This is a genomic window from Dorea hominis (genome assembly GCF_014287705.1).
Classification (GTDB): Bacteria; Bacillota; Clostridia; order Lachnospirales; family Lachnospiraceae; genus Dorea_D; species Dorea_D hominis.
Map to the genome: position 1 here is coordinate 1 of NZ_JACOOY010000013.1, position 57,671 is coordinate 57,671.

General features: G+C 41.9%; 53 protein-coding genes and 1 tRNA gene (1 of these 54 running past the window's edge). 9 read left to right on the plus strand and 45 right to left on the minus strand.

Going from position 1 to position 57,671, the window contains the following annotated elements; translation table 11 throughout:
• Positions 1-230: 230 nt before the first annotated feature.
• The 9 genes from H8S07_RS10190 to H8S07_RS10225 all read right to left on the minus strand — a co-directional run bounded on the left by H8S07_RS10190 (position 231) and on the right by H8S07_RS10225 (position 7,980).
• Positions 231-1,931 carry an N-6 DNA methylase gene (locus H8S07_RS10190; protein ID WP_186855955.1) on the minus strand — a complete coding sequence of 567 codons (1,701 nt, stop codon included), beginning with the start codon at positions 1,929-1,931 and terminating at the stop codon, positions 231-233.
• Positions 1,931-2,986: a DNA cytosine methyltransferase gene (locus H8S07_RS10195; protein WP_118251810.1), complete on the minus strand. Its 1,056-nt coding sequence runs from the start codon at positions 2,984-2,986 to the stop codon at positions 1,931-1,933. The genes H8S07_RS10190 and H8S07_RS10195 overlap by 1 nt, the downstream gene beginning before the upstream one ends.
• Positions 2,979-4,295: a DNA cytosine methyltransferase gene (locus H8S07_RS10200; protein WP_158565273.1), complete on the minus strand. Its 1,317-nt coding sequence runs from the start codon at positions 4,293-4,295 to the stop codon at positions 2,979-2,981. The genes H8S07_RS10195 and H8S07_RS10200 overlap by 8 nt, the downstream gene beginning before the upstream one ends.
• Complete coding sequence (locus H8S07_RS10205; protein WP_118251812.1) at positions 4,282-4,521, minus strand: helix-turn-helix domain-containing protein; 240 nt, start codon at positions 4,519-4,521, stop codon at positions 4,282-4,284. The genes H8S07_RS10200 and H8S07_RS10205 overlap by 14 nt, the downstream gene beginning before the upstream one ends.
• A 248-nt stretch (positions 4,522-4,769) precedes the next feature.
• Positions 4,770-5,375: a DUF6040 family protein gene (locus tag H8S07_RS10210; RefSeq protein WP_118251871.1), complete on the minus strand. Its 606-nt coding sequence runs from the start codon at positions 5,373-5,375 to the stop codon at positions 4,770-4,772.
• Between the two features lie 13 nt (positions 5,376-5,388).
• Positions 5,389-6,630 (minus strand): relaxase/mobilization nuclease domain-containing protein, encoded by a 1,242-nt coding sequence (locus H8S07_RS10215; protein WP_186855956.1) that lies wholly within the window; start codon positions 6,628-6,630, stop codon positions 5,389-5,391.
• Positions 6,579-6,959, minus strand: coding sequence for a plasmid mobilization protein (locus tag H8S07_RS10220; protein ID WP_172733519.1), 381 nt, complete (start codon positions 6,957-6,959; stop codon positions 6,579-6,581). The genes H8S07_RS10215 and H8S07_RS10220 overlap by 52 nt, the downstream gene beginning before the upstream one ends.
• A 511-nt stretch (positions 6,960-7,470) precedes the next feature.
• Complete coding sequence (locus tag H8S07_RS14650) at positions 7,471-7,605, minus strand: hypothetical protein (protein WP_279287680.1); 135 nt, start codon at positions 7,603-7,605, stop codon at positions 7,471-7,473.
• A 111-nt stretch (positions 7,606-7,716) separates the two neighbouring features.
• The gene (locus tag H8S07_RS10225) at positions 7,717-7,980 is read right to left on the minus strand and encodes a hypothetical protein (protein WP_005333764.1); all 264 of its coding nucleotides are present in this window, start codon (positions 7,978-7,980) and stop codon (positions 7,717-7,719) included.
• A 106-nt stretch (positions 7,981-8,086) separates the two neighbouring features.
• Here H8S07_RS10225 and H8S07_RS10230 point away from each other — a divergent pair, with 106 nt between their 5' ends.
• Complete coding sequence (locus H8S07_RS10230; RefSeq protein WP_015540886.1) at positions 8,087-8,320, plus strand: helix-turn-helix domain-containing protein; 234 nt, start codon at positions 8,087-8,089, stop codon at positions 8,318-8,320.
• Positions 8,321-8,371: 51 nt separating this feature from the next.
• On the opposite strand, the gene H8S07_RS10235 is transcribed toward H8S07_RS10230, so the two are convergent.
• The 7 genes from H8S07_RS10235 to H8S07_RS10265 all read right to left on the minus strand — a co-directional run bounded on the left by H8S07_RS10235 (position 8,372) and on the right by H8S07_RS10265 (position 16,089).
• Positions 8,372-8,824, minus strand: coding sequence for a hypothetical protein (locus tag H8S07_RS10235; RefSeq protein ID WP_055146809.1), 453 nt, complete (start codon positions 8,822-8,824; stop codon positions 8,372-8,374).
• On the minus strand, positions 8,821-9,765 hold the full coding sequence (locus H8S07_RS10240) for a ParM/StbA family protein (RefSeq protein WP_186855957.1): 945 nt from the start codon (positions 9,763-9,765) through the stop codon (positions 8,821-8,823). The genes H8S07_RS10235 and H8S07_RS10240 overlap by 4 nt, the downstream gene beginning before the upstream one ends.
• 196 nt (positions 9,766-9,961) lie before the next feature.
• On the minus strand, positions 9,962-11,800 hold the full coding sequence (locus H8S07_RS10245; RefSeq protein ID WP_243002310.1) for a DNA primase family protein: 1,839 nt from the start codon (positions 11,798-11,800) through the stop codon (positions 9,962-9,964).
• A 111-nt stretch (positions 11,801-11,911) separates the two neighbouring features.
• A complete protein-coding gene (locus H8S07_RS10250) occupies positions 11,912-12,259 on the minus strand; it encodes a TnpV protein (RefSeq protein ID WP_118251815.1) in 348 nt (115 codons plus the stop codon).
• A 195-nt stretch (positions 12,260-12,454) separates the two neighbouring features.
• The gene (locus H8S07_RS10255) at positions 12,455-14,200 is read right to left on the minus strand and encodes a S8 family peptidase (protein WP_186855958.1); all 1,746 of its coding nucleotides are present in this window, start codon (positions 14,198-14,200) and stop codon (positions 12,455-12,457) included.
• Positions 14,201-14,421: 221 nt separating this feature from the next.
• Positions 14,422-15,003 carry a manganese efflux pump MntP gene (locus H8S07_RS10260; RefSeq protein WP_118519476.1) on the minus strand — a complete coding sequence of 194 codons (582 nt, stop codon included), beginning with the start codon at positions 15,001-15,003 and terminating at the stop codon, positions 14,422-14,424.
• Positions 15,004-15,072: 69 nt separating this feature from the next.
• Complete coding sequence (locus tag H8S07_RS10265; RefSeq protein WP_021860139.1) at positions 15,073-16,089, minus strand: glycosyltransferase family 2 protein; 1,017 nt, start codon at positions 16,087-16,089, stop codon at positions 15,073-15,075.
• A gap of 207 nt (positions 16,090-16,296) precedes the next feature.
• Between H8S07_RS10265 and H8S07_RS10270 the strand changes: the two genes are divergently transcribed.
• Positions 16,297-17,517 (plus strand): 6-phosphofructokinase, encoded by a 1,221-nt coding sequence (locus H8S07_RS10270; RefSeq protein ID WP_117536802.1) that lies wholly within the window; start codon positions 16,297-16,299, stop codon positions 17,515-17,517.
• 342 nt (positions 17,518-17,859) lie between these two features.
• Here the strand turns inward: H8S07_RS10270 and H8S07_RS10275 are convergent.
• The 13 genes from H8S07_RS10275 to H8S07_RS10335 all read right to left on the minus strand — a co-directional run bounded on the left by H8S07_RS10275 (position 17,860) and on the right by H8S07_RS10335 (position 31,555).
• A tRNA-Gly gene (locus H8S07_RS10275) sits at positions 17,860-17,930 on the minus strand.
• An 81-nt stretch (positions 17,931-18,011) separates the two neighbouring features.
• The gene (locus tag H8S07_RS10280) at positions 18,012-19,361 is read right to left on the minus strand and encodes a D-serine ammonia-lyase (protein WP_021860137.1); all 1,350 of its coding nucleotides are present in this window, start codon (positions 19,359-19,361) and stop codon (positions 18,012-18,014) included.
• 107 nt (positions 19,362-19,468) lie between these two features.
• A complete protein-coding gene (locus tag H8S07_RS10285) occupies positions 19,469-20,629 on the minus strand; it encodes a hypothetical protein (RefSeq protein WP_186855959.1) in 1,161 nt (386 codons plus the stop codon).
• A complete protein-coding gene (locus tag H8S07_RS10290; protein WP_186855960.1) occupies positions 20,626-21,747 on the minus strand; it encodes a hypothetical protein in 1,122 nt (373 codons plus the stop codon). The genes H8S07_RS10285 and H8S07_RS10290 overlap by 4 nt, the downstream gene beginning before the upstream one ends.
• Positions 21,744-22,649, minus strand: a complete 906-nt coding sequence (locus H8S07_RS10295; RefSeq protein WP_021860134.1) for an ABC transporter ATP-binding protein — start codon at positions 22,647-22,649, stop codon at positions 21,744-21,746. The genes H8S07_RS10290 and H8S07_RS10295 overlap by 4 nt, the downstream gene beginning before the upstream one ends.
• On the minus strand, positions 22,624-23,421 hold the full coding sequence (locus tag H8S07_RS10300) for a hypothetical protein (protein WP_186855961.1): 798 nt from the start codon (positions 23,419-23,421) through the stop codon (positions 22,624-22,626). Before H8S07_RS10300 ends, H8S07_RS10295 begins: the two co-directional genes overlap by 26 nt.
• Positions 23,414-23,968 carry an RNA polymerase sigma factor gene (locus tag H8S07_RS10305; RefSeq protein ID WP_021860132.1) on the minus strand — a complete coding sequence of 185 codons (555 nt, stop codon included), beginning with the start codon at positions 23,966-23,968 and terminating at the stop codon, positions 23,414-23,416. The genes H8S07_RS10300 and H8S07_RS10305 overlap by 8 nt, the downstream gene beginning before the upstream one ends.
• Positions 23,969-24,142: 174 nt before the next feature.
• Positions 24,143-25,504 (minus strand): selenium-dependent molybdenum cofactor biosynthesis protein YqeB, encoded by a 1,362-nt coding sequence (gene yqeB, locus H8S07_RS10310; protein ID WP_021860131.1) that lies wholly within the window; start codon positions 25,502-25,504, stop codon positions 24,143-24,145.
• A gap of 105 nt (positions 25,505-25,609) precedes the next feature.
• Positions 25,610-26,452 carry a selenium cofactor biosynthesis protein YqeC gene (gene yqeC, locus H8S07_RS10315; RefSeq protein WP_021860130.1) on the minus strand — a complete coding sequence of 281 codons (843 nt, stop codon included), beginning with the start codon at positions 26,450-26,452 and terminating at the stop codon, positions 25,610-25,612.
• A gap of 3 nt (positions 26,453-26,455) precedes the next feature.
• A complete protein-coding gene (locus H8S07_RS10320; RefSeq protein WP_021860129.1) occupies positions 26,456-28,738 on the minus strand; it encodes a xanthine dehydrogenase family protein molybdopterin-binding subunit in 2,283 nt (760 codons plus the stop codon).
• Complete coding sequence (locus H8S07_RS10325; protein WP_021860128.1) at positions 28,726-29,202, minus strand: (2Fe-2S)-binding protein; 477 nt, start codon at positions 29,200-29,202, stop codon at positions 28,726-28,728. Before H8S07_RS10325 ends, H8S07_RS10320 begins: the two co-directional genes overlap by 13 nt.
• A gap of 1 nt (position 29,203) precedes the next feature.
• Positions 29,204-29,977 carry an FAD binding domain-containing protein gene (locus H8S07_RS10330; protein ID WP_186855962.1) on the minus strand — a complete coding sequence of 258 codons (774 nt, stop codon included), beginning with the start codon at positions 29,975-29,977 and terminating at the stop codon, positions 29,204-29,206.
• 162 nt (positions 29,978-30,139) lie between these two features.
• A complete protein-coding gene (locus tag H8S07_RS10335; RefSeq protein ID WP_186855963.1) occupies positions 30,140-31,555 on the minus strand; it encodes a uracil-xanthine permease family protein in 1,416 nt (471 codons plus the stop codon).
• 304 nt (positions 31,556-31,859) lie between these two features.
• On the opposite strand from H8S07_RS10335, the gene H8S07_RS10340 reads away from it, so the two are divergent.
• From H8S07_RS10340 to H8S07_RS10350, 3 genes are read left to right on the plus strand one after another with little or no spacing between them, the layout of a single operon-like run.
• Positions 31,860-32,180, plus strand: coding sequence for a PadR family transcriptional regulator (locus H8S07_RS10340; RefSeq protein WP_021860125.1), 321 nt, complete (start codon positions 31,860-31,862; stop codon positions 32,178-32,180).
• Positions 32,177-32,860 carry a DUF1700 domain-containing protein gene (locus H8S07_RS10345; protein WP_207722417.1) on the plus strand — a complete coding sequence of 228 codons (684 nt, stop codon included), beginning with the start codon at positions 32,177-32,179 and terminating at the stop codon, positions 32,858-32,860. Before H8S07_RS10340 ends, H8S07_RS10345 begins: the two co-directional genes overlap by 4 nt.
• A gap of 3 nt (positions 32,861-32,863) precedes the next feature.
• Positions 32,864-33,760: a DUF4097 family beta strand repeat-containing protein gene (locus H8S07_RS10350; protein ID WP_118519489.1), complete on the plus strand. Its 897-nt coding sequence runs from the start codon at positions 32,864-32,866 to the stop codon at positions 33,758-33,760.
• Positions 33,761-34,204: 444 nt separating this feature from the next.
• Here H8S07_RS10350 and rpsI read toward each other — a convergent pair whose 3' ends face one another.
• Positions 34,205-34,597 (minus strand): 30S ribosomal protein S9, encoded by a 393-nt coding sequence (rpsI, locus tag H8S07_RS10355; RefSeq protein ID WP_021860120.1) that lies wholly within the window; start codon positions 34,595-34,597, stop codon positions 34,205-34,207.
• 26 nt (positions 34,598-34,623) lie between these two features.
• Positions 34,624-35,052, minus strand: coding sequence for a 50S ribosomal protein L13 (rplM, locus tag H8S07_RS10360; protein ID WP_021860119.1), 429 nt, complete (start codon positions 35,050-35,052; stop codon positions 34,624-34,626).
• 378 nt (positions 35,053-35,430) lie between these two features.
• On the opposite strand from rplM, the gene H8S07_RS10365 reads away from it, so the two are divergent.
• From H8S07_RS10365 to H8S07_RS10380, 4 genes are all read left to right on the plus strand, one after another.
• Positions 35,431-36,780, plus strand: a complete 1,350-nt coding sequence (locus H8S07_RS10365) for an MATE family efflux transporter (RefSeq protein WP_186855964.1) — start codon at positions 35,431-35,433, stop codon at positions 36,778-36,780.
• Positions 36,781-36,998: 218 nt separating this feature from the next.
• A complete protein-coding gene (locus tag H8S07_RS10370) occupies positions 36,999-38,303 on the plus strand; it encodes an alpha-amylase family glycosyl hydrolase (RefSeq protein WP_117536818.1) in 1,305 nt (434 codons plus the stop codon).
• A 156-nt stretch (positions 38,304-38,459) separates the two neighbouring features.
• Entirely contained in the window at positions 38,460-39,185 is a 726-nt protein-coding gene (locus tag H8S07_RS10375; RefSeq protein WP_021860116.1) for a rhodanese-like domain-containing protein, read from the plus strand.
• Between the two features lie 98 nt (positions 39,186-39,283).
• Positions 39,284-41,014, plus strand: coding sequence for a transglutaminase domain-containing protein (locus H8S07_RS10380; protein ID WP_186855965.1), 1,731 nt, complete (start codon positions 39,284-39,286; stop codon positions 41,012-41,014).
• Positions 41,015-41,079: 65 nt separating this feature from the next.
• Here the strand turns inward: H8S07_RS10380 and H8S07_RS10385 are convergent, their stop codons facing one another.
• From H8S07_RS10385 to H8S07_RS10450, 14 genes are all read right to left on the minus strand, one after another.
• Positions 41,080-41,589, minus strand: a complete 510-nt coding sequence (locus H8S07_RS10385) for a flavin reductase family protein (protein WP_118519493.1) — start codon at positions 41,587-41,589, stop codon at positions 41,080-41,082.
• A gap of 72 nt (positions 41,590-41,661) precedes the next feature.
• Positions 41,662-42,885, minus strand: a complete 1,224-nt coding sequence (gene tyrS, locus H8S07_RS10390) for a tyrosine--tRNA ligase (protein ID WP_186855966.1) — start codon at positions 42,883-42,885, stop codon at positions 41,662-41,664.
• Positions 42,886-43,362: 477 nt separating this feature from the next.
• A complete protein-coding gene (locus H8S07_RS10395; protein WP_243176013.1) occupies positions 43,363-44,127 on the minus strand; it encodes a DUF5714 domain-containing protein in 765 nt (254 codons plus the stop codon).
• A 156-nt stretch (positions 44,128-44,283) separates the two neighbouring features.
• Entirely contained in the window at positions 44,284-45,228 is a 945-nt protein-coding gene (locus H8S07_RS10400; RefSeq protein ID WP_021860111.1) for a TIGR03943 family putative permease subunit, read from the minus strand.
• Positions 45,229-45,280: 52 nt separating this feature from the next.
• The gene (locus H8S07_RS10405; RefSeq protein WP_186855967.1) at positions 45,281-46,450 is read right to left on the minus strand and encodes a CobW family GTP-binding protein; all 1,170 of its coding nucleotides are present in this window, start codon (positions 46,448-46,450) and stop codon (positions 45,281-45,283) included.
• Positions 46,451-46,765: 315 nt separating this feature from the next.
• On the minus strand, positions 46,766-48,748 hold the full coding sequence (locus H8S07_RS10410; protein ID WP_118288179.1) for a sodium-translocating pyrophosphatase: 1,983 nt from the start codon (positions 48,746-48,748) through the stop codon (positions 46,766-46,768).
• Between the two features lie 108 nt (positions 48,749-48,856).
• A complete protein-coding gene (locus H8S07_RS10415) occupies positions 48,857-49,621 on the minus strand; it encodes an acyl-CoA dehydratase activase (RefSeq protein ID WP_118659673.1) in 765 nt (254 codons plus the stop codon).
• 36 nt (positions 49,622-49,657) lie between these two features.
• Complete coding sequence (truA, locus tag H8S07_RS10420; RefSeq protein ID WP_186855968.1) at positions 49,658-50,440, minus strand: tRNA pseudouridine(38-40) synthase TruA; 783 nt, start codon at positions 50,438-50,440, stop codon at positions 49,658-49,660.
• Positions 50,441-50,515: 75 nt separating this feature from the next.
• Positions 50,516-51,340: an energy-coupling factor transporter transmembrane component T family protein gene (locus H8S07_RS10425; protein ID WP_117536825.1), complete on the minus strand. Its 825-nt coding sequence runs from the start codon at positions 51,338-51,340 to the stop codon at positions 50,516-50,518.
• Positions 51,337-52,191, minus strand: coding sequence for an energy-coupling factor transporter ATPase (locus tag H8S07_RS10430; RefSeq protein WP_021860105.1), 855 nt, complete (start codon positions 52,189-52,191; stop codon positions 51,337-51,339). Before H8S07_RS10430 ends, H8S07_RS10425 begins: the two co-directional genes overlap by 4 nt.
• Entirely contained in the window at positions 52,176-53,027 is an 852-nt protein-coding gene (locus H8S07_RS10435; protein WP_021860104.1) for an energy-coupling factor transporter ATPase, read from the minus strand. The genes H8S07_RS10430 and H8S07_RS10435 overlap by 16 nt, the downstream gene beginning before the upstream one ends.
• An 82-nt stretch (positions 53,028-53,109) precedes the next feature.
• The gene (locus H8S07_RS10440) at positions 53,110-53,631 is read right to left on the minus strand and encodes a peptidylprolyl isomerase (protein WP_117536826.1); all 522 of its coding nucleotides are present in this window, start codon (positions 53,629-53,631) and stop codon (positions 53,110-53,112) included.
• A 162-nt stretch (positions 53,632-53,793) separates the two neighbouring features.
• Positions 53,794-54,423: a cysteine peptidase family C39 domain-containing protein gene (locus H8S07_RS10445; protein ID WP_186855969.1), complete on the minus strand. Its 630-nt coding sequence runs from the start codon at positions 54,421-54,423 to the stop codon at positions 53,794-53,796.
• A gap of 152 nt (positions 54,424-54,575) precedes the next feature.
• Positions 54,576-57,671, minus strand: the 3' portion of a protein-coding gene (locus H8S07_RS10450) for an ABC transporter ATP-binding protein/permease (protein WP_186855970.1). 528 nt of this gene lie beyond the right edge of the window; only the last 3,096 of its 3,624 coding nucleotides appear in the window; its start codon lies beyond the right edge, outside the window; it ends in the stop codon at positions 54,576-54,578.

Consider the following 57,671-nt stretch of genomic DNA (forward strand, 5'->3'; position numbering starts at 1 on the left):
AGAGATGTTCTGGCTGGCTTTATTGCTATAAAAAAAGAATGCGGATGTAGAACTTGAGCAATTGAATAAAAGGGTGGTGCCATTGTCTTTTTTGGAAGCAGAATCATATAAATATGCTAGAAAATATTTGTGTGAAAATTTTTCTGATGTATGGATTGTATCTGTAGATGCAGATGCAAGAACAGGAGCCAGAAGTGATAGTTTATTTCACACACTTCAAGGGCGTGCAGTTATTGTTTTGACGAGAAAAAAGACAATGGCACCACTAATGAAAGTACTGAATGATTCGGTGAATCCAACAGTTTTTTACAACTCCATCTTAAAAATTGCATAAATGGATTATTAATCTGTTTCTGAATATTTTGTCTACCTCTTCTCAATTCTTTTGGTGGTCTAAAGTCCTCCATAAGATGATTTATAATAGAAAAGTCTTTATCTGTATTATCTCTTATCGTATCCGAACATGGGGGATTTCCTATAACTAATTTCAATGGCATATTAGAGATACGACTTGCTTCCAATAATTCTCTGCCTTCAATAGAATCTTTATTTGCATCTCCGTTAAATACACTATTACTCAATGTATTTGCCAGTAAAATATGCACGCTGTTTCTTTTCGTTTCATCTTGCTTTTTCAAAACAGCCATTCTATAATTCGCCAACATATATGGTGCTGGAAGAATTTCTATTCCGCAAAGTGTATATGCACCATTTCCTGGGTCATGGTTAATCACTTCTTCCATAAATGATCCTGTTCCACAACAAGGATCTATAATGGTATTTCCATCATCATAAATACTTTTTCCCGAAAAATTCTTTGACACAACATAATTTGTCAATTTCACCACGAAATCTGCAAGTGCTTTAGGTGTATAATAAGCACCAAAATCGAATCTTGATTTTGCATCGTATTTTGACAAAAACAGCTCAAACAATTGATGATAATCTGGATTAACTAATTGCTGATCTGTCATTTTTATAAAAGACAAAAACTTAATACATTCATCTATCCGTTGATTAATAAAAAAATTCTTGTCTGAATGATCTCTTAAATAAAGCATAAGATTTCTAAATGGTGTTAATGCTTCACCCTCTGATAAATCTTCCTTAATATAGGCTATAATTTTTCTTTCTTTTTCAGTTGGAGTATCTTCTGGTAAACACAAAACTCTATGAGCATATAAAAGACAGAACATAATAACTTGTGCTGTAAAATCAGCAAATACGTCTGCCGTTCTCAACTTCGAGTCATTATGGTTATAAACCAATTTTCGCATTTGTTGAAGCAAGATAATAACTTCTCTTTCATTATCATTCATTGCTTCCTCAACTGGAATATTTGCCAATTCTAAAATATCATCTGCCAACATTCTTGTTCTCACAGCAACTAGTTCTACCAATTTTGATTCATTCATCTGCTGTGCTGATGGGTTTTTGAAGAATTCTCTCATATAAACTTCAAAACGTGGATTAAGCGTTTGAGCAGACCAATCTTTCGTATGCATTTTCTCTTTTTCTATAACAGATATAACAGCCGGTTCACTGTCCTTACTCATACAAAATACAAATTCCAACCCATCAGTAATAATAAGCTTATGCCCCAGTGTAAGGTATTTTTCTATTTGTGTTGCATAAGGTTTTGTATCAAATTCTTCCTCTGAAAGTCCTTTTCCCTCAATGTATCCATATATCCCCATAGTCTGTTTATTATGGATTCGCCAATCTGGACGGCCAACTCTCCCCTGTGTTGTAGGTTCAAGAATAACATCTATCTCCTCATTTGGATTGAATTCTTTAGCTAGTGCTTTTTCCATTGCATCCAGTGGCATTCTATAGGATAATTCTGCAGTGTACTGGCCACTGTTCATAGCATTTTTATATTGATTCTGAAGTGCTTTCAAATACGTCTTCATAATAGCATTGTATGACATTAGATTTTACCACTCCTTTTATAACAATCAATAATACTAGTTCCAATCTGTTTAGCAAGCAATGGCGGCACTGCATTACCTATTTGTCTTGCCATATCAACTTTACTTCCAGTAAAAAGAAAGTCTTTAGGAAAAGTTTGTAGCATTGCACCTTCTCTAAGAGAAATACTTCTGTCCTGTTCTGGATGACCAAACTTTCCTCTTGTAAAGCTATCAAATCTTGCTGTAATGGTTGGCGAAACCTCATCCCACGCCATCCTTCCATAAACATTTCTGTATCCAATCACAGAACTATCTATTTTATGGCAATCAGCTAAAAGCTCTTTAGGAAGATACTCTCGTCCTTGTCCCGGTTTTAAAGCTCTAATCCTTTTAAGGTTAATTTCCGACAACCTATCACGCCTATGCAACGAAATACCGGGATAATCACTTCCATCTTCAGGCGGCTCTGGCAAACTTCCTATAACATCTCTAACCGTGTAATGTTTCTCCATTTCTTTCGGATATTCGTAATTTACTCCCATATCACTTCGTTCACCAATAATAATATATCTTTTTCTTCTTTGTGCAACTCCATAATTCTGGGCATCCAAAAGCTTAATATGAACTGTATATCCAATGTTTTTTAGTTTATCAAGAAGTTCCTCCAGAATTGTTTTCCCTCTTTTTCCCGCAATTCCTGAAACATTTTCCATAACAAAATATCGAGGGTATAATTCATCTACCAATTGTGCATACTTAAAAACAAGCTGGTTTCTCGGATCCTCATCTGCACCTCGTCTCTGCACCGAAAATCCTTGGCAAGGTGGCCCTCCTGCAAGAAGAAACAATTCTCCTCGTTGCATTTTACAAATATTCAAAGCTCTTCCATCCAACATATCATTTATATCTGCAGTAAATGCTGGATGACTAAAATATTTTTTATTTGCTTCTATTGTTTTAATACACCGATTATCAATATCAAAGCTCAAACGAATATCAAATCCCGCTTGCTGTAACCCAAGCCCCAAACCACCAGCTCCGCAAAAGCTATCTATACATGTATATTTAACCATATAGTTCCTCTTTTCGTTTTGTTTTTATTCCCGCAATAACACTTGAGTAAGAACTACTGACAGGTTTCTCTATTGATTGTGGACCTTCTTTCAATTGTTGCTTTGTTGGCTCTACTGACAATATTTCTATTAACATGTCTATCGCTATCCCGGCTGAAAAAAGCGGGGGAACTGCTTCTCCTATCTGGCGATATACATCATCTGATTTCCCTAAAAATTCAAATCCAATTGGAAAACTCTGAAGCAATGCCGCTTCCCTAGCAGTAAGTCCTCTATCCTGTTCTGGATGTGTATATCTTCCACTTGCAGGATTACGAGCATAATGTGTTATAGTAATTGATGGTCGATCCCAATACAATCTCCCATAGGTATCCGAAAATCCCTTTGTGCGATCAAGGCACGCTGGACCAACACCTGCTGGTCTGTTTCCTCCATCATGAGGTACCTGTTTTAAAACAGCAATGGTACTTTTTTTATGTGCTGCACTTTTATGCATAGGATCCGATGGATCTGCAACTCCCGCAGCAACAGGTTTTAATGCTCCTATCGCCTCTCTAACAGTTTTATAATTTTTAGGTTCCAAATATCCTTCTGGTAATATAAATTCTTTTTTCATTCCTATTACAACAGATCGGAATCTTTCTTGTGGAACCCCAAAAGATGCAGCATTGTATATATTTTCTTTAACAATGTATCCTTCCTGTTCATATCTATTTTTTGCTGCATAAAAATATTTCCAATATCTATTTGATAAGAACTCTGGTACATTTTCCATTACAAAAGCTATGGGCTGAATAAAACTCACAATATCAGCAAACACATTCACAAGATTGTTTCTATGATCATCTTCTTCATTCCAATGCTTTTTTCTATGAGACGTAAATCCTTGACATGGTGCACAACCAATTAAAATTGTTGGTTTCATTTTATCATATCCTATAGTATCAAGTACTTTGATTAATTCTTCCTTATCTTCTGCCAATTCAATAATATCTCTATTTATAACAGGTGTATCAAAATTATGTGCATAACTTTCTGCCGAAAACTTATTTATATCACAGCCTCCCAAAAAATCAAATATGGGGATAATGTCATTAACCGCAGCAAATCCAAGTGAAGTTCCTCCTGCCCCACTAAAAAAATCTATAATCTGTATCTTGTTACCCGAATACATTTCTTTTTTCAAAGGTTTAAATTTCTTTTGTTCTTGCTGTGCCATAAGTAAAAGATCTGTCTTATATGATCTAAGATCTTCCGTTTCCCATATTCCAGTCATCGCATACTTTTGGAGAAACTCAATGTTCATCATGATGTCCTCCATTCATATTTTCTTCACCCTCAACGATCTCCATCACATCTCCAACATCACAATTAAGTGCACAGCATATTTTATCAATTACATCTGTTGTTACTCTTTCATTTTTTCCTAATTTAGCTAATGCATTTGTACTAATTCCAGAAGATAAACGAAGATCTTTTTTCTTCATATCTTTATCTATAAGAAGTTTCCAAAGTTTTCTATAGCTAACAGCCATCGATTAATCCTCCATTTCAAAATGCGAAAATCGCCTTAGTATAACCTATAAAAGTATATCTCAATTTTATCGTTCCGTCAATTTTAAATTGTAATCTACAATTTTTTGTCTGTTTTTTCAATTCCAACAGCTATTAGTCACTTAATTCTTTCATCTCAATTTTATTTTATAGCAATATATATTAACTGGTTATATAAAAGACAGGAAATATAAACACATCCTATTCCCTGTCTATACCTGCAAATTTTTTAGGAATATTTATTTTCTAAATACTTCCTAATCCAAACAGTCCCAATATTAATAAAGCAAACAATAACTAATAAATTAATGGGAATAACTTCACGAATCATATTTCCCAAAACTGCAATAAACGAAACACTCAAGATAAGAACTGTTTTATACATACTATCCCATATTTTTTTGTACTGTATAGTTGCTTTCCAGACAAGAAAAACACTTCCCATAATTCCAAAAATAATAAGAATCATTGTAAAACTACGTTCAAATAACACTTCTCCTGCTGAATATCCGAGATACTCCAAGTTCTCAAACCACTCTGCATATTCCAGCCACCATTCAATTGTTTTTTTTCCTAGTTGAAGAATATCCCTTTGAAATGCCCCATTCTGAACAAGTGAACAAACAATAATCATAATATATCCCCAACTCCAAACGTACATATTTTCTTTCATATCATTAATTTCTCTTTTTGCTTTCTTTCTGGCTTTACGGATTTCCAGCTCTGCCCGTTTCTTTTCATTGCGTACTTTGGTTTCTGCCTGCTCTGTCTTTTTCTCCGCTTCTTTTTGTTTCTTCTGTGCATCATCCACTGCTTCAACAGATGATTTGTTCACCTGTATCTGCAATTTAGAGTTCTGGTCCCGAACGTCTTTTATCTCTTCTTCGAGCTGCTCTTGCTCGCTCCTGCTCTGCAAACCGTTTCTGTTCCTCAGATCGTCGTTGCTCTGCTGAAGCGATTGATTCAGTTTCTGCGTTTCGGACAGCTCGGTTGTCAGACGCTGAATTTCTACGGTTGATTTCCGAACTTCTTCTCGCAATCTCTGCCTGTCGGATGAGATCGTCTGTTTCTCTTCTTCCAGCATCTGTATTTGCTGTTTTTGTTTTCGCATGAACTCTTTCGCCTTCTCGAAACTCTGTACGAGAATATCCCTCTCTACTTTGAGCTTGATCAGTGATTCCTCTGGCGTCTGCGATGGCTGCGTCAAGCTCTCTGTAATAGTTTCTGAGTTCTTCGTCTGATCTGCTGTTCCTGTCGGATGCATCTCTGGCTTTTTGCCTATTTCCATTAAATTCATTCTCTAAGCCCTCCTTGCTGATGTCCAGATGGAATGTTTTGGACAGATTACTATCACGTACTTTCTTCCCATCCTGATTCTGAAATGTGATGTGTTTCCGTTTCTCTGTCCAGTTTACGTTCCACCCGAACTGCTTCATTTTTTCTATAAATTTTTCCTTACTGATACAATTTTCCAGTGCTTTTAGCACCGCCATTGCACAGTCCGCTACAAAGCTATCCTTTACCTGCTGACGGAACAAATTATATTTGTCTTTGCTCCATGCAATGACTTCCCCTTTTTCAATCTGGCTTCCATCAAAGTGCTTTCCTTTTTCGGCAACGGTCAGCCCTCGCTCCCGGCACATCTGGTTGGTAAGCTGTTTCATACGTTCCAGATCTTTTCTGGTGTTATGCAGCTTTCTTCCATCTTCATAACTCACCGAATTTGTAACCAGATGGCAATGGATATGGTCTTTATCCTTATGTACCGCTACTAAAGTCTGGAATCCACTGAACCATTTTTCCGCAAACTCTTTTCCAAATTTAAATGCCTGCTCTGGGGTGATCTGCTCGTCCTTATGCCAGGAAATAATGTTGTGGGCGTACATTCTCCCGGTGTCTTTATCCCACAACTTCTTTTCTTCCAGAAAGGTTCTGTACACCAGATCATAGATAATCTCATCATGGCGGTACGGGCCTGTTACATAGGTAAGCGGTTCGCTGGTCTTATCCTGTCGTAACACATATTCGATACAGTTTCTCATTGCTCCATGTGTATTTGTCCGCTTATTAATCGTCTTATTAACTGCCATATCCTCTCACTCTCCTTCCGATACTTGAGAATATTTTTATTGAGGAAATACAGCATACTGTCATTTGGGATTTCTCCATCTGTATGCAGCTTCCTTGCAATCTGATTGATATTTGTAGTTGCTCCCCGGAGCTGGCAAAGAATATCTGCAAACATCTGGTTCAATCTTTTCAGTTCTTCCACTTCCTCTGCCGATGCTATCTTCAAGTCTGCGATTGCTTTTATCACAACTTCCTGCTGTGTTCTTCCAGATTCTTTCACTTTGTTTTGAAGCAGATTGTATTCCGCTTTATTCATTCGTATAGTTACTGTATGATTTCGTTTTCTCATAGGCTTTTATCTCCTTTCTTTGCTTGATTTTTCATTCTTTATTAACAGACACAGCATTCTGGTGGCATATTTGCAGGAGATTTATAAGAGAGTGCAACGCTCTCTTATACAGGTGCAGGACAGCGTCCTAGTCAATTAGTAAGTGTTCCGTAGGAATGTCCGGTGGACATTTCGCAGGAATACTTACTAATTGGCGTGCCGGGGTTCCAAGGGGCAGAGCCCTCTGGCAAGTTTAGGAACAGCCCAAAGGCTGGTTCCGGTGCAGAGTGGCTTGCCACTCTGCGAAACTTGCCTGTCATCTCCCCACCACTGAATCGACACCCGCCAGGCAATATTTTCCACCCTACATTATCAAATCCAAATGGAGATGACGGTGGGTTTGTGGTGCAGGAGCCGACTGCGGAAGAAAAAGAAAAGCTCCACCTTTCATAGATTTTCCCTTTCTGAAACAGGCTAGTCATGCACCACTCCGATGCGAAGTATCGGACAATCATGTGCCGTATCCGGCACCCTATATCTTTTCTTTGCCTGTTTGTACACCCCTCTCATCTGCAAACACATTTCTGCCATATTTCCCTGTTATTTCTGTCTTTCTTTTTCTGAACTGCTTTCTATTTCTGCTGAAAGGCATAAAAATAGCAGTCATGAACATTTCTCCAACTCATAATGTCTGAAATGCTATCACTGCTATTGTCTTTTTCTGCTATTCTGTTTTCGTAAAACTATTCTTTACTGTCAGTCCTTTTTCCTGTTACTGCTATTTTATTTTGTCGCAAATTTCAAGCAGGTCATGTAATAAATTCTCCAGTTTCATAAGTCTGCGATGCTGATACCAGATCAATCCTGGCAATCCCGCTGCAAGAAAGAACGAAGCACACAAAATCTTTATTGCCTGTCCTCTGCTGCTTATCCCTCCATATCCAAATCCACATACCAGATTCACGAATAAAACATAGAAATATCCACAAAATAAGACAAACTCAAAAATCCACACCAGCACCTTTTTCACTTTCTCTTTCACTCTGTACTTCTCCCTCCTACATTTTTAAATTCAGTGTAGCGAATTTCTCGCTATATTTCAATAGTGAATATCTCGCTAAGTTATTATTATGCTAGAGGTGAAACACATGTATCAGAGAATACGGGATCTGCGTGAAGATCGTGACCTTACGCAGAAGAATATGGGTGAAATCCTAAATTGCAGTCAGCGTATTTACAGTAATTATGAATGTGGTGATGTCGATATCCCTACTCACATTCTGATTAAACTGGCTGAATTTCATAATACCAGCGTTGATTATCTGCTAAACCTGACAGATGATAAACGTCCTTACCCAAGAAAAAAGAATAGCTCCACTTAAAGCAGTCTGATTTATTTTATGTAAGCCAGACTGCTTTTCTTTTATAATCAGCTAAAAACTGTCTGCAAAATCCAGTGCTGCATCCATATCAGCTTCTTTCTCCCAGTCCAGATTATCTTCTGCGATCTCTTCATCCGTTTTCTCCATTGTTAGTGTTCTGTCCGGCAAATTAATTTCTCCCACCGATTCTTTTACAAACGGTACAAGCATTTCCATCAGATTCTTCGCTATAGCCATCGGGACAGATTCTTTCACCCCATCCCGGACAGCTGTTTCCACTCTTTCCAGAAATGCATCTTCCTTTTCTCTGGTTTCCAGATACGGATCTGCTTCATTCCTGTACTCTCTGGAAAAATAATCGTTTAAAGCAACTACAACTGCTCTGGTGTACGATTTATATTTTTTCCTGTCCATCGTCTGCAAATATTCCCATGCCTGCCTGTCCTGTTCATCACAAAGGTTCAAACGGATATTTGTATTGATGATTTTCCGTTCTTTTCTCATACAAGCATCCCTCCGTTTCTCTGGATCTTCCTTACGGTCATTGCTTCATAGCCTTTCGCTGTGGCACAGATGTCCCGTACAATCGTTACCCGGCTCTTGTCATATTCTCCAAAATTCTGGATCATACAACCGCCACCGCCGACCACATACAGACGCATCAGTTCTGGATTATATTCCCGTTCTCTCAGCTTATGGAAGATTTCTTTCGTATAATCTCTGGCAGCTTTACGAATGACTGTCAGATATTTCTCACCAATATCTGCTGTCCCGGTACGGATCACCTGCTCAATCACCAGATCGTCTACCACCGTTCCCAGTTCTTTCAGCAAGGATTCTCTTACAGCAAGCACACACTGATGCGTTCCATATTTCTCTGTAAAGCATTTCTTCTCTAATGGACGGGAATTATTGATATACATGATATTCATAGTGCCATTTCCAATATCTGCCAGCATGTTGATTCCTTTGAAATCCTGTAAACGGTAAAAAGCTGCTGCAAATCCCTGTGGGTAAATATCAGCTCCTGCAAACTCCACATGATATTCTTTATTGCGGAATGTAAAATCCACACATTCATTCTGGAGAAGATATTTCTGGAAATCTTCTTTCTGTGTAGCTACCCAGGTAAGTGGAAGTCCGGCTGCAATGTGTACCTTTGCCCGCTTCATACCTTTCCCATCCAGTTCCCTTGCGACAGCCGCCAGTGTCAGCACATAATAGTCCTCGTCCTGCGTTTTCTCTGCACAGAACTCCTTGTGTTCCTCTCCGATCTGGTAATACATGCCATTGTAAACAAGAAGATTATTCTGGAAGATTGGCTCCTTGTCATATCTGGCTACACCGGCTGGAAAGCATCTGGTGGCTGTTTTCATGTTTCCATACCCATGATCAATCCCGATCACCATAACTGTCTCATTATTGTTGTTTTTCATCATTCTCATAATCATACCTCACACTTTCTTAATTTTTATTTTTTTACTTTTTCCCAAATTCGGGAAAAACCTATATTTGTATCAGCTAGAACATTGATACATGAAAAAGGGCAGTCAGTGTAAAAAAAGCAAAATTTTATGTACTCTGGCAGCTATCTTTGTTATTTCTCCTGCTCCGGTAACATTTCTTTTTGCTTATTTTGCCCTAAATGCCCTTAATTCCCTGATTCATATTTAACTGTAACTGTTTATAATCTGTATCTGTTTCTTCAAAAGGTATTCTTTCTTCTGGATCTACAGGACAAAAATCTTCTTCCTTAACTGCAATATCCTGATAATAAAACTCACCATTGTACTGCTTCAGAAGGAAACCTTTATCTGTCATATTCCTGAAAAAGTTGGATTTACCATGCCCCTGTCGGCCATTCTCTTTGCAGTATTCCTCATACATATGGAACACTTCACTTCGTTTCAGACGTTTTCCTTTGGCACGCACCAATGACTCATCAATAAAAGCACAGATACTATCTGACGTCCGTTGCACTTCTCTTACACATTCTTTGCTGTGTTCGCTCTCCGTGAACTTTCCCTGTTCGTACAGATTTTTCAATGCAATCATCGCCATATGAATTGCATAATCGGATTCTGCCTGTACCTTTTCCTTTAAGTGCAGATCTTTTTCACCACTTTTTACTACCCGGTTCATATCAAGAATCAGTAGTCTGCGATAAAAAGCATCCGACTTATCCTCAAGATTCTGCGGCATTTCATTGGTAGAAAAGAGTAACTTTGCATAAGAGTGAAAATGGATTGCATCCTGTCCCTTTTTCTCATAGATCAGTGTATCTTCACCGACTGCTTTCTTTAATACATCTGTGTTCTCCATTGCTTTACATGGAATATCCGCACAGGCATTTAGTAGCTTTCCGTACATTCCTGTGGCATAGAATCGTTTGTTCAAATCCTGTAAAGAAATGCTGGACATATTGGTGATTCCAACCACATACTGGATCAGTGATACTGCCACAGACTTTCCGGTTCCACCATTTCCTTTCAGTGTAAGGAATTTCTGAAACTGCGTATCCTGTGTCATGCAGTATCCAAAATACTCCCAGAATGTCTGCTGTTCTTCTTTATTTGGAAGAGACGATGCAAGATACTTTTTGATATTTTCTCCACCTTGTAACACCTGCTCACAATCCTCTGGATAATAGGGAAATGGAATCTGATTGATTGTCAGATAATCCGGATTGTGTTCCAGCATTTCACCCGTAACCGGATCGTAATATCCATTTTTGAAGTTGATCCACCTCACAGGTTGTTTATTTAGTTCATATGCCTCTCGGTGAACTTTTGGCTGTGCGATCAGCAGATTATAGATTCTTTTGATCACTCCACTCTGTACCTGGTCACGATAGATCAGCTTCTGGATACGGTATTTCATTCTTACCCCATCATGGTCTTCCAGGAAAACACCATGCTCATAATAATACGGTGTGATTCCCACCACAAAAAACTGAACATTCTCCACCAGGTAATCTACAATCTCCATATCCCGGACACCTTTCACATTTCCTTTTGCATCAAATAAGTGAAAACGGCTCAGTTCCGGTTCTTCTTTCGGATCTCGCTCAAACCGAAGAATATACTTTTCCAGTAATTTCTCAACTTCTTTCTGATTATCCAGTTTGCCAAGGTACTCCTTCTCTTTGAACAACTGCCAGCCCGCTTTTCCATCAAGACCAGCGTCTTTGAAAAATGTCTGTAACTTATCATTCATCCACTTCACCGTACAGGCAGTCACATAATGATAGGCACTCTGACAGCTTCCAGTAAACTGAATAGATCTCATTTCCTCTATAAAAGAATCTGCACTGAAATAATATCCATCATCTTCCTGCACCAGACAAAGCGCCTGATAACCTGACATCACAATATTCAATGCGATATCCTGATTGTCCACCAGAAAAATATAGGTCTGTGCTGTCCCTTCCGGATTGGTTTCCATATAATGCTTCAAAAACTTCTTATTCAAACTTATCACTTCCTTTCAGGCAAAGAAAAAGACGCAAGCCATATCTTATGACTCACGCCTTACTTCGCTCACAATATTCTATTTTTATCAGTTACCTGCCAGATTAGTTACTGACAATCCTTATACATAAATCAATTCTTTCAGGATAATCTCTTCTGCAATCGCTCTGTGCTGATTGGCAGCTCTTACCCATGCCATCTGATTTTTCTCCTTATCCGGCAGTGGTTCTTTTTCTTCCAACTGTTTCAGAATCACTTCTTCCCGTTCCCTGGCTGCCTTGTCCACTTCCAGAAGATGCGCTCCAATGGTATCCTGTAAGAGCATCACCTGATACGTTGAATTTCGATGGTTCTTCAGATAATCTCTGCGTAAGAATCCATATTTGCCAAGCTGCTCCATCTGCTCACCGGATTTATAGGTGAGGTTCGGAATCAGGTATCCATTTACATTTGTATAAGTCAGTTTCATATTACTGTGACCTCTCTTTCGTTTAAACTTTTATCTGTAACAGAACCAGATGTTCATGTTACGTCATTGCTACAAATCTTTTTTTCCATATTATTTTGAATCCAACCCGGGCAGATTTTCTTCAAAATCATGGTGAAAGTGCTTCGTTTCTGTGTTGGGAAAATGAACGGAAACACTTGATTTTACTGACTTTCTTCAATGTAACCTTATTATAACGTCCTCCCCATATCCGCTCTCCGCATTCGGTCTCTCCTCATACCCCGGCAGTGGTTTTGCTCCCCTTCTCAGATAAGCCTTCACCTTCTCCCCATACAAATATGGATCATTCCCTTTCACAATCCCCCATTCCATCAGAAGTGCTGCTGCTCCTGTCACAAAAGGGGTTGCAAAAGATGTCCCGGTAAACGCTGCATATCCGCCGCCTGTTGTCACCGTCGTCACATCGACTCCCGGTGCGACCAGATCCGGCTTCTCCACAATGCCTCCCCCTCTCCTCAGTGGACCTCTTCCTGAAAAATCAGCATAGGAAAATGTTGTTCCGTTATATGCACCGACAGATATTACCCGTCCTGCCGTAGAAGGAATCGTAAGCGTCGTCGTTGCTTCTGGCTTTAAAAACCCGGTTCCGCGGTTCAGCATGATATCTCCCGAAAGCCATAATTCATATAAACCATTCACAATCTTTACGGGTTGTATTATAATTTTCCACACACCACTGCCGACAAAACGGTTTACCGGCAGAAAATCAATATAGATTTCCTGTGCAGTACTGTATGGACTCGGTTTTCCATAATAAATAAGCAGTTCTGTCTGTCCCAGTGTAAATCTTTGTGTTCCAAGTATTTCTGCAATCTGCGTACTTCGAAGACCGGATGGCGCAATTACAGAAATCTCCACAACATCCGCATATTCTTTCCAGATCTGCACATTCAGCGCCGGCTGATTTTCCTGCACCGCAAGTTCAATGACTGTTTCCGTATTTTCCTGCAACATACCGGATGTATGCCCGGCACTTGCCGCCTCATTTCCGGTTCCGACACAAATAACACTTTTCCACATATTTGACATATCATCGATATAACGTTCCACCAGTGATGTTCCATCATGTGAACCGTAGGTATTTCCAAAACTTAAATTCACAGCTACCGGCATGCGAAGCTCCAACGCTTTTCGGATAACATAATCCAGTGCCAGCATAAGCTCCGTTGTCCGCGGGAACCCCTCCACATCAGGTGTTCCAAGTTTGACAACCAGCAGTTCACTTTCCGTCGCCACGCCCGCATACCTTCCATTACTGTTTCGTCCATTCCCTGCTGCCACACCAGTCACCGCCGTTCCATGCCCGGAAACATCCCGGCTTCTCACTCTTTTCATCCGCTCTGTCACAGAATTTTCCTGTAAAGCTTCATCGATCTGCTCACTTGTATATTCCACGCCAATTTCATATCCTTTCGGCGCGCTCTCCCCCGGTTCTGGATTTAAAGACTGATCCCACAGAAAACGGATTCTTGTATTTCCATCTGCATCTCTGAAATCCGCATTTGCATAATCAATCCCGGAATCTATGATCCCGATCAGAATTCCCTGTCCAAATAAAGAAAAACGCGTATCCTGTACTTCGTTAATACAAGATACCCGCTTTCCATTCGCTACCTGAAAAAATAATCTTTTCGGCTTTTCCACATATTCAACTTCTGTAATCTCCGTCAGATCTTCTATTTTTGATTCCGCGATTCTGATGACTGCATATTCATTCTGAAGTTCCGTTACACGTACTGCAATATTTCTTACACGTCCCAGGTTCCCGGAATATTTAACGATCAGGTCCCACTCTCTTTCCAGCCGGTCATACCCAACATCCAGATTCCGTGATCTTTTTCTCTCTTCTTCCGTAGAATCCAGTGCCAGATTTAAAAGATTCTCCAATTTCTGACTGGTCATATAAACACCTTAAATACTTTCTTATTTACTGAAAGTATATTCCGCGTACACGCTTCATTTTCCTGAAATAATACATACTCATGATAAATGACAGCACTTCTTCCCGATTTTATTTTTCCGGAACTACATTTACAACAATATCTGTTATGAGTAAAAATACCGTAACATGGAGCAGAATGATACAGCGCTTTTTCTGTGACCATTGTCACTTGATTTTTCTCTTAAAATACACCGGCAATAAAGATCTCCAGACCGATCACGATCAGAATAATTCCCCCAAGGATCGTTGCTTTTCCGGCAAATCTTGTTCCGAACCGTTTACCGATCGCAAGTCCTGAAATACAAAAAAAGAACGTTACGGTAGCAATGACCAGGGAACAGACAAGCGCCATAAAAAAATCATATTCTGCAATTGTAAATCCAACGGACAGCGCATCAATCGATGTTGCCACTCCCTGTACAAATAAAGCCCATGCGCCTACACCCGGCTTCTCTTCTTCCTCATCATTCCTAAATCCGTCCCACAGCATCTTTCCACCGATATAAAGAAGTAATATTAACGCAATCCATGGGATAAACTTTTCAAACGCCCGGAAATACTGCACGATCGTATGTACACATATCCACCCGGTCATTGGCATCAATGCCTGAAAAAATGCATATACACCTGCTACTCCGCACATTTTTTTCTTCCGCATCTTTGGCTCATTAAGCCCATTCGCCAGCGACACGGAAAACGCATCCATTGTAAGGCCAACACCCAGCAACACACTGTTTACAAAAAATAATACATTCCATTCCATCTTTCTTCCTCCGATATTAAATAGCAAAAAAGAACCAGATACAGTTCCAAACTATACCTGGTTTCTATTTTAATTAAATCCAATCAGACGTCTTGCAACGCTGTATGCAAGAGAAGAAATCTTTCTTCCTGATCTTCCCGGAATGTTCATTGTCTGTCCAAGAATTCCATAGCGGATTTTTACAAAGCTACGGAAATCCTTTCTTCGCAGATACTGCCAGAGTTCCTTTTTCTTCGCCAGATTCTCTTTATCTTTGGAACGAATACATAAAATAGAAGAAACTGTCATCATAATTGCAAGATAATTCAACATATAAGATCTTAGTTTCTTACAGCCGATATCCTTTAACTGGTACATATCGATCATTGCCTTTGTAACAAAAATCTGCTGATCCAGACGTTTAATCATTACTTTCTCATTGACTGACTGATCGTCTCTTCCAATAAAGTAACGGTAGAAATCCACATCCAGATAATATATTTTACGCACATGCGGAAGTGGATAATACACATAAATATTATCTACATAGAATGTATGCTTCGGAAGATGTAACTGAATCAGCTTCAGCATATCTGTACGATAGATAACCGAATGCATTAGGATATACTGATCCAGATGGAAATGCCCGATATCCCCCCAGTGGAAGATCTCATCCTGTGGCAGTACATTTCTGTAATGAATCACTTTCTTATGCGTTGCTCCAACCTTCTCGTAAACATAGTTGGAAATAAGCATATCAATCTCTTCACCGTCTTCTTCCAGATTTCTTAAAAGTGCAAGGATCTTATGCAGTGCTTCTTCATCTACCCAGTCATCGCTGTCTACTACTTTAAAATACTTTCCGGTTGCATGACTTAAACCTGCATTCACCGCGTCTCCGTGTCCGCCATTCTCTTTGTCTACCACCTTTACAATGTCCGGATACTTTTCCATATATTCATGTGCGATCTCAGATGTTCTGTCCTTAGATCCGTCATTAACAATAATAATCTCTACTTCTTCTTTTCCCGGCAAAATGCTCTCAATTGCTTTTGCCATATATTCCTGTGAATTATAACTTGGAATTGCAAATGAAATATACTTCATTGTATTCTCCTTTCTTTCGTTTCCCGAATCAGTATACCTTATTTTTCCCAATTTTCCAATAAAGAACAGTTAAATTTATTCTTAAGATTCTCTTTGGGATTGTAAATATTTTTATTTTCCGTTATAGTGAACCTGTAGTATGCATTATTGTCATACAGGGTTTTTTGTTCAAACCGAAATAAAATATTTTAATATGGAGGATTAAATATGAAAAATATAATCGTTGGACAGTCCGGCGGACCAACCGCCGTTATCAACGGAAGTCTCTACGGAGTTGTCACCGAAGGACTTGCACATCCGGACAAGATCAGTCACGTCTATGGCATGATAAATGGAATCGAAGGTTTCTTAAACGACCGCATCATGGATATGAATGCACTTGCCGAAAACAGAGAACTTGAATTTGTAAGGACAACACCCGGAGCTTATCTTGGCTCCTGCCGCTACAAACTGCCGGAGGATTTAACTGATCCTGTTTATCCGGAACTGTTCCGCAGATTCGAAGAAAAAAACATCGGATATTTCTTCTACATTGGCGGAAATGATTCGATGGATACCGTAAGCAAGCTTTCCCGCTATGCTGCCGGAACAAACAGCAAGATCCGTTTTATCGGTGTTCCGAAGACAATTGATAACGATCTCGTAGAAACTGACCACACTCCCGGATATGGAAGTGCCGCTAAATACGTTGCTTCTGTTGTCCGCGAAGTTACAGCAGATGCTTCTGTTTACGACAATAAACAGTCTGTTACCATCGTAGAAATCATGGGACGTCATGCCGGATGGCTGACCGCTGCCAGCGTTCTCGCCCGCAAATTTAAAGGCGATAACCCGGTTCTCATTTATCTGCCGGAAGTTGCTTTTGATCCGGATGCTTTCATTGCAAAAGTAAAAGAAGCTTTAAAAACAACACCGAACCTTGTTGTTTGCATTTCAGAAGGAATTAACGATGGAAAAGGTACTTTTATCTGTGAATATGCAAGCGATGTCGGAGTAGATACCTTTGGACACAAGATGCTCACCGGTTCCGGTAAATACCTAGAAAATCTTGTCAAAGAAAAAGTCGGTGTAAAAGTCCGTTCCATCGAACTGAATGTCTGCCAGCGCTGTTCCAGCTCCATGCTTTCTGCTGCCGATCTTACAGAAGCAATCGGTGCAGGTACTTACGGCGTTCAGGCTGCACTTGCCGGCAAAACCGGTAAGATGATTACTTTCATTCGCCGTCAGGATCATCCTTATGAGTTATCATACGGCACTGCCGATGTAAATCATATCTGTAATAAAGAAAAAGCAGTTCCAACCGAATGGATCACCGGTGACGGATCAGATATCAGTTCTGCATTTATTACTTATGCACGCCCGCTGATCCAGGGAGATGTAACGGTTCCAACCAAAGATGGGCTCCCTGTTTTTGCTTATCGCAAATAGCTCTGGAACGTTCATATTTTGTTCACTTTTCTTTAAAAATTCTTTCACTGATACAACACGTTTTCTTCACAGGTGTTGCATATAATGTAAACATACAAAGAAAAGACAACAACTAAACTTTTGAATAAACTTTTTCATAATACATGCCGGGTATCGCAAAAGCGATCACCCGGCATCCTCCCTTTTTAAAGAACTTTTTTACTCTGCCACCGGCAGCTTTTTTATTTATAAATCAAGATCCTCGTAGCTATAACATAAAAGCCGCATAACCGCGCTTTAACAAGCGCAGCTATACGGCTTTTCTAAAATCCCCTCTTGCATCTTATTACTAACATACAAAAAAGCGGGTGATGGGAATCGAACCCACGTATCCAGCTTGGAAGGCTGGTGTTCTACCATTGAACTACACCCGCATTATCCGCATCACTCTCCGTGACACGAATAACATTATATTATGCGAATTTTAAAATGTCAACACTTTTTTACAAATGTTTCTATAAATATTTTTCTAAATATTCTTTCCGTATCTCATCCGGTACAAGTCTGCCACCGGTTGCCCACACGATCTGTGTCGCATTTTTAAGTATTTTCTCCGTTAAAGCATGCTTCTTACAATATGCCTTTGTCTCCTCTTCTTCAAGCAAACGGACTGGTCCGATAAAAGTTGCGCAGCTGGATGGCTCAATCTGCTCCTCTTCTGTCTTGTAGAGAAGTCTTAGAAAATCATACAGTTTGCTGTCATTGACTGTGAATCCCCCCGATAGCAAGTTCGTCATAATTCTTGTCACAAAGCTGGACGGACTGGCACATGCAAGACCATCCGCCTCTGTTTTGCCTGTCATTCCATAATCCCGCACATTGGCATGCTCAAATTTCTGCGTTGCAATTCCAAGCATTACAGACGGACATTCTACCGGCTCTACAAAGAAACAATGTACCAGATCTCCATAGAGACGTTTCAGCCCGTAAGACACACCACCCGGAGCGCCGCCAACACCTGCCGGTATATATACAATCAACGGATGTTCTTCATCTACAACAACTCCCTGCTCTTCAAACTGTTTCTTAAGCCGCCCTGCTGCCACTGCATATCCCAGAAACAGATTCACCGATTTCTCATCATCTACAAAATAACTCTTTGGATCAGCATCTGAATTTTTCCGGCCTTCCTCAACTGCTCTGGAATAATCCTGCTCATATTCAATAACTTCCACTCCTTTGCTGCGAAGGAGGTCCTTCTTCCATTGTTTTGCGTCAGCCGACATATGCACGATCACATGAAAGCCAAGCGCCGCACTCATAATTCCAATAGACATGCCAAGGTTACCGGTAGAGCCGACCTGAACCGTGTATCCGGACAGAAACTCCTTCATCTTCTCATCTGCAAAGACTTCATAAGAATCCTGTTCTTTCAACATTCCGTTTTTCAGTGCCAGATCTTCTGCATGTTTTAATACTTCATAAATACCGCCTCTTGCTTTCACAGAGCCAGCGATTGCGAGATGGCTGTCTTTTTTCAGGAACAGTCTTCCCGGTATCTCACATGTATATTCCTTCTTTAAGCCTTCCTGCATCTTGTCGATCTCAACTAACGGAGATTCGATCAGTCCTCCCGTTTCCCTTGTTTCCGGGAATTCTTTCATAATAAATGGTGCAAATCTCTCCAGACGTTTTTTTGCATCTTCGATGTCTGCGTCCGATACTACCAGTTCGCAGACACCATTCACAAAATCAAATGGTAAATATGCCGGATTGCTCCACCCGACTTCCTGCTTGTCACGCATCTGTTCGATCATCTGTGCATTGCGCTCTTCCAATATATTCTTATATGTTCCGTTCGCCATTGTCTGTCTCCTTTCCAGTCATTTTCCTGTCACTCTTCTATCCTATGAAAACATTATAGACATTTCCGGGCACGGAGACAATCTTTTTCACAATTTCTTTTTCCGAACTACTTCAGTTCCCATTTCCGAAATCTTTTTTTCCCGATAAAATACGGCAGTAAAATCAGAATACCACATCCGAAAAGGCAGCAAAATTCACTTCCCGCAAACGAAAGCGTAAGATCATTTTCCATGAACCAGGCACCGCAGGTAATCCACAGTATTCCCGGATTACATATGGCAAGTACGATATCCAGAAATGTTGTCGTATGAACCAGAGCAGCCTGCACCGAACCCATCAGTAGTACACTTAAAACCAGAAATACAAGATAACTGTTTTTCAGGCAATACCATCCCGCACCTGCCAGTACACCCGCCAGAAGTGCAATTGCCAGGAACATTACAAGCGTCAGAAGCAGATAAGAACGCAGATTCACATTCCAGAATGTCACAAATGGATTAAGCATTCCAGACCTTGGTTCTGCCATCATGCTTGCAGAGACCGGCACCTTCCACAGCCCCTTAAGCGGCAGTTTTGCTAAAAACCATCCATAGCTTGCAAGCAATAACAAAGCACTGTATATCAGCCCGCTAAGAATACCACCGATCATTTTTAAATGCAATGTATCTTTTCCACATCTTGTTACGAATACCTGATCTTCTGTTTTCTGCACCCGTTCGTAATCCATCAGATACAACACCGAAAGAAAGACAAGTACTACAATTTCAAGTAGCAGTTTCTTTCCAAGTTTTCCAAATAATGTGCCATGTACAAAATAAACAATTCCCGGATAAAAATCCGCCTGGTCTGCGCCGCTTGCTTTAATTTCATCAGTTCTCTTCTGCAGTTTTTTATAATTATTCTCAATGAACTTCTGATATTTTCCAGTCGGTTCGTAACGGCTCATCTTTTCTTTTATTTTCATAATTTTAAGCATATCCAGATTATCATACAGCTTCCCATAAGCTTGCTTATATTCATTATAGACTTCTACGTCACTGTTCTTTTTTCCCTGTTCCTTCGCTTGTAATACACGATGCATTCGCTGCACCGATTTCTGGTCATCCTGCGAACCATATGCATTCTGCACGACAACTATATTTATCAGAAGGAAAGTAAGAAATACAAGCAGGACAAGCGGATTACGGAATATTTTCTGACATTCCAGAAATATGATCCGGTAAGTCAGTCTGATATTTTTTCCCCCTTTCTTATCTCTGTTTATCATAAAATATCCCTCTTTTCATCCCATCTGAGTCTGAAGTATACGACTAACACTGCAAGCACGGCACACCCTGTCAGAGCATATAACTCCCACATTTTCATGGAAAACATGTTGAACGAACTGCACAAACCTTCAAATATAACAGAACCTGCCGCGCCTGTTATTACACAGCCGGGGATAGACAATACCACTCCGGTAATATACCCCTGTGCAAGTCTTGCAAGTCCATAAATTAATGCCATTGCTGCGATGCAGAACAATAATACAAGGATCTCATATATTCCCATATACTGTCCGAATGAGATACCTTTAATCCAGCATTCTATACCTCTTGTCTCCCATGCCGGACACTGCCAGAAGATTCCCATGCCTTTTGCATACCACACAATTGTATATGCCAGAAGCTGCAGCACTCCAATGATCAGGCAACAGATGAATCCGCCAAGATACTGGATCGGATAAATCTCCCTTCCCGTTTTTGTTGTGCTATAGAGCGGCATCACACCGCGAATCCGTTCCCTCACATGATAAGCTACCAGAAGAACAGCATAACAGATCAATATCATTACCGGCATTTTGCTCATATCCGTCTGCAAAATATATAATGCGCCACTTCTTAACAGATTGACCTCCGGGCGGTCAGTTAAGGCAAAATCATCCAGCAGACTATTCGCATACTGGATCTGGAACATGATCTTTTCTCCTTCTGTCTCGAATGACGTGAAATCCATGATTGCTTCCTTTTCTTTCTGTTCTTTTTCTGACATCTGTTCATCCGTATAATCCGTAAGCCGGTCACGCTCTTTCATCATCGTATCAAAATCAGAAATTCCTGCCTTTATCAGGGCAGAATCTTCCCGGATCAGCTTTGTTGACTGTTTTTTCAAATCTTCAACTTCTTTTTCAATCTTTCCTTTCTCTGTGACCGGAAGTGTCGATCCATATTTACGGATCAGTTTAGCGGCATAGGGCATGTCATACGGCGAATCTGTACACTGACCACCTGCCGGATACAGATTCAGTTCAAAAAACATGTTATAAAATAACACGGTAAATAACGCAAGTAATAACAACAAACGGACAGATAACATCTTTTTACATTCCTGTATTAAAATTCTCACAGTATCACCTCCGTCTTCTCATCGCCATAACTTACGAGGAATACATCCTCCAGATTAGCGGCACACAAGACCGGTTTCCATTCTTCCTTAAGCTTTCCTGCCCTGGCAAACGAGCCGTCCGGATCATAATAGCGGACTTTCAGATAGCCATGCTCCTGTCTTGCTCCCAGCACCAGATACTGCTTTTCAAATAATGGAAATTCCTTCTCCGGAACTGCACATTCAAATATCTCGCCGTCCAGCTCGCTGCAAATATTTGCTACGGTGTCTTTCCGGTACAGCTTTTTATCCTTGATCATGATCACCTGATTGGCAATCGATTCAATATCCGACACAATATGTGTAGACAGAATCACAATCCGATCCCTTGACAGAGACGAAATCAGATTACGGAATCTTGCCCGTTCTTTCGGATCAAGCCCGGCAGTCGGCTCATCCAGAATAAGAATCTTCGGATCATTTAACAATGCCTGTGCGATTCCGACACGTTGGATCATTCCACCGGAGAATTTTTTCATTTTCTTATCTGCGTTTTCACTAAGCCCGACCAGCTCCAGAAGCGCCTTTATTTTCTCTTTTAATCCTTCTTTCGGTACAGCTTTTAATGCTGCCAGATAATTTAAATACTGCACAGGTGATTGATTTTTGTAATAACCGAACTGCTGTGGCAGATAACCGATTAGATCCCGGTAATTTTCTCCCATTTTCTGGATTTCTATTCCATCATATGTGATTGTACCTTCCGTTGGGTATAAGAGTGTAACGATCATCTTGATAAGTGTTGTCTTTCCGGCTCCGTTCGGTGCAAGCATTCCGTAGAGACCATCCTCCAGTTCGAGAGAAATATCGCGGACTGCACAGAATTTTCCATAATTTTTACTGATGTGCGACAACTGTAACATTTTCTTTCTCCACCTTTCCTGTTAAAACCACAAAACATATAAAGAAGCCTGCTGCCACTGCAAAATGAATTGCCAGCGGAAGCTCTGTCAACAGAATTTTGATCCATGCATATCTGCTCCACGCACTGAATACAGCTAAGATTCCCCACAGCACAAGCAAGACTCCAATTCCATAGCTCGATGAAAAGCGATGGTACAGATACAATGCAAAGACTGCAAAGAGGCACATGCTACTGACTCCGAGTGCGCTTAATTTCCAAAATATAGCATCTGCCTGTCCATCAAGCACCAAAAGTGTTCCTAAATTTATCAAAGCACTGACAAGACTTGCATAAAACATCCTGAGTCCAACAATGTAATGCATGGAATAATGCATGGAATTTATAAGTTCTGTCACTGCTTCCTGCTCATCTACCCAGCAGGACAGAAACGAAAAGCCCAGATACATTGCCGGAAATGCAAATAGCACAACCGCCATCTGTGTCTGCCTTGCATCTCTTGTTCCAATACTTAGAACCAGGACACCTATATAAAGTAAAATCATCACTACCCAGATCAGAGTGCATCGATAAAAAATAATCCCCAGTCCAGGTCCATAATATATTTTCTTTAACCGCTCAAACAGACTGTCCTTCTCCGGAAGCGCGCTTTGCAAAATTCTGTTTTTCTGCTGTTCCATTTCTGCCATATCCGGATATTCAACCTGTATCCGGCAGTTTTCTTCCAGCCATTCATTCCATTTCTGATCTTCCGATCTTTGTTTATCATTCATTATCCGCTACCTCCTTCCGAATCTGTGCAAGCATTTTATAATATCGCGTTTTCACTGTTCCTTCTGACAACTTCAGTACTTCTGCGATCTCTGCAAACGTCTGCTCTTCAAAGCAGTGCTTCTGAAAGATCTGTATCCACGGTTCATCGTAACGGACAATAACTGCCATCACTTCTCTTATCGTTTCCTGCCGGAGCACCTGTGAACTGATATCCGGACTTACTCCGGTATGTTCATATTCCTGCCCATAGGGTCCTTCCAGCTGACTCTTCCTGTATGCAAGACTTCTGTAATAATCGGTAATCTTATTTGATGCGATCCGGTAAATCCATGTACGGAAAGAGCCTTTCTTTTCATCAAAAGCCCGTATTCCTTTCAGTACAAGAATAAAGATTTCCTGGGTCAGATCCATGGCAAGTTCTTTGCAAGCAACCTGACGATAGGTATAGGCATAGATTTCTCGGTAATATCTTTCAATCAGAAGTCCTGCTGCTTCTTTGTTCTGTTTTTTCTTTATTTTACGGATCAAATGGTTGTCCGACTGCATGCAATATCACTTCCTTCTTATCCGTTCACTTATAGATACGAAATCTCCGCTAAAATAGTTTGAAATTTTTATAATTATTTTTTGAAAATCATCTGGCAGTTTCCTGTTTATATAATAAAAAGCGTCAGAACCGGCATAACCTTTTACCGAAACTGACGTTTTATCTGCGACAGATTACTGTCCGCTTAAATCTATATCTGTTTTCTGATCGATATCATGAAGTTCTTTCTTCGTTGTTTCGCAGATTATAACTTCATCCGGATATTTTTTCATAATCTGCCTGCCACCTGTGTCCCCTTCTAATTTCAGAAGCTCCTGAAAATATTTCTGATCCCACAGCACCGGATTTCCCGGTCTTCCATGCGTGCCGGCGCAGATGATCTTTCCCGGATACTGTACAGATACACCCATCAGTCTTCGCAGTGTTTTCGCTGTCAGATACGGTTGATCTCCTACCACGAATAGAATTTTCTTCACATCCGGCTTTTGCTCCATACACTTCTTCAATCCACACTGCAGAGAGTAAGCGATTCCCCACTCCGGATGATTATTTTCCGCAACGGCAATTCCTTGCTCTTTGGCCTCTTTCATGATCTGTGGAAATCTTGTGGAAACAACCTTTTCACACATCGGAAATTCTTTCAACACCTCAAAAATGTGCCGGAACATCGGACTTCCTCCAACCTCTGCCAGGAGCTTGTTCTCTCCATATCTGCTGGATCTTCCTGCTGCCAGCACAACGATTCCTGTCTGACTGCAAAAATATTGTTCGGCTACTTTATATGCCTGCATTCCAAGCAGATTGGATTTGTCCGAGATCTTATATACAAGCGATATGTCTTTTCTTGGATCTACATCCCCAATCTTAAGTCCCGTCTTTACATTTATACCTGCCTGCAGCATACCGCGGACAACGCCTGCCACTCTGGCGTACACCGGTTTTCCACCTGTGTATGCAACAATCTGCCCTTTTTCCACAATGTCACCGATCTTAGCCTTCGGTTCTATCTTTCCATCCCCGGATGCTTTTAAGAGGCGCTCGATACTGTATCCGCCGACAACTCCGGGTACACCGGTATTCGGAATCGGTGTGCTGTCATACAGAATCTTTCCCAATGTATCTCCACGCATAGTTTCAAGCGCCGCATAGCAGTCTTTTCCTCCGCAGAATCCCGGGCCAAGCCCGATCACGCAAGGGGCATCGCCCTTCTTCGTTCCTGTATTCCGTTTTGCAAGAATCGCATCCACTAACACATCCGGCTTATATACTTCCCGAATCTTCGCTTCCGGATCAACGATCACTGCGACTTTGCCGCTGCTGACTGCCTGCTGCATCTGACTTGCATCTTTTACAAGAACTGCTTCCATCTCTTCTACAACTGCACGTTTTTCATAGACAGTTCTGGAAAATGCCACCTGCCGCCGCACGGTAAGCGGGCATTCGATCTCTGTCATAACAACCTGATGCCCTTTTCTAAAAAAGGCGGCAGCTATACCTGTCGCCAGATCTCCCGCTCCTTTGATTAAAATTTTCATAGCTGCCTCCTCTCTTTATTTCTATTTTCAATCTTTATTTTCTGATCTATCTTTTATTTCCAGCATACCTTCTTTTGATTAGAAACTATTTTGTTGCTATAGATTTTATTTACTATATAACCAGTCGGTAATATGAACTGATTTTACTACAGAATGTGCTTGATTCTCAGAACATTCTCTTTCCCGCTCAGACATTTGCGCCTGCTCTATGATTGCTTCTGCAATCTTCCTTGCCAGTTTTTTCTGTTCCTTAGTATCTGCTTTATTCAAAATAATATGATATTCCATCTCATTGGTCACAGATTTTCTTCCGCCACACGGACTTAATGCAAGTTTTACCAGATCCTTCCATTCAAGTATCTCATCTGTATTTTTATTAAGAATCTGCGCCACATGCTCCGGACGACAGCAACATTCTTGAATCTGTTGCCCAATGCCATCCAGCCCATATACACTAATTACATGAGTTGTTCCCTTTAAAATGACCGGTTCGGTATCTCTCGGCGCTTTGACCGGCAGACATTTTGCTCCGTCTGCCTCCAGAAACATCCAAACATTTAAGTTTTCTACATTTATAAGAAAATCCAACGGAAAACTCCCCATTTTCTCTTTACTTATGGGGATTCCCATCCACACCGTACTTTTTTTTTCAAGTACACTTTTTATCTGCTCCAGATCCGCTTCTTTCACAAAACATTCTTCCGGTCCGGTCTGCATATGTGTTGTCGTAGACACAATATGCGGTATTTTTTCTGCAAGACACTCTTCCCGGAGTCTCCGGATAACAGTTGTCTTACCTCCGGCTCCTACAACACTGACTATGCCTGTCCTTTTTTTTTCCCACATCCTGGCCATCGGATTCGATACAGCTCCAGTCTCCAACGCTTTCCAGAGACTGTCTGTCCATTTCCATCCATTTTCATCTAAACTGTATATTTCGCCAGTCATTTTCTATTCTCCGTCCAAAAGTGCCATAGCAATTTTCTCACTGGTAATTGGAAGGTCTCTGTGCCAGCATCCGGTTGCGTTGTAAATCGCATGCGCAATTGCCGGTGCCGGAGTATTGATTACAATCTCTCCAATTGATTTTACACCAAATGGTCCAGTCGGTTCATAGCTTGGTCTGAATTCCACACGTAACGGTCCGTAATCTCTTCTTGTCGGGATCTTATACTGCATGAAGGAATTATTTATCATCTGACCTTTTTCTGTATATTGGATATTCTCATAAAGAGTCATTCCGATTCCCTGTCCAAGACCGCCTTCTGCCTGAACAGTTGCAAGATTCGGATTCACAACCGTTCCACAGTCGATGACAGACGCATAGTCCAAAACTTCCACATGACCGGTTGCTTTATCCAGCTCGATCTCGACTGCTCCTGCCATATATGGCGGTGGAGATACCGGCGAGGTGTGGCTTTCTGTAACCTGTAAAGCAAAGTCATTGAAACTCTGTGCTTTAAACCCGACTTCTTCTGTCGTCACAGATCTTCCAGTCTTTATATTGCGCACCTGATGACCTTCCAGTTCGACATCTTCTTCATCACATTCCATCATGAGCGCAGCCAGCTTACAGATTCTCCTCTCAAGCTCAGTACATGCCTTAACAACTGCCTGACCGGTAATATAAGTCGTACTGGATGCATAAGATCCGGAATCATATGGAGAATTGTCCGTATCCGCACCGGACACAAAAATCTCATCCGTCGATACATGCAGTACATCTGCTGCCATCTGTGAAAGAATGGTGTCACATCCGGTTCCCATATCTGCCGCTGCAATGGAAAGTTTGTAGCTGCCATCTTCATTTAACATTACAGTTGCCGATCCAACATCGACAAAGGAAATACAAGATCCCTGCATTGCCATCGCAATTCCTACAGAACGGACTTTTCCATTTCCCATGTCCCGGCATGGATATTTATCTTTCCATCCGATCATATCTGCCGCTCTCACAAGACATTCATCCAGACGGCAGGACTCCGCAGTCTCATCAAAATAAGCCGGCATTTTCATGCCCTGTTTTAATATATTCTGCATACGCAGTTCTACCGGATCACGTTTCAGAATTCCTGCCAGTTCATTGACCATGGATTCGAGTGCAAAAATTCCCTGTGTTGCTCCGTATCCGCGGTATGCACCCGCGGCAAGCTGATTCGTATAAACTACATCAAACGTATGGCGGAATGCCTCCAGATTTCCGGTATACATTGGAATGGACTTATGTCCGGTAAGCCCCGCTGTCGTTGGCCCGTGGTCACCGTAAGCTCCTGTATTCGACAGATTGTAAATATCGATCACACGAATCTTCCCGTCATTGTCTGCTCCAAGTCTCACAGTGACATCCATCTCATGCCTCGGTGAGCCTGCGATTTGACTTTCCACTCTTGTGTAGATCATCTTGGATGGTTTCTTTGTCATCCACGTTACAAATGCCGGATAGACTTCCGATACTGATGTCTGTTTCGCACCAAATCCGCCGCCAATTCTTGGTTTTATAACACGTATCTTACTCTTCGGGATGCCCAGAGCATTTCCGAGAATACGACGCAGATGGAAAACAATCTGGGTTGAGCTCAGTACAACCAGTCTGCCATATGTGTCCAGATAGCAGGCTGTCCGGAATGTCTCCATCATCGTCTGGTTCACTGCCGGAACATGATAAGTGTGTTCCAGTACGATATCACAGTCTTTAAACGTACCTTCCACATCTCCCTTTTCTTCCTCCATGTGGGCACATAAATTTCGCTTATTGTCTGCGCCAACCGGATACAGGGATTTCCAGCTGTCCTCCGGATGCACCAGTGTCTCGTTGTCCTTCGCAGTATGATAATCCAGCACTGCCGGAAGGACTTTGTATTTCACTTTTAACATCTTAAGTGCACGGTCTACGCATGCCTCGTCCTCACCAGCCACGATTGCAACCGGATCTCCGACAAAACGTACATGCCGATCCAAAATGAGCCGATCATACGGACTCCACTCCGGATACGTCTGCCCCGCCTGCGCAAAACGTTCTTTCGGGACATCCTCCCATGTATAAATAGCTTCAACACCCGGAACTTTTAGTGCGACCGTTTTATTGACTTCTTCTACGATTGCATTAGCGTGCGGACTTCTCAGAACTTTGACAATGAGACATTCCTTTGGCGCAAGATCATCGGTATATACCGGCTGACCGGTCACCAGCGCCATTGCATCTTTTTTGCGTACTCTTTTTCCTACTTCCCGCATGTCGCACCTCCATTTTTCCGATATTCCATAAATGCATGGATTCCCCGGAGCTGTCCTTCATATCCGGAACAGCGGCAGAGGTTTCCTGCCAGATACTGTTTGATTTCTTCGTCTGTCGGTTCTTCTTTCTCCCGGAACAGGGCGATTGCATTCATGATCATGCCCGGATTACAGAAACCACATTGTTCTGCTCCCTGATCGGCAATAAATCTTCCAAACTCTTCTGCCTCTTTCTGAAGTCCTTCCATTGTCTCCACTTTATGTCCATCCGCTCTTGCAGCCAGAACAGCACAGGACAGTACCGGTTTCTCGTCTAAAAATACAGTACACAAGCCACAGTTCGTTGTCTCACAGCCACATTTGACACTGTAGCATCCATGCGCACGCAGAAATTTGAAAAGCGTCATATCCGGGCTGATATCATCAACCACTTTTTTTCCATTTAACATGATACTGATGAGCATCCTACTTTTCCTCCTTTTCTACGTCTTTTATCTTGTCAAAGCATCGTGTGATCAACACCTCTGCCAGATGCGAACGGAATTTCGCCGATGCACGCATATTGCTGTCTGTCTTCACCTGCGCTGCCAGTTTCTTTGCTGACTCTTCACTTAAATCTCCGGCTCCAAAAAGCTCGGCTTTCATCGGTCTTGCTCCGACTGCCACACGGATCTCTTCCCCGGTCTTTGAAGCGGAAACCGCAAGAACCGGAAAATCAGTCTTCGTATTCCGATGTGTCAGATAAGCAAAATGTCCCGGCGTCTTTGCAATACGGACATTAACAAGAATATCATTATCACGTTTCATCTGTGCAAATTCTTCCAACGGAACAATCCCGCCTTTATAAAGCTCTACAGATGTATGCAGAGACAACAATACGGTCAGTACATCGGAAAAACCAAATCTTCCAAATACGCTTCCTCCGACGGTTGCTAGATTCCGGAACTGTACTCCTACGATATCCTGCACTGCATCCCGGATCGCATTTTCAAAATAATCATTCACCGCACTGTGAAGTTCCAGTTCACGGAGCGTCACCATCGCTCCAATAATAAATTCTGTATCTGTCTCTTCTATCGTATCCAGTCCGAGTCCGGACAGATCGATCGCTTTTTGCACCTGCACATCACTCATCCGCATCCAGAGCATTCCGCCAAGCACCCGGTTGCTGCGCTTCTGATTCAGTTCATACGCTTCTTCCAGACTGGCTGCTTTTACATATTCTTTTATTCGCAACATCTGTAAAACCTCCTGTTTAGTGGACATACTTTCTTTTTTCACTTAATTATACACTATCTTTTTCTGTTTTTACATAGAAAATCCCCTCGTTTCTTCTGTTATCCAGTGAACAAGGGGATTGCCCATTTCATTTTTTATTTGTCTGTCTGTTTTTATGTATAGTTATTCTTCTGCATCCGGCTTTGCTTCTTCATCTTTCGGCAATGCAATATTTAAAATAATTGCAACAAGTGCTGCCGGCACAATACCGGAGCCTCCGAAAATAAGCTGGATTCCTTCCGGTAATCCGGATAAAACAGCGCTGTTCGCGCCAATACCATATCCAAGTCCAAGCGCTACGGATACGATTGTAATACTTCTCATCGTCATCTTTTCTTTTGTGATCAACTGTATACCACTGATTACAATAGAAGAGAACATCATAACCGCTGCTCCACCAAGAACGCTCTGTGGCATAATAGAAATCAGTGCAGCCAGTTTCGGGAACAATCCGCACAGGATCAGGAAAATCGCTCCTGTAGCGAGCGCGAAACGGTTCACGATCTTCGTCATCGTTACAAGTCCTACATTCTGGCTGAACGATGTATTCGGCAGTACACCGAATAATGCAGCAAGTGTAGATCCGATTCCGTCACAGACAACGCCACCGGAAAGTTCAGAATCTGTTGCCTCTCTGCTCATACCACCTTCGATTACACCGGAGATATCTCCTACTGTCTCTACAGCAGTTACAATAAACATGATCATAACAGGGACAATCGCTCTTGCGTCAAATACAATTTTTATCGGCATAATTTTCGGAACTGCAAACCAGCTTGCCTGTGCAACTTTATCCCAGTTTAATACCCATGCTTTTGTATACTCCACACCATCCGCATCGATACCTGTCGTCGGAAGTACCACGCCCATAATTGCTGCAATGATATAACCCACAATAATACCTATTAAAATAGAAGATGCACTGGTCATTCCTTTTGTACCATGTTTTAAAACAATAATCACAATCAGTACAACCAGACCAAGGAGCAGATTTTCTACAGAGCCAAAATCTTTTGCTGAATTTCCACCGCCAAACGAATTCACACCAACACCTATAAGCGAAAGTCCAATAGACAATACAACTGTACCGGTTACAACTGCCGGGAAAAACTTACGAAGCGGCTTTAATAAAAATCCAAGCACACTCTCAAAAAGTCCGCCGATCACAGAAGCCCCCATAATGGCACCATATCCTAAGACACCTCCGCCCATCACACTGGCAACACTGCTGCAGACTCCGATAAATCCGGAACTGGTTCCCATGATGATCGGAACTTTTCCACCAATCGGTCCAATCGCATAAAGCTGAATCAACGTTACAACACCCGCGATCAACATCGCATTCTGTAAAAGCGCAATCTGAACGTCTGCAAATTCTGTTCCGGAGGCAATTCCACAGGCTCCTGTAATAATAAGAACCGGTGTCAAGTTACCTACAAACATTGCAAATACATGCTGCAGACCAAGGAGAATCGCTTTTCCCAGCGGAAGCTTCCCATAGAAGTCATACTCCGCTCCTTTGTTTTCTACTTCTTTCATTTCTTTAGTCTCCTTTTTGCTATATAATAGGCAGCCGACCACGACTGCCTTATTTTGACAACTTATTATAGCGCAATTTTTTTATCCTGTACAGATTTACATATTATTTTTCATCTGGAACAATATATATTTTTTTTATATATGCTATTGACATCCCATTTCTGTCGCTTTATGATATATATATAATTTATATATATAATTTTTATATATGATATCAGGTTACAAAAGTCTTACATTCATATGTGCCTGCACATAAGTAACTGGAAGACTTTTGTACCCCCCAATATTACAAGGAGGTATTGCAATGTATTACTTTCCAGTATCCGCTCTGCTGATCGAATATCTGATCCTTACAATCGTAGATTCCAGGGACTCTTACGGATACGAAATCAGCCAGACGATCAAACTGGTCGCTGATATTAAGGAATCAACCTTATATCCAATCCTGAAACGCATGGAAAAAGCCGGCTACGTCACAACTTATTCACAGGAATTTCAGGGAAGAAAGAGAAAATATTACTCCATCACTCCTTCCGGCAAAGAACAGATGAATTATCTGCATACAGAATGGAACGCTTACCGGGATACTATTGATGGAATTATAGAAGGGAGAATCAGACATTGAGTATCACAACAAAGAAAGAATACCTGGATCAACTGCATAAATATCTGAAGAAACTTCCACGCGAAGATTATGAAGATGCCATGGAATATTTCACTGAATACTTTGAAGAAACAGACGATGAAGGTGCACAGAAATTAATGGAAGAACTCGGCACGCCAAAGCAGGCAGCAAGAGATCTGATCGGCAATCTCTTAGACAAGAAAACAAATGCTTATCACACTTCTGCGCCCTCACCAAATGCATATAACACAACATCAGAGTTACCAAAGAAACGAAAAAATTCACATATTATCTGGATTGCATGTCTTGCACTCCTTGCAGCACCAATCGGGGGACCATTGCTTGTAGCTGCCGCAGTTGTTATCTTCTGCATCTTCCTCTGCCTTGCACTTTTGCTTTTCTGTGGATTTCTGCTTGTATTCTGCGGAATTATTGCAGGTGTTGTCATTGCCATCCGGGGAATTCTGGCGATTCCATTTTCTTCTGCCGGATTTGCCGTCGTTGCCGGAAGTGGGCTGCTTATACTGGGTGTCAGCATCCTGTCTGCTTTATTTATCTACTGGCTGTGTCGCCTGGCAGCCAGACTTTTTGTAAAACTTGCCAGACATCTGACTAACAGAACCAGTCATCGTCAGAATCTTTCCAATACTATTGGAACTACAGGAAAGGAGAGTCGATAAATTATGAAAAACTGGAAAAAAATTACACTCATCACTGGCACAGTCTGCACTATACTTGGATTTTTTCTTCTAATCTTCGGTCTATTTGCAGGTGGTATCCAATATCTGACATCCACTGATCTTGGCAGTTTTAATAATTCCGATAAAAGTGCAGCAAAAGTTCAGAAATTAGTTACAGAAGAACTTTCTCCATATAAAAACTTGGATGTATCTCTGGATTCCTTGAATCTGCAAGTGCGCTATTCAAAAGATAATACCTATGCTCTTTCATATAAAAATACTAAGACATCTAAAACGAAAAGCACCACTCCAATTACCTGGTCACAGTCCGGAAACACTTTAAAAATCCGTGAGCGTAATTTGAAAAAGCATACCTGGTTTCATATTGACCTTAACTTTCTGATCTGCCTTTTCGGAAACGATGATGAAAAAGAAGCGGTATCCGATGAAGATATGGTAACTTTATATATTCCGAAAAATGCTGCTTTTGACCAGATTACACTGGAAAACAATGATGGTAATCTGCTCCTTAACAATCTTAGAACCAGCCAAGGTATTATCCATGTCGATGATGGCGATATTATTTTCAAGAACTGTGCACTACGCAATACACTACTAACTTCTAATGACGGAGATGTTCTTAGTACCGCTACTACCTATTCCGGAAATACGGCAATCACATGCAAAGATGGAGATGTACTTTTCTATCGTGCAGCAGATGTATTGAAGCCACTTTCCCTGAAACTTGAAACGAACGACGGTGAAATCATTGTTCCTTCTTCATTTTCCGGAAAAGTAAAGGAAAAAGATGATAAAAGCATCTACCAGCAGAATGGCAGGGATGGATACGGAACTTTATCCATTCAATCAGAAGACGGAGATATTGTCTTACATGCTTAAAATCATATATGAAATACATGCTGACAATTCTTATCCGTTATATCCATGCTGAGCTATAAGCAGGAAGTCAAAATGTACGAAGTACTTTTACACTGTCATCTTCTCGTTTCCTATACATACATGCTTCGGGTAAATATTTTTGTTTTTATAGACACTTAAAACAATCCCAAGCATTGCATAGCATACGACAATATAGTTACCTCCCGCCGACAGAAATGGCAGGAATGTCATAACTGTCGGAAATGCACCTACGTTGAAAAACTCTGTTCTTCCTCCGGCAAGATAAGACAGGGGATTTCTGATAAAGTATTACCATTTTTTGAGCACTGGTACACCGCTCAATATATCTCACTTTTTGCAAAACTTTAAAAATTTCAAGTATAAAGAAACCCCCAAAGCACAAGGCTTTGAGGGTTTTTTGTAAATTCTTTGTTCTGTTTTGAATTATCTCTTAGAGAACTGTGGTGCTCTACGAGCTGCTTTGAGACCGTATTTCTTACGTTCTTTCATACGTGGATCACGTGTTAAATATCCGGCTTTCTTAAGTACCGGTCTGTAATCAGCATCAGCCTCAAGAAGTGCTCTTGCGATACCATGACGGATTGCTCCAGCCTGTCCTGTGTATCCGCCACCTTTAACATTAACGATAACGTCGAATTTTCCTTCAGTCTCTGTAGCAACCAACGGCTGACGTACAACAACCTTTAATGTTTCAAGTCCAAGATACTCGTCAATATCTCTTTTATTAATTGTAATGTTACCTGTTCCAGGTACTAAATATACTCTTGCGATAGATTTTTTTCTTCTTCCTGTTCCGTAGAATTTTGCCTTAGCCACTGTAATATCCTCCTTTCAACCTTTCCTTAGAATTTCAGTTCAACTGGTTTCTGAGCTTCCTGTTTGTGCTCCGGTCCAGCGTATACATGAAGTTTCTTGATCATTGCTCTTCCTAAAGGTCCTTTCGGAAGCATTCCTTTTACAGCCAGTTCGATAACTTTCTCAGGTTTCTTAGCCATCATCTCTTTTAATGTAGTCTCTTTCATTCCTCCTACATAATCAGAGTGATTATAATATACTTTCTGATCCAGTTTCTTTCCTGTTACTTTTACCTTCTCAGCATTTACAACTACTACGTAATCACCTGTGTCTACGTGTGGTGTAAATTCTGGTTTATTCTTACCTCTTAAAACTTTAGCTACTTCTGATGACAGACGTCCTAATGTACATCCAGCAGCGTCAACTACGTACCATTTTCTTTCAATCTTATCTGGATTAGCCATATAAGTTTTCATTGGTTTCCCTCCTGTGAATCATTAACTTTTTCATTAACACTTTCATGATAAATATATTGAAATCAATAAAGCTCCGGGGCTTTGGTGCTTTACTGTTTCTCCTTTTGTCATACTGCATTATTATATTACACAACCCCGTGTGTGTCAACCTTTTTTATAAACAATATGCTGTTTTCTTCATCTTTCGATCTCAATACTATCTTATGGTGTCAAGGTTAAAAAAACTCCACTCGTGTGCAAGCACATCGTGATTTTCAGTCTTTTGACCCTGGAAGCATCTTATAGTATAATATTCTCAGTATAATATTTTCTGTTGAGCTCTTATTTTAACATAAGATCAATAATTTATACAATTAATAATATTTGGGGGAAAACTAAATGAAAAAGAACATTGATATGCTCCATGGGCCTGTGCTGCCGGCACTTACGAAGCTGGCACTTCCGATCATGGCAACTTCACTTATCCAAATGGCGTACAACCTGACTGACATGATCTGGATAGGAAGGCTGGGGAGCAACGCTGTAGCCGCAGTCGGCGCAGCAGGTATGTATATGTGGCTTTCCAACGGGCTGGCTTCACTGTCTAAAATGGGTGGTCAGGTAAATACAGGCTACTCACTGGGGAGCGGTAGCCGCAAAGAAGCTGCCGGATATATCGCAAACACTTTACGTTTTGCAGCCATTTCGGGCATTATTTTTGGTATTGTCTGCATGTTGTCCGCAACACCATTAATCGGTTTTTTCAATCTGAACAGTCCACAGGTTATCGCCGATGCGAAAATCTATCTCCAGATCACTTGTGGTCTGGTTGTATTTTCCTTTATGAATCAGAGCTTTACCGGAATCTTTACGGCACTTGGAAACAGCAAGGCTGCTTTTCTCGCTACCACATCCGGTCTGATCGTCAATATCATTCTGGATCCGGTTCTTATTTTCGGTCTCGGACCATTTCCGGCTATGCGGATCATGGGTGCTGCTGTTGCAACCGTAATCGCACAGGCGATCGTAACCCTGACATTTCTTATATTTACAAGGAAAGATACTCTGATTTTCCCGGAAGTACATTTCTTCGGAAAACCGAACATGCACTATCTTACTTCTATTATAAAGATTGGCCTTCCGACTTCCATCCAGAGTATGCTGTTTACCGGCATTTCCATGATTATCGCAAGACTGGTTGCAGGCTATGGAGATGCGGCTGTTGCTGTGCAGAAAGTTGGTTCACAGATTGAATCCATTTCCTGGATGACTGCTGATGGTTTTGCCGCTGCCGTCAATTCTTTTATTGCGCAGAATCACGGTGCCGGAAACCGCGACCGTATCCGCAAAGGCTATTCGCATGCCATGGGAATCGTGCTGGTCTGGGGAATCTTCTGCACACTGCTTCTGATTCTCTGCCCGGAACCAATCTTCCGGATCTTTATCACAGAACCGGATGTCATACCAATGGGCGTGGACTATTTGATGATCCTCGGCGTGTCACAACTCTTTATGAGCGTAGAGATCACTACAGCCGGTGCATTTTCCGGCTACGGCCGTACAGTACCGCCGTCTGTCATCAGTATTATATTTACCTCCGCGCGGATTCCTCTGGCGATGCTGCTGATCACAACGTCACTCGCCTTAAACGGTATCTGGTGGAGTATAACCATTTCCAGCATTTTCAAAGGGATTTTATTGCTGACCTGGTTTTTGTTCTTTTTAAGGAAAGAAATGAAAAAATCCTGATTTATTTTAATGATGCAGGGTCAAAAGCCTGAACCCACGATGTGCTTGCACATAAGTGGGTTTATGGCTTAGTGACCCGCCCGATATGAGCATAAAAGTGGAGCGTAAGCTTCATGATACGCGGATATTGGGGTGAATTGCAGGAACACGAAGTACGGAACAATTCATATGGCATCTTTCTAAATACAATTATCATCAACAAGGAGGACTTAATTACTATGTGGGCTTATGAAGGCGTTTTTTATCAAATCTATCCGATTGGATTCTGCGGTGCACCTGTGCACAATGACGGCGTGACCGTTTCCAGAATTCTGAAATTAAAAGACTGGGCAGGTTATCTCGGTGACCTCGGGATTACTTCTATATTATTAAACCCGATTTTTGAATCCGACAATCACGGATATGACACGAGAGATTTTAAGAAGATTGACTGCCGTCTCGGCACAAATGAAGATTTCGCTGAAGTATGTAAATCGCTCCATGAAAATGGTGTGAAAATCGTTCTCGACGGTGTTTTCAACCATGTCGGTCGTGGTTTCTGGGCGTTCAAAGATGTACAAGAGAAGAAATGGGATTCTCCTTACAAGGACTGGTTCCATATCAGCTTTGACGGAAACAGCTGCTATGATGACGGTTTCTGGTACGAGGGCTGGGAAGGTCATTTTGAATTGGTAAAATTAAATCTGCAAAACCCGGCAGTCGTCGATTATCTTCTGGAATGTGTAAAATTCTGGATCAATACTTTTGACATCGACGGGCTCCGGCTGGATGTCGCTTACAGTCTGGATCACAATTTCATGCGCAGACTCCGTAGTTATACCCAGGAATTAAAGCCTGATTTCGCACTGATTGGTGAAGTTCTTTTTGGTGATTATAATATTATCGTCAATGATGAAATGCTTCACAGCTGCACAAATTATGAATGTTACAAGGGCTTGTACTCCAGCTTCAATTCCATGAATCTGTTCGAGATTGCCCATTCTCTGCACCGCCAGTTCGGGGCTGATCCATGGTGCATTTACCGTGGGAAACATTTGATGACATTTGCAGATAACCACGACGTCACAAGACTTGCCAGCATCCTGACAAACAAAGCTCATATTCCACTTGCTTATGGACTACTTCTCGGCATGCCAGGTGTACCGTGTCTTTATTATGGAAGCGAATGGGCTGAACCGGGAGAGAAAGCTCCGGATAATGATTACGCACTGCGTCCTTGCTTCGATGCGCCAAAACCGAATGACCTGACCTCATTTATCAAAAAATTAATTCAGATTCGTGAGCACAGCGATGCACTCTGCAACGGCTCTTACAGAAATGTTGTGATTCAGAATCATCAGCTAATCTTTGAACGCTGCACGGAGAACACACGTGTTCTCGTTGCCATTAACGCTGCTGACTATCCCTACACCGCTTATCACGGTGACCTGAGCGGTCAAATGACGGATCTGATCACCGGCGAAACCGTTACCATGCAGGGACAACTTGAGCTGCCCCCATACAGCGTGCAGTATTTAAGATAATGCCATAATAATCAAATTGCACAATTCAAAGCATCAAGATATGCCAAAACGTAAAATTTTTAACAAAAAAATTTACATTTTCCTTGTAATTGCAATTTATTGTTGCTACAATGCAATTAGATAATTTTTTCATAAACAAAGAGGAGGCATGTAAAAATGAAAAAAAGAAACATTATCACATCTATTGCATTAGCTGGTGCCCTGTGCTTCAGCTCATTACTTCCGGTATCTGCTGCCACATTTGACAACAGTGGAATCAAGGAAACCCAGGTTGAAAAAGTTACATACCAGTTCATGAACGAAACACAGGCTGGTAAGTACAAACTTGTTGACACAGATACTCTGCACAGTTGGGTTTCAAAGAAAGACAAGATGATCATTGTAGACACAATGCCGGCTGCTGCATCTTACGACAAGCAGCATGTTCCTGGTGCTATCAACTCAGTTGCTCCAATGAAAGAAGCTGAGTACACACCGGAACAGAAAGCTGATCTGACCAGCCAGGTTGAGAAGCTTCTTCCAAACAAGACAGTCTCAAAGACAACTTCAAAAACTACATGGTCTAAAGTTTCTAAGAAAACTTACAGCAAACTGAAAAAAGCTGACAGAAAAGCAAAAAAAGTAAAAAAAGGCAAAAAGACAGTTACATATTATTACAAAAAAGTTGTAAAGAAATCTACAAAGAAAACTACTGTCAAAGATAAAAGCTACAAGATCGTAGTATACTGTGGTCATATCGGATGTGCTCGTTCTCACGTTGCTGCAGCTTACCTTGTAAAACAGGGATACACAAATGTATATCGTTACGGCGGTGGAATCAGTGCATGGGTTGATGCAGGATATTCTATCGAGAAAGTTGAAACTGCACAGCCGGCACAATAATAAGGAGCTCATGGATTTGAATGGTTCCAGGTAATCACAACGGGGAGTTGATAGACAGCTCCCCGTTTTTTCAACAATGAAGAGAGAGAGGTTATGAAATGCAACATTCTATTTCTTTAAAGAAACGGCTTCTGACGCTTCTGATAGCAGCTGGATTTTTATTAGGCTCGGTATTTGCGGCCGGATCAGAAACATCCGCAGCCACAAGCCGCCTCAAGGTGTCACCGACTAAGAAAACGATTTATGTCGGAAAGGCAACCACCCTTAAGGCCAACAAGAAAGTTCGCTGGTCTGTATACAAAGGAAAGAAATATGTAAAAATTGTTTCCAAATCAAAATATGCGAAAAAAATCACTATTAAAGGATTAAGGAACGGAACATCTTATATCAAAGCAAAATACGGAAAAAAAATAAAAAAAGTTAAAATTACCGTTAAGAAAAAAACAGTTTCAAGCAACGTTCCAACGAAGATCACACTTGCAGCTACCCAGAATTCTATTGGTGTAGGTGACCACTGTTCTGTATATGTAAAATCCGTATCACCTTCTACCGCAAGTAAGGCTGTGACCTATTCATCCAGCAATGAAAAGGTAGCTACTGTATCCCGAAGCGGACTGATCTCAGGAGTCAAAGATGGTACAGTTACAATCACAGCGACTTCGACAAAAAACAATGCACGAAAAGCAACTATCAAGATTACTGTTTTAAAAACACTTCGTGGCACTGTCAAACTGACCGCAAGCCTTTCCACTGAAGAGAAATTCCCAAAGGGAAAAGTGGCATGCCTTTGGATTCCAGTGCCTGAAACAGACGCAAATGGTTCACAGACTGTTTCTCCTTCCAGTATCAAATACACAGCAAAACACGCCACAGAATTAAAGATTACGACAGACTCTGCCGGTAACAAAGCCTTATACGTTAAATGGGATGAGAATACAGACCCGAAAGATCGTACAGTTGATTTCTCCTTCAATGTAGTCCGAAGAGAAATCATCCGCCCTGCCAACATGCAGGCATTAGAAAAAGGTACTGTTGATAAAGAAAAAATGGCGCCATATCTGAAAGAAACCAAGCGAAGCGGATCTCTGACCAGCGGAATTGTAAAAGAAACAGCTGACAAAATCGTCAAAGACGCACATGCTACTACTGTTTATAAGAAAGCATATGCCATTTATGACTGGGTCTGCGAAAATCTAAGACGTGACAATAGCACTCCGGCAATCGGTTCAGGAGATGTACAGTATATTCTTAAAAATACCGATAATGGTATCGGAAAATGTACTGACGTAAATGCTGTATTCGTCGCACTCTGCAGAGCGGAAGGCATCCCTGCAAGAAGTGTTTACGGATTAAAGCTGAATGCCATGATCGATAATCCTAATACTCCTTATGTTCAGAAATGCAAGCCACAATATTATCTGCCAGGATATGGATGGGCAGAAGCTGATGTAAGTGCATTGCTGAAACTCCCGGATATCATGGGACACGAAGATGATTATCGTGGAAAAAATGTATCAGCAGAGAAAGCCCAAATCTGGAAATCCTTAAAAGACGAATACTGGGGTTCAGCCGATGATTACTGGATGATGCTAAGTGCCGGCGGAGATATCACACTTTCTCCAAAACAGGACGAAAAAACTGCAGCCGATGCAGTACTTAACCCAGATGGCTCTGTAAAAAATTACGGAATCCTTAACGACAATGGAACCCTACACTATTTTATATATCCATATGCAGAATATGACGGACATTATCTAAAAAACTATGGCACTACCGAATTTGATTACAAATACTCTTTTGAAGAAGGTAATGACGACTGCGGATGCTAAGAAAAAAGCGGTTGGAATGCTGACATATCATCAGCGTTCCAGCCACTTTTTATCTTGATATCACGTTATTGTTTCTCTAATACCTTCACGATCTCTGCCATATACATGGTGTGATAATCTTTCTGCGGATACCATCTTGTATCACATTCTTCATCTGTGAAACATTCTGGCAACATATCCTGCGCATAAAGCTTTCTGCACACAAATACCAGATCTGCTTCCTCAACTGCTGTTGTTCCATCCACATAATATGGATGAAGTCCGGCTTCTGCCCACTTATCTTCCACATCTCGTCCGGAGACTCTTCCACACACATTCAGCGCTTCCCTTTTCTCTTCCGGCAGGAAAGAAAGTGTAAAATACTCTGAATTATCTACAAATTCTTTCGTATATCTCTGCGGACGGATGTAAGCAGTTGCCACATTCTTGCCCCACATGATTCCGACTCCGCCCCAGCTGGCTGTCATCGTATTGCTCTTCTTCTCATCACCTGCCGTGATCAGCATCCATTCTTTGGAAATCTTGTGAAATGGATTGATTTTTAATGTATCAATAGAAATCTCTTTAAATGCCATTTTCTACGCCTGCTTTCTGATTTTTTATTTTTTCATATACTGTTCTTTATACTTTGCATTTATAATTCCGGATTATTTCATAATCACTTTACGGAAATTCTTCTTTCCTTTTTTCAGTACAAGACCTTCTCCGCTCATATCTTCTGCCTTAAACACTGCATGGATATCTGTAACTTTTTCACCATCAACAGCAACTCCGCCCTGCTGTACTGCACGGCGTGCTTCTGATTTGGATGGAACCAGTCCGGCTTTTACAAGCATTGTCATAATGTCAATCTCACCATCTGTCATGTCATCAGCCGTAAGTTCTGCTGTCGGCATATCAGCGGCAGCACCTTTGCTGAACAGTGCTCTTGCAGCTTCCTGTGCTTTCACAGCCTCTTCTTCACCATGGACAAGTTTTGTCAGTTCATAAGCAAGAATCTCTTTTGCTGTATTTAACTGTGCGCCTTCCCAGCTGTCCATCTTGTCAATCTCTTCCAGCGGAAGGAATGTCAGCATACGGATACATTTCAGAACGTCTGCATCCGCAACATTTCTCCAGTACTGATAGAAATCAAATGGAGAAGTCTTCTCCGGATCAAGCCATACGGCACCACTCTGTGTTTTACCCATCTTCTTGCCTTCTGAGTTCAGAAGCAGTGTAATCGTCATCGCACTTGCGTCTTTCCCAAGTTTACGGCGAATCAGTTCTGTACCTGCAAGCATGTTGCTCCACTGATCATCTCCACCAAATTCCAGATTACATCCATATTTCTGGAATAACTCATAGAAATCATATGCCTGCATGATCATGTAGTTAAACTCAAGGAAACTTAATCCTTTCTCCATTCTCTGTTTGTAACATTCAGCAGTCAGCATACGGTTTACGCTGAAATGAGCACCTACTTCACGAAGTACTTCAATGTAGTTCAGATCCATCAGCCAGTCTGCATTATTTACCATCAATGCTTTTCCATCTGAGAAATCAATAAAACGGCTCATCTGCTTTTTAAAGCAGTCACAGTTATGCTGGATTGTCTCCGGTGTCATCATCTGACGCATATCTGTACGACCGGATGGGTCTCCGATCATCGCTGTTCCTCCACCGATCAGAGCGATCGGTTTATTTCCTGCTTCCTGAAGACGTTTCATCAGGCACAATGCCATGAAATGTCCGACATGAAGGCTGTCTGCTGTCGGATCAAATCCAATATAAAATGTTGCTTTTCCATTATTTACCAAATCTCTGATCCGTTCTTCGTCTGTTACCTGCGCGATCAGTCCGCGGGCTTTTAACTCTTCATAAATTCCCATTTTCCTGTCCTCTCCTTTTTCTTATCTTAAGTTTTACGTTGTCACCATAACAAAAAGTCCTTACCTGATCAAACAATCAGATAAGGACGAGATTATCGTGTTACCACCTTATATTCACCGATATGCTTACGCTTATCAGCCTCAGAAGGTCTGCGTGTTCACAAACCTGTGCACATAACGTATGCCACACGTCGCAGCCTACAAAACGCTTCTATGCAGGTATCTTATGAAACCATACATGCGCTTCTTCGGTGCGCGGCTCCGGGATGTATTCACAACCATGTCCTTTGTGCGCCTCTCACCAGCCGGCAACTCTCTGTACAGGTGTCAAGACTGTTACTTCTTCTCTTCTTCGCCTTTGTAAATATTCTCATATCGTTTAAAGACTAACTTATTTGCAGATATTTGTCAAGGCTTTTATTGTCTGAAATGTCCCGGCAATATTCCCAAAATAATATGACCGTTCCCAGTCACGCCTTATTGTAATAATGCAGGATCAGAAGAGACCTTACGAATTGCTCCGTATTTCGTACTCTCATAATTCTTATAATACGGGCACCGTGCTTTCAGGCATTGTGCATTTTCATCTGAAAATGTACAACATATCTTCTCTGGCAGTTCCATCTTCACACCCAACTCCTTCTCCACAAAATTCACTGCTTCTGTCACAGCCTTGAAGGAATCCCGTTTACAGCATCTTGGACCTCCCGCCTCACCGATTGCCTCTAATGCTCTGGCAGTCATGCGGTTTGCTCTTCCCCAGGATTTTCCGGTAAGCGGTGTAGCCTTTAAAATAATGCTCATGAAAATGCCCGTACTCACTGCAGCTCCACAGCAGCCCCACATTCCACAGGCACCACCCGGATATTCACTGCCACGATGCCGCATTTCTTCCAGTGCATCTTCAAAAGAATCCACTTTTCCGCCTGCATTCTTATATGCCGCCAGAAGTGCTGCTCCGACAAGAATATGATGTTCCGGTCCATGCATGTAAATGTATGGATTCTCCATAATCTCCTGCATAATCTCAATCGGATTCACCGAAGTCGTTTTGCCCGTTTCTTCCATGATCACTTCTACGCCTTTTTTCTCATGACAGATATCACATACATAATGTCCATCTTCACAGCACGCATAACTTTCAAATATCTGATGGCACATCTGACATTCTAACTTTTCTGCCTTCTCTGTGTATACTAACGATTTCCCGCACACCAGACAGGCGCCTTCTCCTCTCGCCATACCTTTTCTCTCCTTTTTTTAATGTGCCTTGCATATTCTCGTGCCAGGAGCGCGGTTATATGCAACACTCTACCTCTCATGCGAGTGTGCAACTCGCCAGAGGCTTATTATATAATAACAGATCTGCCTGAAAAGACAGATCTGTCTGTAATTACATTATCCCAAAAATACTACATCATCTTTCGGTTTCTCCGCCTCTGTCAGTTCTTCCAGATAAAGTACCGGCTGCTTACGGTCCGGATACATGACTGCTTCATACTCAAATCTTGCCCGCACATGTACCCACTGATTCTTCTTAACCTTTGTTCCATCTGTGATCTTGCACGGATATCCGTAATAACGGACATCATTTGCACAACAGGTCATAATCTTACGCACCGGCACAAACATGTCATCTCCCATTCCTCTCGGGATAAGTACCTGCGCTGTAAATTCAACTTCCTTGTGCAGATACAATTCCGGATGATCATATGCATCTACATACCATACACCGAAATCCATATCCTCAATCACAATCTTGTCTCCCTTTACATCATATGGAAGATCGTCCTCTGACGGTTCAATGATCTTGCCTTCCAGATCTTCAAAAATCAGCTGTGCCATCGGATTCTGTACCTTCAAGGCACGGCGGAATCCGGCACGGCTCATGTTGCGGTCACAGCGGTTAACAATGATCAGTGAAGATTCTGTCAGCTGCTCCATCAGCATATTACGCATATTTGTCAGATACATATCCAGTGTTGTTCCGTCCACAGTAGAGTAGATTCCCTGAATCTCCCATCCACGTGGGTAACGCATCTTAATCAGTTTTTCCAACTTCCACATACCATTGAACTCAATCACAACCTGTGTCGGCTGGTAATTCTTCAAACAATTTTTGAAAAATGTAGGATTCAGCTGCTCTTCCTCTTCTACCTGCAGCATTACCATATTCTTCATCTTCAAATATTCCGGTGAAAACTCTTTCTCACCTTCCTCACATACGATCAGAAGTGTAAGTCCCGGTTCAATCCAGTCCTGTGTCATCAAAGTATCTTTGATCAGTGTTGTCTTACCACTGTCCAGAAATCCGGTACAAATAAAAATCGGTGTTGTTCCCATTTGTTTCTCCTTCTATATCCTGATTTAAAACTCCATCATTAAAAATGATATTTTATAAATGGAATAACTTCATCAGGTCTTCTTCTTTCAAATCTGTACCAATGACACAGATACGTCCTGTATAATCTGCCTGGCACTCACGAGTCTCGTACTCTTCCGGCACAAGGTCAAACTGTCTCCATGTTCCGTCTTCCATAGCGATAATTCCTTTGGAACGAAGGATTGTTCCATAACCATCTGTCTCGGATAATGCTTTCAGGATCAAATCCAGCTCTTCTTCTGTATACTTGTGAGCAGTCTCCTTGCCCCAGCTTGTAAACACATCATCTGCATGATGGTGATGATGGTGATCGTGGTCATGTCCGCAGCCACATCCACACTCATGGTCGTGATCGTGGTGATGCTCATGATGTCCACAGCAGCCGTGCTCCTCATGGTCATGATCGTGATCATGGTGATGCTCATGATGTCCACAGCAGCCGTGCTCCTCATGGTCGTGATCTTCGTGATCATGATGATGTTCATGATGTCCGCAGCAGCCGTGCTCCTCATGGTCGTGATCGTGATCATGGTGATGCTCATGATGTCCGTGACCTTCTTTATCCTCGAACAGCCCTTCGATCTCTGCTCCTGCATGAAGTGCATGCTGGATTGCTTCTTTTCCAAGCTGATCCCACGGTGTGGAAATAATTGCTGCCTTCTCATTCTCTTCACGCAGCATCTTTACACAATCTTCTACTTTCTCATCTGTCATCATCTGTGTACGGCTGACAACGATTGTAGAAGCATGCTCTACCTGATCCTTAAAGAACTCACCAAAATTCTTCAGATACATCTTAGCTTTCTTACCATCAACGATCGTAATTCTTCCTTCGATCTCGATATCTGCATCTTTCTTCACGTCTTCGATTGCTCTTGCTACATCGGATAATTTTCCAACTCCTGAAGGCTCGATGATTACACGGTCCGGTTTGTACTCGTCCAGAACTTTCACGAGCGCCTTGCTAAAATCTCCAACCAGTGTACAGCAGATGCATCCAGAGTTCATCTCTGTAATCTCAATTCCTGCATCTTTTAAGAAACCACCGTCAATTCCAATCTCACCAAATTCATTCTCAATCAGAACCAGTTTCTCTCCTGCGAATACATCCTGTACCAGTTGTTTAATAAATGTTGTCTTTCCGGCTCCGAGGAATCCGGAAATAATATCTACTTTTGTCATTATATAGTTACCTCTTTTCTTTATACATTTGCATATTAGTTGCGTTTAATCTCCGTTTCTTATCTTACCACAAACTTGCCCTGTCTTCTAGACCTTTCCCGGCTTCATGAGAAAAAAAGAATATGAATTTTCTATAAAATTGTCAGTACGTGAAAAAGAAGCAGTATTTTTATCCCCCTGAAAATACTGCTTCTTTTGTTATACCATATGAAATTTTTAATTTTAACGAACAAAGCCTTATTTCACTGCCCAGTGTGACAGACTCTGCCCGATCACTTATCTTATTAGTTTTGTTTGATTATCTTGTGGATCACCTTACAGGATTCCGCCTACAGACAGGAATAATGGTGCAAATACAAGTGATACGATCGTCATTAACTTAATCAGAATGTTAATAGACGGTCCGGAAGTATCTTTAAACGGATCACCAACGGTATCTCCGACAACGGCTGCTTTGTGAGCCTCACTTCCTTTTCCACCATGATTGCCATCTTCGATGTACTTCTTCGCATTGTCCCATGCACCACCTGCATTAGACATGAAAATTGCCATCATAACACCTGTTACAAGTGCTCCTGCCAGAAGTCCGCCAAGTGCGGATGGTCCAAGTAACAGACCAACTGCAAGCGGTGACAGTACTGCCATCACACCAGGAACCAGCATCTCGTGAAGTGCTGCTGTTGTGGAAATCGCTACACAGGACTTGTAATCCGGCTTCTCTTTTCCTTCCATAATGCCAGGCATCTCTTTGAACTGACGTCTTACTTCCTCGATCATCTGATATGCAGCCTTCGATACAGAAGACATTGTCATAGCAGAGAACAGGAACGGAAGCATACCACCGATAAATAATCCAATGATTACACGGCTGTCCAGAATGTCAATGTTCTTTAACTGAACTGCTTCTGCATAAGATACAAATAAAGCAAGTGCTGTAAGCGCTGCAGAACCGATGGCAAATCCTTTACCCATAGCTGCAGTTGTGTTACCAACAGCATCCAGCTTGTCCGTGATCTTACGAACACTTGGATCAAGACCTGACATTTCAGCGATACCACCGGCATTGTCTGCGATCGGTCCATATGCGTCTACAGCAACTGTAATTGCAGTTGTAGACAGCATACCGACTGCCGCCAGAGCGATTCCGTAAAGTCCACTGACTGTATAAGCCACAAAAATACCTACGCAGATCAGTAGGATCGGAATAGCTGTAGACTTCATACCAACAGCAATACCACTGATGATCGTTGTTGCAGATCCTGTCTCAGACTGTTCTGCGATCTCTTTTACAGATTTGTAGTCACCTGAAGTATAAACTTCTGTGATGATACCGATCAGAAGACCAACGATCAGTCCTGCTGTTACAGAGATTGCTGCGTTAAAATTGCCAAAGCAGTATTTGCTTGCAAAAAACGCAACGATCAATACCAGAATACTGGATACATAAGATCCCATCTTCAGTGCTTTGTGTGGATTGGAGTTCTCATCACCCTTAACAAAGAATGTTCCAAGTATAGATGAAATCAGTCCCAAACCTGAGATCAGAAGCGGGAACAGTGCTCCGGATACCTGGAAATACACAACTCCGAGTGTCAGCGCAGAAATCAGCGCACCAACATAAGACTCGAAAAGGTCCGCTCCCATACCGGCAACATCACCTACGTTATCTCCTACGTTATCAGCGATTACGGCCGGGTTACGCGGATCATCTTCCGGGATTCCTGCTTCTACCTTACCAACAAGATCCGCTCCAACGTCAGCAGCTTTTGTATAAATACCACCACCAACACGGGCAAATAATGCAATAGAAGAAGCACCTAAACTGAATCCGGAAAGGACTTCTACGTTCTTCGTGATCACATAGATTGCGCTTACTCCGAGAACACCAAGTCCTGCTACACACATCCCCATTACAGCACCACCTGAAAATGCGATGGAGAGTGCACGGTTCATACCGGACTCTTTTGCAGCATTCGCTGTTCTGACATTTGCCTTCGTTGCTACAGTCATACCACAGTAACCAGCCAGTGTGGAGAATAATGCTCCCACAACAAAACATACAGCAGTTACCCAACTCTTGATCCCGACTCCGATCAAGATGAATAAAATCAGCACGAATACGACAAGGATCTTGTATTCTGCTGTGAGGAAGGCCTGGGCTCCTTCACTGATCGCTCCTGCGATCTCTCTCATCCTTTCGTTACCGGCACTCTGTCTGCTTACTTTTGCTGCAAGATATGCGGCAAAAAGCAATGCGACAACTCCGAATACCGGAACAATCACAAAAAGATTTTCCATATACTTAACCTCCCAATAGATTAGTGTTATCTATAATACCATATTTACAGAAAAAATAAAAAGACTTTTTTTAGATTTTTTGTGAATTTTCTTGTTATTCCTCCTGTTTTAACGTTTTTTCTTCTCTTTCGCAAGCAGTGCTGCCCCCAAAGCACCTGCGTATCTTCCATTTTTCGTTGTCTCAACCACACATCCTAACTTCTTTGACAAAATATCTGTAAAATAGACACTGTCACTTAAACCGCCTGTCAGGATCACCTTATCGGAAAGTGTTTTTCTCTGGCTGAGTTGGGCAACTTTGGCTGCCACTGAATCTACAACGCCCGCTGCAATGTCTTCTCTTTTCTTTCCTTCTCCAATATAATTAATGACTTCTGACTCTGCAAATACCGTACACAGAGAACTGATTGGAAGCACTTCCCCTTCCGCTGCCAGTTCAAACAGTTCCTGAAGCGTCACGCCGAGACGGTTTGCCATAACTTCCAGAAATTTTCCCGTTCCCGCTGAACATTTATCGTTCATCAGAAAATCCCGTACCATTCCATGTTCCACAAGAATTACTTTTGTATCCTGACCGCCTACGTCAATGATCGTGCAGTTGTCACCCGCCATTTCGCGTCCCCCTCTTGCATGACAGGTAATCTCTGTGATAACAAAATCTGCGAACTCAACCGCAACACGTCCATATCCGGTTGCCACTACTTTTGTCTCGTCCGACAGAACATCTATATTTTCTGTCTCTAATTTTTCTTTAATAATCTGACAGGTCTCCTTGCTGCTCCATCCTGTTGGCAAAACGAAATGTAATTCTTTTTCTCCGCGCACAACTACTTTAGAAGCGGTTGAACCAATATCAATTCCTACGTAATACATCTTAATCTCCTGCTCTTTTTGCTGACTTTTCCACATTTATCTTCGTTCTTCTTCGGAATATCCACCATTTTCCGAATCATCATAGCCGATTTCCACAAGTACAAGTCCGTTCGGCGGTGCTGTAACGCCTGCTGCTGTACGGACTTTCTCATCCAGAATCTCTTTTACCCGTTCCGGTTCGTAAAATCCCCTACCGACACGTATCAGCGTCCCGGCAATGATACGGACCATATTATAGAGAAATCCATTTCCCGTGATTCGAAGGGTAATGTCTTCCCCTTCCTGCATGATATCCAGCGCATAAACCGTACGCACTGTGTCTTCCACGTTTGTCTTAATATTGCAGAAACTCACAAAATCATGCTCCCCGATCAGATACGCTGCACCTTTTTTCATCGCTTCTACATCCATCGGGAACGAAACATGTGTACTGTATCTTCGTTTCAGCGGATTTGGCACCGGCGCATTACAAATGTGATATTCATATGTTTTAACTACATGATCCTGATAACGCGGGTGCCAGTCATCCGGTACCTGATAAGACTGCCGGATGACAATATCATCCGGCAGTTTCTGATTCAATGCATAAGCCATGCGCTCCGGCGGAATGGAAGACTCCGTATCAAAAACGGCAACATTTCCCAGTGCATGCACACCGGAATCTGTACGGCTTGCTCCGATGATCCGGATATCCTCTCCCGTCAGCTTACTGATTTTTTTATTTAATACTTCTTCTACGGTGATTCCATTCGGCTGAATCTGCCATCCGCAGTAATCCGTACCGTCATAGGCAACCGTTAATTTCACTCTTCTGCTCATTTATGTTCTCCTGGAACTTAAAAAATACTGCCATCATTTCACATTGATTCTTCTGTTGATGCCATCACCGCTTATTTAAAATACCCAGATATGCAACTGCACACCACGACCGATTGCGACCACTGCGACCACATATGCAATCACAATGATATAAGCCGCATAATCTCTGCTCTTATAGCGAAGTGGCTTCATCTTCGTGCGCCCATCGCCGCCCCTGTAGCACCTGGCTTCCATCGCCATCGCAAGGTCATTTGCACGGCGGAATGCCGATACAAACAACGGTACCAGGATCGGTACCATGCTTTTCGCTCTCTGCAGTATATTACCACTCTCGAAATCCGCACCTCTTGCAAGCTGTGCTTTCATGATCTTATCTGTCTCTTCCAGCAAAATCGGAATAAACCGGAGTGCGATTGACATCATCATTGCAATCTCATGTACCGGCACATGAATCTTATTCAGTGGATGAAGCACCGCTTCGATCCCATCTGTCAGCTCATTCGGTGTTGTCGTAAATGTCATCAGCGAAGAACCAATAATCAGATAAACAAGCCGGATTGCCATATATACCGCAGTACGAAGACCACCTTCTGTGATTGTAAAGATCCATGCATGAAACAGCACGTCTCCCTGTCTTGTCAGAAACAGGTTAAATAATACTGTGATCATAAGCAGCATGATCACCGGCTTCAGTCCTTTTACAATATAAGAAAAAGGAACTTTGGAAATGTGGATCACACAGATCAGAAATACCGTTGCCACAAGATATCCCGGAATACTGCTGAATAAGAAAAGCGAGATCAGATACAGCAGTGTACATATCAGTTTTACTCTCGGATCCAGTCTGTGGACCACACTTTTTGCCGGATAATATTGTCCTATTGTAATATCTCGAATCATTTTCTCTTCTCCAGTGCCTTCTTAATCTGCGCAGCCGCTTCTTCCACGGTTGTTACATTTGGTTCCACTGCAAATCCCTGTTCTTTCAGATCATGCATAATATAAGTTACCTGCGGTGCTGCAAGCCCTACCTGCTCCAACTCCCGATAATGTTCAAATACCTTGCGCGGGCAGTCATTGTACATCACTTCGCCTTTATTCATAACGATAATGCGATCAGCATATCTGGCAATATCCTCCATACTGTGGGACACCAGAATAACTGTCATATCTCTCTGCGTATGCAGATAAGCGATCTGATCCAGAATGTCATCACGTCCTTTCGGATCCAGTCCCGCTGTCGGTTCATCCAGTACAAGTACCTTCGGATGCATGGCAAGCACACCTGCAATCGCTACACGTCTTTTCTGCCCACCCGAGAGTTCGAAAGGCGAAGAATTGTAATATTTTTCTTTTAATCCAACAAGTTTCAATGCCTCCAGCGCACATTCCATACACTGATCCGGATTCAGTCCCTGATTCTTCGGCCCAAAGCAGACATCACTCATAACATCCACTTCAAAAAGCTGATGCTCCGGATACTGAAATACAAGTCCGACCTGATTTCTCAGTTCACGCATATTATATCCCGGTTCGTAAATATTCTTGCCATCATAATAAAGTGCACCGGATGTCGCCTTTACCAGTCCATTCAGATGCTGAATCAGCGTGGATTTGCCCGATCCTGTATGGCCGATGATCCCTACAAATTCTCCGTGCGGAATTTCCAGACATACATCCTTCAATGCCTGTTTTTCGTAGGCGGTTCCTGCACTGTATACATAATTCAAATGTTCTAATTTAATCGACATAATGCTTCCACCAACTCTTCCTTTCGCAGAATTCCTTCCGGAATATCCACTCCCTGTTTACGAAGTGTATCTGCAAGGAGTGTCACCTGCGGTACATCCAGGCGGTACTCTTTTAATTTATCTACCTGCGAAAATATCTTCTTCGGTGTTCCTTGCATAACTACATGACCATGATCCATAACATAGATCTGATCCGCATCGATGACTTCTTCCATATAGTGCGTGATCAGGATCACCGTCACATGTTTCTCTTTTCTTAACTTCTGAACTGTTTTCAGAACTTCTTTTCTTCCGACCGGATCCAGCATCGCGGTAGGCTCATCAAGCACGATACACTTCGGCTCCATCGCCACTACGCCCGCAATTGCCACACGCTGCTTCTGTCCGCCGGACAGCTTGTTTGGCGAATGGTGTCTGTATTCCAGCATGCCGACTGCTTTCAGACTTTCTTCCACACGTGTCCAGATCTCATCTGTTGGAACTCCAAGGTTCTCCGGACCGAATCCTACATCTTCTTCCACAACTGTTCCGATGATCTGATTGTCCGGATTCTGAAATACCATTCCCGCCGACTGTCTGACATCCCACAGATGCTCCGGTTCTTTTGTATTCCAGCCGCTCACCCACATCGTGCCGCCGGTTGGAACTAATATTGCATTCATATGCTTTGCCAGCGTTGATTTTCCGGAACCGTTATGTCCCAGAATGGCAATAAACTGCCCTTCTCTGGCGTTTATATTCACCCCGTCAATTGCGCGGTACGTTCCGGTCACGTTACCTTCTTCATCCCGCTTCTCATATTCAAATATCAGATTATCTGTCTGAACCATATCCATCTGTTATATGCCTCCAGCCATAAAATATCAGGCTGCACCCGGTAAGGTGCAGCACACGGTCTTCTTTGTTTCTTTCATCTTATTATGAAACTTTTTCCGGCTCAGGATAAGTCTCTCCGAATGTCTCAACCGTTACACTCTTCATCTTCTGTTCTTCTAACGGTCTGTCACTGTAATCTGTATCGGTTGCAGCAATCTTATTTACCACATCCATACCTTCGATGATCTTACCAAATGCAGCATAAGCGCCGTCCAGATGTGGGGAGTTCTTGTGCATGATGAAAAACTGGGATCCTGCTGAATCCGGGTGCATGGCTCTTGCCATAGACAGTACACCTTCTGTGTGCGCAAGGCTGTTCGCATAACCATTCTGCATGAATTCGCCACGGATCGTATATCCCGGACCACCCATTCCTGTTCCATCCGGACATCCGCCCTGGATCATGAATCCACTGATCACACGATGAAAAATCAGTCCGTTGTAGAATCCTTTATTAACGAGAGAAACGAAATTATTTACTGTATTCGGTGCAATCTCAGGATACAGCTCCGCTTTCATAATATCTCCATTTTCCATTTCAATTGTAACTACTGGATTTGCCATTTTTTATATCCTCACTTTTTCCTGTAATTTTACATACTCGGTTATTATTGTAACTGAAAAACAGTTTTTCGTAAAGAGGGGACAGGGATTTTCTAAAAAGGGACAGGGGAATTTTAATTTGGGACGGGGATTTTCTAGAAAATCCCCGTCCCAAATTAAAAATTAAATCGTATACAACACTATCCCGCCTTTTTCCTCATAGCCGGTGGCCCACATTTTCCGGAGCGACAGCCAAATTTCCTCGCCATATGTCGCAATACGGATGAGCATATCTTCATCCTTCTCTTCATAACCGACAACCAGGAACCAGTGCCATGTGAACTCCTTAAATTCTTCGGTATTCTTATGTTTCAACATCAGATACGGAACCGGAAGTCCTGCATCGATCTGGCTCTTGATCCGCCGGTATGCCTCTGCATATTCTACATCACCGGATATTTCCTGCATACGTATATTTAAAAATCCGGCTTCTTCTATATCCAGCTTCGCCTGCACAGCCGCTATATATTTGCTGAACCCATCCATATACCAGGATAATTTGCGGACACCGCCCACTCTTGGACGGATGTAAGGCTTCATCACCTGGCTGAACCGCTTGTAATCTTCTTTTGTCAGATTGTTGATATCGTAGGGATACAATGCACGCATTCCCATATATTTTGCAAAATAGATACAGCTGTCGCACGCCGTTGCCGCAGCGCAGCCACCCATATTCATAACTACATTACTGAACCAGTCCTGATTTCCGCCAAATGCCCCCTCAATAGCGAAATATTCCAGCTCTTTCTTCATTGTCTGTTCACCTTCTTGTTTTTATTTTCCTGCACTCTCATTCTACTTATACTCTTACTCTGTCTAAAGCGTTGCCACAAAATCGCTCTTAACCATTTTTCTGTCCAAAGCGTTGCCACAAAATCGCTTTTAACCACTTTTCTCAAATACTTTTATTCCGTCCGGAGTGCTGTCACCGGATCACTCTTTGCTGCTTTTCTGGACGGGATCAGTCCGCCAAGAAGTGTCAGAATGACACTCAGCACGATCAGCACAAGCGCCGGCACAGCCGGAAGGACTGCATTTATATTGGTATTATTTGTCAGTGTATGGATCAACATGTTTGCAGGAACAAGAATCAGAAGCGTCAGTCCAATTCCCATAAGCCCTGCACAGAGACCAATGATAAATGTCTCGGCATTAAACACCTGTGAAACATTTCCTTTGGATGCTCCGATCGCACGCAGGATTCCGATCTCTTTCTTACGTTCCAGTACACTGATATAAGTAATAACACCGATCATGATCGAAGATACGATCAACGAAATTGCCACAAATGCGATCAGTACATAACTGATGATATTAATAATATCTGTTACCGAATTCATCATTGTACCCACAATATCCGTATAGGTGATTACCTGTTCATCTTTTCCGGCTTTTTCCATCTTTTTATTATAATTATCCAGAATATCGACAACCTTTGCTTTTGCGTCAAAATTTTTCGGATACAGGGAAATCGTACTCGGCTTCGCAAAATCAGCATAACCAAGTTTCTGCAGATTTCCTTCGTAAGTTGCCTTTTCCTGACCACTCATTGACATAAACAGTTCCATCAGATCATCCTGGCTCATATTCATATTAAATGCTTTGGCAAATGCTGAAGGATCGATCTTCATGGCATCCTGAAGCTGCGTACCGATATTTGACATTGCCTGTGTCATTGCTGTCTGCATACCTTTTGTCATCTGACTGGTGATCTGCTTCATCGCAGAAGTCATCTGTTTCTGCAATGTTTTCGACAATGCTTTGCTGTATGTTCCCATCGCCCCTTTCATATAAGTTCCCATAGATTTGGAAATCTGTTTTTCCAGTTTATCCATGTCGATTGCCTGCGTAAGTCCTGCTGCCAGGTATTTCTGACCATCCGGCGTGCTGATATAATCCAGAAAATACTGCCCCATCTTCGTCGGATCAGGCTTGTTATTTTTCTTCGCATACACCAGATATCCTGCTGACAACTGTGAAGACAGACTATCCATCTCTGCATCCGTAATCTGGATATCCATATCCGCAAATACTTTGTCCGCCCACGTATTCATGATACTCACTGCACCGTCTGTTTTCAGATATGCCTGCAAATATTCACTGAATTTATCAGGATCCGTCAGGTTGTTTGCCTTCTCATACTGCTGGAAGCCTTTCATCACATCTGTGACAAGCTCCTGCATACGTTCGGTCGTAAGCGTTACTTTTCCCTGCTTTTTCAAAATAGCTTTCATATTCGTCTTAAGGATTGTCTGCGCACTGTCCGTCTTCAGATATGCCGCAAACGCACTGTCCAGACTCGAATAATCCGCTTCCGGATGTGTCTTCACATACTCGTTATAGCCAAGCATCAGACTTGCCGATAACTTCTCCATACCACCCGGTTTTACTGCGACCTGCAGATTCTTCACCATATCATCCAGCTGCAGATCCGGCATATCTTCAAGGTTCATTGCAATTTTGTCTAAATCGATCATTTTCGACAGATCCATAGACTTTCCGGCACTTTCAAATAATTTCTGCATATTTAGGGAATCCCCGAAAAATGCATTCTTCATACTGCCTGAAAATGCACTTGTATCCATACCGAAAGCATTTTTTAACGCATCCTGATCAACCGCAAACATAGAATTCATATCCATGCCTTTTTTCTTATCAGGCTTTCCGAACTTTTCTCCGGTGAAAATGTCTTTTTTCTTATTTTTCAACTGTTCTCTTACGATCTTACTGTTCTTTGCTTCCTGTACCGTATGCTGTACAAGCGAAGCCGGATAGTTAATTCCCGGTGTCAGTGATGCAGCTTTTCCGCCCTTTTTCGGCTGTACAACACCGACAATCTTTATATCTTCCGCATTTTTCATCAGTTTCTTCAGATAACTCTGATTACCGGACTTATCCTTCCAGACCTTATATTTGCTGTCATACTGATAATAATCCGAAGCGTTTACCAGCTTGAACTTCGCATTCATAATATCACGGTAAGTATATTTTCCAATATCTCCCGGCATCTTTATATTCTTCTCGTCGATAAAGTTCTGAACCATATCATCCAGCTCTTTGATATTACGAAGTCCCAGTGTATACAGAAGAAAATCACTCATACTTCCATCCGGTGTCAGCACAAGAACGCACTCGTTATAATCCTGCGGCCAGCGTCCTGCCTTAATGTTATACTGCCCCTTATACAAATCCGGGTTATCCGGCATCCGGTAAAATACATTGGTGCTCATCATACTGGACATCATACTGTTCGTTCCAACGGAGGAGCCAAGTCCCATTGCCGCAAATGACTGATCCGGATTCACTTTACGGATCTTCTTGCCAGTATCTCTGTAGATCTGTGGTGTTATATTATAGGAATATTCGATAGATTTCGTATATTTTCGAACATCCGACTGATCACTGTCCAGATACTTCTTCAAAGACTTGAGGTCATTGGAATTCATCTTGCTGAACATTTCCGTCACATTTTTGAAAATTTTCACCTGCTGATCTGCTTTGTTTTTTGTATTCGTTGTACTTTTTTTATCTTTTGCGCTGTCTGAATCACTGTCATTACCACCCATTCCGACGATCATTGAAGAAATGTCAAATCCGGTGCTCTGGATCTGCAGCGGATATTCAGAAAGCGTATCTTCTTCCACCGACTGGATATAATCATTCACTCCGGTCGAAAGTGCCAAAATGAGTGCAATTCCGATGATTCCGATGGAACCTGCAAATGCAGTCAGAAGTGTTCGCGCCTTCTTCGTCTTCAGGTTATTAAAGCTAAGTGCAAGCGCCGTTAAAAATGACATAGAAGATTTGCCCATGTTCTGATGAACCGGAACTTTCTCTTCATCCTGCTTCGGAATATATGGATCGGAATCCGAGCGGATCTTTCCATCTTTTAACTTCACAATCCTCGTTGCGTACTCCTGCGCAAGCTCCGGATTGTGCGTAACCATTACAACCAGGCGGTCTTTTGCCACTTCACGCAGAAGATCCATAACCTGTACGCT

Excerpts from the sequence above, each read along its gene's own strand:
- H8S07_RS10440 (WP_117536826.1), bottom strand. The coding sequence starts at position 53,631 with ATGGCAAATCCAGTAGTTACAATTGAAATGGAAAATGGAGATATTATG.
- H8S07_RS10380 (WP_186855965.1), top strand. The coding sequence starts at position 39,284 with ATGCAACATTCTATTTCTTTAAAGAAACGGCTTCTGACGCTTCTGATA.
- H8S07_RS10385 (WP_118519493.1), bottom strand. The coding sequence starts at position 41,589 with ATGGCATTTAAAGAGATTTCTATTGATACATTAAAAATCAATCCATTT.
- H8S07_RS10305 (WP_021860132.1), bottom strand. The coding sequence starts at position 23,968 with ATGCAGTCGGACAACCATTTGATCCGTAAAATAAAGAAAAAACAGAAC.
- H8S07_RS10295 (WP_021860134.1), bottom strand. The coding sequence starts at position 22,649 with ATGTTACAGTTGTCGCACATCAGTAAAAATTATGGAAAATTCTGTGCA.
- H8S07_RS10270 (WP_117536802.1), top strand. The coding sequence starts at position 16,297 with ATGAAAAATATAATCGTTGGACAGTCCGGCGGACCAACCGCCGTTATC.
- H8S07_RS10405 (WP_186855967.1), bottom strand. The coding sequence starts at position 46,450 with ATGACAAAAGTAGATATTATTTCCGGATTCCTCGGAGCCGGAAAGACA.
- H8S07_RS10330 (WP_186855962.1), bottom strand. The coding sequence starts at position 29,977 with ATGTTGCGAATAAAAGAATATGTAAAAGCAGCCAGTCTGGAAGAAGCG.
- H8S07_RS10415 (WP_118659673.1), bottom strand. The coding sequence starts at position 49,621 with ATGTATTACGTAGGAATTGATATTGGTTCAACCGCTTCTAAAGTAGTT.
- H8S07_RS10300 (WP_186855961.1), bottom strand. The coding sequence starts at position 23,421 with ATGAATGATAAACAAAGATCGGAAGATCAGAAATGGAATGAATGGCTG.
- H8S07_RS10190 (WP_186855955.1), bottom strand. The coding sequence starts at position 1,931 with ATGTCATACAATGCTATTATGAAGACGTATTTGAAAGCACTTCAGAAT.
- H8S07_RS10410 (WP_118288179.1), bottom strand. The coding sequence starts at position 48,748 with ATGGAAAATCTTTTTGTGATTGTTCCGGTATTCGGAGTTGTCGCATTG.
- H8S07_RS10400 (WP_021860111.1), bottom strand. The coding sequence starts at position 45,228 with ATGGGAACAACACCGATTTTTATTTGTACCGGATTTCTGGACAGTGGT.
- H8S07_RS10195 (WP_118251810.1), bottom strand. The coding sequence starts at position 2,986 with ATGGTTAAATATACATGTATAGATAGCTTTTGCGGAGCTGGTGGTTTG.
- H8S07_RS10375 (WP_021860116.1), top strand. The coding sequence starts at position 38,460 with ATGAAAAAAAGAAACATTATCACATCTATTGCATTAGCTGGTGCCCTG.
- truA (WP_186855968.1), bottom strand. The coding sequence starts at position 50,440 with ATGAGCAGAAGAGTGAAATTAACGGTTGCCTATGACGGTACGGATTAC.
- H8S07_RS10285 (WP_186855959.1), bottom strand. The coding sequence starts at position 20,629 with ATGATAAACAGAGATAAGAAAGGGGGAAAAAATATCAGACTGACTTAC.
- H8S07_RS14650 (WP_279287680.1), bottom strand. The coding sequence starts at position 7,605 with ATGACTGCTATTTTTATGCCTTTCAGCAGAAATAGAAAGCAGTTCAGA.
- tyrS (WP_186855966.1), bottom strand. The coding sequence starts at position 42,885 with ATGGGAATTTATGAAGAGTTAAAAGCCCGCGGACTGATCGCGCAGGTA.
- H8S07_RS10280 (WP_021860137.1), bottom strand. The coding sequence starts at position 19,361 with ATGGCGAACGGAACATATAAGAATATATTGGAAGAGCGCAATGCACAG.
- H8S07_RS10255 (WP_186855958.1), bottom strand. The coding sequence starts at position 14,200 with ATGACCAGTCAGAAATTGGAGAATCTTTTAAATCTGGCACTGGATTCT.
- rplM (WP_021860119.1), bottom strand. The coding sequence starts at position 35,052 with ATGAAAACTTATATGGCTAATCCAGATAAGATTGAAAGAAAATGGTAC.
- H8S07_RS10240 (WP_186855957.1), bottom strand. The coding sequence starts at position 9,765 with ATGAGAATGATGAAAAACAACAATAATGAGACAGTTATGGTGATCGGG.
- H8S07_RS10445 (WP_186855969.1), bottom strand. The coding sequence starts at position 54,423 with ATGAAGAAAGAGCTGGAATATTTCGCTATTGAGGGGGCATTTGGCGGA.
- H8S07_RS10335 (WP_186855963.1), bottom strand. The coding sequence starts at position 31,555 with ATGAAAGAAGTAGAAAACAAAGGAGCGGAGTATGACTTCTATGGGAAG.
- H8S07_RS10205 (WP_118251812.1), bottom strand. The coding sequence starts at position 4,521 with ATGGCTGTTAGCTATAGAAAACTTTGGAAACTTCTTATAGATAAAGAT.
- yqeC (WP_021860130.1), bottom strand. The coding sequence starts at position 26,452 with ATGACTGGCGAAATATACAGTTTAGATGAAAATGGATGGAAATGGACA.
- H8S07_RS10215 (WP_186855956.1), bottom strand. The coding sequence starts at position 6,630 with ATGGCAGTTAATAAGACGATTAATAAGCGGACAAATACACATGGAGCA.
- H8S07_RS10220 (WP_172733519.1), bottom strand. The coding sequence starts at position 6,959 with ATGAGAAAACGAAATCATACAGTAACTATACGAATGAATAAAGCGGAA.
- H8S07_RS10250 (WP_118251815.1), bottom strand. The coding sequence starts at position 12,259 with ATGAAACTGACTTATACAAATGTAAATGGATACCTGATTCCGAACCTC.
- H8S07_RS10350 (WP_118519489.1), top strand. The coding sequence starts at position 32,864 with ATGAAAAACTGGAAAAAAATTACACTCATCACTGGCACAGTCTGCACT.
- H8S07_RS10325 (WP_021860128.1), bottom strand. The coding sequence starts at position 29,202 with ATGCTCATCAGTATCATGTTAAATGGAAAAAAAGTGGTTGATGATATC.
- H8S07_RS10395 (WP_243176013.1), bottom strand. The coding sequence starts at position 44,127 with ATGGCGAGAGGAGAAGGCGCCTGTCTGGTGTGCGGGAAATCGTTAGTA.
- H8S07_RS10235 (WP_055146809.1), bottom strand. The coding sequence starts at position 8,824 with ATGAGAAAAGAACGGAAAATCATCAATACAAATATCCGTTTGAACCTT.
- H8S07_RS10425 (WP_117536825.1), bottom strand. The coding sequence starts at position 51,340 with ATGATTCGAGATATTACAATAGGACAATATTATCCGGCAAAAAGTGTG.
- H8S07_RS10320 (WP_021860129.1), bottom strand. The coding sequence starts at position 28,738 with ATGCGGGAAGTAGGAAAAAGAGTACGCAAAAAAGATGCAATGGCGCTG.
- H8S07_RS10340 (WP_021860125.1), top strand. The coding sequence starts at position 31,860 with ATGTATTACTTTCCAGTATCCGCTCTGCTGATCGAATATCTGATCCTT.
- H8S07_RS10435 (WP_021860104.1), bottom strand. The coding sequence starts at position 53,027 with ATGGATATGGTTCAGACAGATAATCTGATATTTGAATATGAGAAGCGG.
- H8S07_RS10265 (WP_021860139.1), bottom strand. The coding sequence starts at position 16,089 with ATGAAGTATATTTCATTTGCAATTCCAAGTTATAATTCACAGGAATAT.
- H8S07_RS10200 (WP_158565273.1), bottom strand. The coding sequence starts at position 4,295 with ATGATGAACATTGAGTTTCTCCAAAAGTATGCGATGACTGGAATATGG.
- H8S07_RS10260 (WP_118519476.1), bottom strand. The coding sequence starts at position 15,003 with ATGGAATGGAATGTATTATTTTTTGTAAACAGTGTGTTGCTGGGTGTT.
- yqeB (WP_021860131.1), bottom strand. The coding sequence starts at position 25,504 with ATGAAAATTTTAATCAAAGGAGCGGGAGATCTGGCGACAGGTATAGCT.
- H8S07_RS10430 (WP_021860105.1), bottom strand. The coding sequence starts at position 52,191 with ATGTCGATTAAATTAGAACATTTGAATTATGTATACAGTGCAGGAACC.
- H8S07_RS10365 (WP_186855964.1), top strand. The coding sequence starts at position 35,431 with ATGAAAAAGAACATTGATATGCTCCATGGGCCTGTGCTGCCGGCACTT.
- H8S07_RS10230 (WP_015540886.1), top strand. The coding sequence starts at position 8,087 with ATGTATCAGAGAATACGGGATCTGCGTGAAGATCGTGACCTTACGCAG.
- H8S07_RS10370 (WP_117536818.1), top strand. The coding sequence starts at position 36,999 with ATGTGGGCTTATGAAGGCGTTTTTTATCAAATCTATCCGATTGGATTC.